Annotated in this window: 75 protein-coding genes and 9 tRNA genes (2 of these 84 cut by a window edge); 77 read left to right on the forward strand and 7 right to left on the reverse strand. The window is 42.1% G+C overall.

The genetic code is table 11. The annotated features are described in order from the left end of the window. Positions 1–239, reverse strand: partial view of a Cof-type HAD-IIB family hydrolase gene (locus tag NQ560_RS00800; protein WP_005331950.1) — the 5' portion only. 544 nt of this gene lie to the left of the window's left edge; the window shows 239 of its 783 coding nt (coding positions 1–239); it begins with the start codon at positions 237–239; its stop codon lies off the left edge, out of view. A gap of 193 nt (positions 240–432) precedes the next feature. Between NQ560_RS00800 and rpiB the strand changes: the two genes are divergently transcribed. The 3 genes from rpiB (at position 433) to NQ560_RS00815 (ending at position 2,642) form a co-directional block, all read left to right on the forward strand. After that, entirely contained in the window at positions 433–873 is a 441-nt protein-coding gene (gene rpiB, locus NQ560_RS00805) for a ribose 5-phosphate isomerase B (RefSeq protein WP_040015376.1), read from the forward strand. Between the two features lie 272 nt (positions 874–1,145). Next, positions 1,146–1,928, forward strand: a complete 783-nt coding sequence (locus NQ560_RS00810; RefSeq protein ID WP_040015377.1) for an N-acetylmuramoyl-L-alanine amidase — start codon at positions 1,146–1,148, stop codon at positions 1,926–1,928. Positions 1,929–2,384: 456 nt separating this feature from the next. After that, positions 2,385–2,642, forward strand: coding sequence for a hypothetical protein (locus NQ560_RS00815; protein WP_117606421.1), 258 nt, complete (start codon positions 2,385–2,387; stop codon positions 2,640–2,642). Positions 2,643–2,807: 165 nt separating this feature from the next. On the opposite strand, the gene NQ560_RS00820 is transcribed toward NQ560_RS00815, so the two are convergent. Further along, a complete protein-coding gene (locus NQ560_RS00820) occupies positions 2,808–4,094 on the reverse strand; it encodes an HlyC/CorC family transporter (RefSeq protein WP_005331960.1) in 1,287 nt (428 codons plus the stop codon). A 212-nt stretch (positions 4,095–4,306) separates the two neighbouring features. Here NQ560_RS00820 and murB point away from each other — a divergent pair, with 212 nt between their 5' ends. The 21 genes from murB (at position 4,307) to NQ560_RS00925 (ending at position 18,489) form a co-directional block, all read left to right on the forward strand. After that, complete coding sequence (gene murB, locus NQ560_RS00825; RefSeq protein ID WP_005331961.1) at positions 4,307–5,218, forward strand: UDP-N-acetylmuramate dehydrogenase; 912 nt, start codon at positions 4,307–4,309, stop codon at positions 5,216–5,218. A gap of 1 nt (position 5,219) precedes the next feature. Next, complete coding sequence (gene rapZ, locus NQ560_RS00830) at positions 5,220–6,101, forward strand: RNase adapter RapZ (RefSeq protein ID WP_005331962.1); 882 nt, start codon at positions 5,220–5,222, stop codon at positions 6,099–6,101. A gap of 9 nt (positions 6,102–6,110) precedes the next feature. Continuing rightward, complete coding sequence (gene whiA, locus NQ560_RS00835) at positions 6,111–6,989, forward strand: DNA-binding protein WhiA (protein ID WP_005331963.1); 879 nt, start codon at positions 6,111–6,113, stop codon at positions 6,987–6,989. A 16-nt stretch (positions 6,990–7,005) separates the two neighbouring features. After that, a complete protein-coding gene (locus NQ560_RS00840) occupies positions 7,006–7,269 on the forward strand; it encodes an HPr family phosphocarrier protein (protein WP_005331964.1) in 264 nt (87 codons plus the stop codon). 94 nt (positions 7,270–7,363) lie between these two features. Further along, complete coding sequence (locus NQ560_RS00845; protein WP_005331965.1) at positions 7,364–8,314, forward strand: diacylglycerol/lipid kinase family protein; 951 nt, start codon at positions 7,364–7,366, stop codon at positions 8,312–8,314. A 4-nt stretch (positions 8,315–8,318) separates the two neighbouring features. Further along, positions 8,319–9,692: a sodium-dependent transporter gene (locus tag NQ560_RS00850; protein ID WP_040015378.1), complete on the forward strand. Its 1,374-nt coding sequence runs from the start codon at positions 8,319–8,321 to the stop codon at positions 9,690–9,692. 341 nt (positions 9,693–10,033) lie between these two features. Further along, positions 10,034–10,105 (forward strand) — tRNA-Glu (locus tag NQ560_RS00855). 293 nt (positions 10,106–10,398) lie between these two features. After that, a complete protein-coding gene (gene fba, locus NQ560_RS00860; RefSeq protein ID WP_040015379.1) occupies positions 10,399–11,265 on the forward strand; it encodes a class II fructose-1,6-bisphosphate aldolase in 867 nt (288 codons plus the stop codon). Positions 11,266–11,473: 208 nt separating this feature from the next. Next, on the forward strand, positions 11,474–13,585 hold the full coding sequence (locus NQ560_RS00865) for a glutamine synthetase III family protein (protein ID WP_005331968.1): 2,112 nt from the start codon (positions 11,474–11,476) through the stop codon (positions 13,583–13,585). 283 nt (positions 13,586–13,868) lie between these two features. After that, positions 13,869–14,390 (forward strand): DUF1700 domain-containing protein, encoded by a 522-nt coding sequence (locus NQ560_RS00870; protein WP_040015380.1) that lies wholly within the window; start codon positions 13,869–13,871, stop codon positions 14,388–14,390. 388 nt (positions 14,391–14,778) lie between these two features. Continuing rightward, positions 14,779–14,982, forward strand: a complete 204-nt coding sequence (locus NQ560_RS00875) for a hypothetical protein (RefSeq protein ID WP_005331971.1) — start codon at positions 14,779–14,781, stop codon at positions 14,980–14,982. A 260-nt stretch (positions 14,983–15,242) separates the two neighbouring features. Continuing rightward, positions 15,243–16,397, forward strand: a complete 1,155-nt coding sequence (locus NQ560_RS00880) for a THUMP domain-containing class I SAM-dependent RNA methyltransferase (protein WP_040015381.1) — start codon at positions 15,243–15,245, stop codon at positions 16,395–16,397. Positions 16,398–16,420: 23 nt separating this feature from the next. Beyond that, on the forward strand, positions 16,421–17,044 hold the full coding sequence (rdgB, locus tag NQ560_RS00885; RefSeq protein ID WP_005331974.1) for an RdgB/HAM1 family non-canonical purine NTP pyrophosphatase: 624 nt from the start codon (positions 16,421–16,423) through the stop codon (positions 17,042–17,044). Between the two features lie 73 nt (positions 17,045–17,117). Beyond that, on the forward strand, positions 17,118–17,597 hold the full coding sequence (locus NQ560_RS00890) for a metallophosphoesterase (protein ID WP_005331976.1): 480 nt from the start codon (positions 17,118–17,120) through the stop codon (positions 17,595–17,597). Positions 17,598–17,766: 169 nt separating this feature from the next. Beyond that, positions 17,767–17,841, forward strand: a tRNA-Pro gene (locus NQ560_RS00895). Positions 17,842–17,848: 7 nt separating this feature from the next. Further along, positions 17,849–17,919, forward strand: a tRNA-Gly gene (locus NQ560_RS00900). 66 nt (positions 17,920–17,985) lie between these two features. Further along, a tRNA-Gly gene (locus NQ560_RS00905) sits at positions 17,986–18,056 on the forward strand. A gap of 48 nt (positions 18,057–18,104) precedes the next feature. Further along, positions 18,105–18,178 (forward strand) — tRNA-Arg (locus tag NQ560_RS00910). Between the two features lie 71 nt (positions 18,179–18,249). Then, positions 18,250–18,323: transfer RNA gene (locus tag NQ560_RS00915), tRNA-His, on the forward strand. A 14-nt stretch (positions 18,324–18,337) separates the two neighbouring features. Beyond that, positions 18,338–18,409: transfer RNA gene (locus NQ560_RS00920), tRNA-Gln, on the forward strand. 7 nt (positions 18,410–18,416) lie between these two features. Continuing rightward, positions 18,417–18,489, forward strand: a tRNA-Lys gene (locus NQ560_RS00925). A gap of 181 nt (positions 18,490–18,670) precedes the next feature. Here the strand turns inward: NQ560_RS00925 and NQ560_RS00930 are convergent. Beyond that, complete coding sequence (locus NQ560_RS00930) at positions 18,671–19,789, reverse strand: tyrosine-type recombinase/integrase (RefSeq protein WP_005331977.1); 1,119 nt, start codon at positions 19,787–19,789, stop codon at positions 18,671–18,673. A 151-nt stretch (positions 19,790–19,940) separates the two neighbouring features. Then, on the reverse strand, positions 19,941–20,765 hold the full coding sequence (locus NQ560_RS00935) for a DUF5067 domain-containing protein (protein ID WP_005331978.1): 825 nt from the start codon (positions 20,763–20,765) through the stop codon (positions 19,941–19,943). A gap of 136 nt (positions 20,766–20,901) precedes the next feature. Between NQ560_RS00935 and NQ560_RS15690 the strand changes: the two genes are divergently transcribed. Both NQ560_RS15690 and NQ560_RS00945 read left to right on the forward strand, forming a co-directional pair. After that, complete coding sequence (locus NQ560_RS15690) at positions 20,902–21,075, forward strand: helix-turn-helix domain-containing protein (RefSeq protein ID WP_255348539.1); 174 nt, start codon at positions 20,902–20,904, stop codon at positions 21,073–21,075. Positions 21,076–21,264: 189 nt separating this feature from the next. After that, complete coding sequence (locus NQ560_RS00945; RefSeq protein WP_005331980.1) at positions 21,265–21,387, forward strand: hypothetical protein; 123 nt, start codon at positions 21,265–21,267, stop codon at positions 21,385–21,387. A gap of 13 nt (positions 21,388–21,400) precedes the next feature. Here the strand turns inward: NQ560_RS00945 and NQ560_RS00950 are convergent, their stop codons facing one another. Beyond that, the gene (locus tag NQ560_RS00950) at positions 21,401–21,748 is read right to left on the reverse strand and encodes a helix-turn-helix transcriptional regulator (RefSeq protein WP_005331981.1); all 348 of its coding nucleotides are present in this window, start codon (positions 21,746–21,748) and stop codon (positions 21,401–21,403) included. 135 nt (positions 21,749–21,883) lie between these two features. On the opposite strand from NQ560_RS00950, the gene NQ560_RS00955 reads away from it, so the two are divergent. Together NQ560_RS00955 and NQ560_RS00960 are read left to right on the forward strand one after the other, a co-directional pair. After that, entirely contained in the window at positions 21,884–22,045 is a 162-nt protein-coding gene (locus NQ560_RS00955) for a hypothetical protein (protein ID WP_005331982.1), read from the forward strand. Between the two features lie 19 nt (positions 22,046–22,064). Beyond that, entirely contained in the window at positions 22,065–22,271 is a 207-nt protein-coding gene (locus tag NQ560_RS00960) for a hypothetical protein (RefSeq protein WP_040015382.1), read from the forward strand. Here the strand turns inward: NQ560_RS00960 and NQ560_RS00965 are convergent. After that, positions 22,248–22,616 (reverse strand): hypothetical protein, encoded by a 369-nt coding sequence (locus tag NQ560_RS00965; protein WP_151200064.1) that lies wholly within the window; start codon positions 22,614–22,616, stop codon positions 22,248–22,250. The two genes, NQ560_RS00960 and NQ560_RS00965, sit on opposite strands and share 24 nt — an antisense overlap. Positions 22,617–22,712: 96 nt before the next feature. Between NQ560_RS00965 and NQ560_RS00970 the strand changes: the two genes are divergently transcribed. From NQ560_RS00970 to NQ560_RS01195, 46 genes are all read left to right on the forward strand, one after another. Then, positions 22,713–22,862, forward strand: coding sequence for a hypothetical protein (locus NQ560_RS00970; protein WP_154104216.1), 150 nt, complete (start codon positions 22,713–22,715; stop codon positions 22,860–22,862). A gap of 165 nt (positions 22,863–23,027) precedes the next feature. Further along, on the forward strand, positions 23,028–23,195 hold the full coding sequence (locus tag NQ560_RS00975; protein WP_005331990.1) for a hypothetical protein: 168 nt from the start codon (positions 23,028–23,030) through the stop codon (positions 23,193–23,195). Positions 23,196–23,212: 17 nt separating this feature from the next. Beyond that, entirely contained in the window at positions 23,213–23,443 is a 231-nt protein-coding gene (locus tag NQ560_RS00980; protein ID WP_005331992.1) for a hypothetical protein, read from the forward strand. After that, on the forward strand, positions 23,443–23,667 hold the full coding sequence (locus NQ560_RS00985) for a hypothetical protein (RefSeq protein ID WP_005331993.1): 225 nt from the start codon (positions 23,443–23,445) through the stop codon (positions 23,665–23,667). Before NQ560_RS00980 ends, NQ560_RS00985 begins: the two co-directional genes overlap by 1 nt. A gap of 173 nt (positions 23,668–23,840) precedes the next feature. Then, on the forward strand, positions 23,841–24,578 hold the full coding sequence (locus tag NQ560_RS00990) for a rolling circle replication-associated protein (RefSeq protein ID WP_005331995.1): 738 nt from the start codon (positions 23,841–23,843) through the stop codon (positions 24,576–24,578). A gap of 1 nt (position 24,579) precedes the next feature. Then, complete coding sequence (locus tag NQ560_RS00995) at positions 24,580–24,945, forward strand: hypothetical protein (RefSeq protein ID WP_005331996.1); 366 nt, start codon at positions 24,580–24,582, stop codon at positions 24,943–24,945. Continuing rightward, on the forward strand, positions 24,933–25,358 hold the full coding sequence (locus tag NQ560_RS01000; RefSeq protein WP_005331997.1) for a ribonuclease H family protein: 426 nt from the start codon (positions 24,933–24,935) through the stop codon (positions 25,356–25,358). The genes NQ560_RS00995 and NQ560_RS01000 overlap by 13 nt, the downstream gene beginning before the upstream one ends. Then, positions 25,355–25,555, forward strand: a complete 201-nt coding sequence (locus tag NQ560_RS01005; protein ID WP_005331998.1) for a hypothetical protein — start codon at positions 25,355–25,357, stop codon at positions 25,553–25,555. The genes NQ560_RS01000 and NQ560_RS01005 overlap by 4 nt, the downstream gene beginning before the upstream one ends. Further along, positions 25,552–26,775: a hypothetical protein gene (locus tag NQ560_RS01010; protein WP_005331999.1), complete on the forward strand. Its 1,224-nt coding sequence runs from the start codon at positions 25,552–25,554 to the stop codon at positions 26,773–26,775. The genes NQ560_RS01005 and NQ560_RS01010 overlap by 4 nt, the downstream gene beginning before the upstream one ends. Positions 26,776–26,834: 59 nt before the next feature. Next, entirely contained in the window at positions 26,835–27,329 is a 495-nt protein-coding gene (locus tag NQ560_RS01015) for a class I SAM-dependent methyltransferase (RefSeq protein ID WP_005332000.1), read from the forward strand. Between the two features lie 72 nt (positions 27,330–27,401). Beyond that, entirely contained in the window at positions 27,402–28,754 is a 1,353-nt protein-coding gene (locus NQ560_RS01020; RefSeq protein WP_081445659.1) for a ParB/RepB/Spo0J family partition protein, read from the forward strand. After that, positions 28,747–29,109 (forward strand): hypothetical protein, encoded by a 363-nt coding sequence (locus tag NQ560_RS01025; protein WP_005332002.1) that lies wholly within the window; start codon positions 28,747–28,749, stop codon positions 29,107–29,109. The genes NQ560_RS01020 and NQ560_RS01025 overlap by 8 nt, the downstream gene beginning before the upstream one ends. Positions 29,110–29,170: 61 nt before the next feature. Then, the gene (locus NQ560_RS01030) at positions 29,171–29,308 is read left to right on the forward strand and encodes a hypothetical protein (protein ID WP_005332004.1); all 138 of its coding nucleotides are present in this window, start codon (positions 29,171–29,173) and stop codon (positions 29,306–29,308) included. Between the two features lie 66 nt (positions 29,309–29,374). Then, positions 29,375–29,767 (forward strand): hypothetical protein, encoded by a 393-nt coding sequence (locus NQ560_RS01035; protein ID WP_005332005.1) that lies wholly within the window; start codon positions 29,375–29,377, stop codon positions 29,765–29,767. Continuing rightward, positions 29,701–29,973: a hypothetical protein gene (locus tag NQ560_RS01040; RefSeq protein ID WP_154104217.1), complete on the forward strand. Its 273-nt coding sequence runs from the start codon at positions 29,701–29,703 to the stop codon at positions 29,971–29,973. The genes NQ560_RS01035 and NQ560_RS01040 overlap by 67 nt, the downstream gene beginning before the upstream one ends. Beyond that, positions 29,970–30,218 carry a hypothetical protein gene (locus NQ560_RS01045; RefSeq protein WP_005332007.1) on the forward strand — a complete coding sequence of 83 codons (249 nt, stop codon included), beginning with the start codon at positions 29,970–29,972 and terminating at the stop codon, positions 30,216–30,218. The genes NQ560_RS01040 and NQ560_RS01045 overlap by 4 nt, the downstream gene beginning before the upstream one ends. Then, on the forward strand, positions 30,215–30,592 hold the full coding sequence (locus tag NQ560_RS01050) for an AsnC family protein (protein WP_005332008.1): 378 nt from the start codon (positions 30,215–30,217) through the stop codon (positions 30,590–30,592). The genes NQ560_RS01045 and NQ560_RS01050 overlap by 4 nt, the downstream gene beginning before the upstream one ends. Before the next feature lie 17 nt (positions 30,593–30,609). Next, positions 30,610–30,783 (forward strand): hypothetical protein, encoded by a 174-nt coding sequence (locus NQ560_RS01055; protein ID WP_005332009.1) that lies wholly within the window; start codon positions 30,610–30,612, stop codon positions 30,781–30,783. Continuing rightward, positions 30,770–30,973: a hypothetical protein gene (locus NQ560_RS01060; protein WP_040015383.1), complete on the forward strand. Its 204-nt coding sequence runs from the start codon at positions 30,770–30,772 to the stop codon at positions 30,971–30,973. Before NQ560_RS01055 ends, NQ560_RS01060 begins: the two co-directional genes overlap by 14 nt. Before the next feature lie 36 nt (positions 30,974–31,009). Further along, positions 31,010–31,189, forward strand: coding sequence for a hypothetical protein (locus NQ560_RS01065; RefSeq protein WP_005332011.1), 180 nt, complete (start codon positions 31,010–31,012; stop codon positions 31,187–31,189). Positions 31,190–31,213: 24 nt separating this feature from the next. Then, entirely contained in the window at positions 31,214–31,681 is a 468-nt protein-coding gene (locus NQ560_RS01070; RefSeq protein WP_233420464.1) for an XF1762 family protein, read from the forward strand. A 57-nt stretch (positions 31,682–31,738) separates the two neighbouring features. Next, positions 31,739–32,050: a DUF551 domain-containing protein gene (locus tag NQ560_RS01075; RefSeq protein WP_005332013.1), complete on the forward strand. Its 312-nt coding sequence runs from the start codon at positions 31,739–31,741 to the stop codon at positions 32,048–32,050. A gap of 3 nt (positions 32,051–32,053) precedes the next feature. After that, on the forward strand, positions 32,054–32,608 hold the full coding sequence (locus tag NQ560_RS01080) for a hypothetical protein (RefSeq protein WP_005332014.1): 555 nt from the start codon (positions 32,054–32,056) through the stop codon (positions 32,606–32,608). Positions 32,609–32,618: 10 nt separating this feature from the next. Next, positions 32,619–33,266, forward strand: coding sequence for a type II toxin-antitoxin system PemK/MazF family toxin (locus tag NQ560_RS01085; protein ID WP_005332015.1), 648 nt, complete (start codon positions 32,619–32,621; stop codon positions 33,264–33,266). Between the two features lie 9 nt (positions 33,267–33,275). After that, a complete protein-coding gene (locus tag NQ560_RS01090) occupies positions 33,276–33,443 on the forward strand; it encodes a hypothetical protein (RefSeq protein WP_005332016.1) in 168 nt (55 codons plus the stop codon). Beyond that, the gene (locus NQ560_RS01095; RefSeq protein ID WP_005332018.1) at positions 33,440–33,715 is read left to right on the forward strand and encodes a hypothetical protein; all 276 of its coding nucleotides are present in this window, start codon (positions 33,440–33,442) and stop codon (positions 33,713–33,715) included. Before NQ560_RS01090 ends, NQ560_RS01095 begins: the two co-directional genes overlap by 4 nt. A 143-nt stretch (positions 33,716–33,858) precedes the next feature. Next, the gene (locus NQ560_RS01100) at positions 33,859–34,890 is read left to right on the forward strand and encodes a tyrosine-type recombinase/integrase (protein ID WP_005332020.1); all 1,032 of its coding nucleotides are present in this window, start codon (positions 33,859–33,861) and stop codon (positions 34,888–34,890) included. 8 nt (positions 34,891–34,898) lie between these two features. Next, positions 34,899–35,309 (forward strand): hypothetical protein, encoded by a 411-nt coding sequence (locus tag NQ560_RS01105; protein WP_005332023.1) that lies wholly within the window; start codon positions 34,899–34,901, stop codon positions 35,307–35,309. Positions 35,310–35,491: 182 nt separating this feature from the next. Next, a tRNA-OTHER gene (locus tag NQ560_RS01110) sits at positions 35,492–35,563 on the forward strand. A gap of 31 nt (positions 35,564–35,594) precedes the next feature. Next, complete coding sequence (locus NQ560_RS01115) at positions 35,595–37,658, forward strand: PBSX family phage terminase large subunit (RefSeq protein WP_233420465.1); 2,064 nt, start codon at positions 35,595–35,597, stop codon at positions 37,656–37,658. Then, positions 37,658–39,019: a hypothetical protein gene (locus tag NQ560_RS01120; RefSeq protein ID WP_005332025.1), complete on the forward strand. Its 1,362-nt coding sequence runs from the start codon at positions 37,658–37,660 to the stop codon at positions 39,017–39,019. The genes NQ560_RS01115 and NQ560_RS01120 overlap by 1 nt, the downstream gene beginning before the upstream one ends. A gap of 9 nt (positions 39,020–39,028) precedes the next feature. Next, on the forward strand, positions 39,029–40,777 hold the full coding sequence (locus NQ560_RS01125; protein WP_005332026.1) for a phage minor capsid protein: 1,749 nt from the start codon (positions 39,029–39,031) through the stop codon (positions 40,775–40,777). A gap of 223 nt (positions 40,778–41,000) precedes the next feature. Next, positions 41,001–41,300, forward strand: a complete 300-nt coding sequence (locus tag NQ560_RS01130) for a TIR domain-containing protein (RefSeq protein ID WP_005332027.1) — start codon at positions 41,001–41,003, stop codon at positions 41,298–41,300. Between the two features lie 177 nt (positions 41,301–41,477). After that, on the forward strand, positions 41,478–42,083 hold the full coding sequence (locus tag NQ560_RS01135; RefSeq protein ID WP_005332029.1) for a phage scaffolding protein: 606 nt from the start codon (positions 41,478–41,480) through the stop codon (positions 42,081–42,083). A gap of 18 nt (positions 42,084–42,101) precedes the next feature. After that, a complete protein-coding gene (locus NQ560_RS01140) occupies positions 42,102–43,196 on the forward strand; it encodes a major capsid protein (protein WP_005332030.1) in 1,095 nt (364 codons plus the stop codon). Between the two features lie 10 nt (positions 43,197–43,206). Next, a complete protein-coding gene (locus NQ560_RS01145) occupies positions 43,207–43,587 on the forward strand; it encodes a head-tail connector protein (protein ID WP_005332031.1) in 381 nt (126 codons plus the stop codon). A gap of 2 nt (positions 43,588–43,589) precedes the next feature. Next, positions 43,590–44,018, forward strand: coding sequence for a DUF6751 family protein (locus NQ560_RS01150; RefSeq protein ID WP_005332032.1), 429 nt, complete (start codon positions 43,590–43,592; stop codon positions 44,016–44,018). Next, the gene (locus tag NQ560_RS01155) at positions 44,019–44,438 is read left to right on the forward strand and encodes a minor capsid protein (RefSeq protein WP_005332033.1); all 420 of its coding nucleotides are present in this window, start codon (positions 44,019–44,021) and stop codon (positions 44,436–44,438) included. Further along, entirely contained in the window at positions 44,435–44,869 is a 435-nt protein-coding gene (locus tag NQ560_RS01160) for a hypothetical protein (protein WP_005332035.1), read from the forward strand. The genes NQ560_RS01155 and NQ560_RS01160 overlap by 4 nt, the downstream gene beginning before the upstream one ends. 3 nt (positions 44,870–44,872) lie before the next feature. Then, on the forward strand, positions 44,873–45,379 hold the full coding sequence (locus NQ560_RS01165) for a phage tail tube protein (protein ID WP_005332037.1): 507 nt from the start codon (positions 44,873–44,875) through the stop codon (positions 45,377–45,379). Positions 45,380–45,431: 52 nt separating this feature from the next. Beyond that, a complete protein-coding gene (locus NQ560_RS01170; RefSeq protein WP_005332040.1) occupies positions 45,432–45,773 on the forward strand; it encodes a DUF6673 family protein in 342 nt (113 codons plus the stop codon). Then, positions 45,770–46,375: a bacteriophage Gp15 family protein gene (locus tag NQ560_RS01175; protein WP_005332042.1), complete on the forward strand. Its 606-nt coding sequence runs from the start codon at positions 45,770–45,772 to the stop codon at positions 46,373–46,375. The genes NQ560_RS01170 and NQ560_RS01175 overlap by 4 nt, the downstream gene beginning before the upstream one ends. A gap of 98 nt (positions 46,376–46,473) precedes the next feature. Continuing rightward, on the forward strand, positions 46,474–50,295 hold the full coding sequence (locus tag NQ560_RS01180) for a phage tail tape measure protein (protein ID WP_005332043.1): 3,822 nt from the start codon (positions 46,474–46,476) through the stop codon (positions 50,293–50,295). After that, positions 50,292–51,125 carry a hypothetical protein gene (locus tag NQ560_RS01185; RefSeq protein ID WP_052302913.1) on the forward strand — a complete coding sequence of 278 codons (834 nt, stop codon included), beginning with the start codon at positions 50,292–50,294 and terminating at the stop codon, positions 51,123–51,125. The genes NQ560_RS01180 and NQ560_RS01185 overlap by 4 nt, the downstream gene beginning before the upstream one ends. Continuing rightward, positions 51,116–52,138: a hypothetical protein gene (locus NQ560_RS01190; RefSeq protein ID WP_005332045.1), complete on the forward strand. Its 1,023-nt coding sequence runs from the start codon at positions 51,116–51,118 to the stop codon at positions 52,136–52,138. Before NQ560_RS01185 ends, NQ560_RS01190 begins: the two co-directional genes overlap by 10 nt. Further along, the gene (locus tag NQ560_RS01195; RefSeq protein ID WP_005332046.1) at positions 52,139–52,999 is read left to right on the forward strand and encodes a hypothetical protein; all 861 of its coding nucleotides are present in this window, start codon (positions 52,139–52,141) and stop codon (positions 52,997–52,999) included. It begins immediately after the preceding gene. A 30-nt stretch (positions 53,000–53,029) separates the two neighbouring features. Here NQ560_RS01195 and NQ560_RS01200 read toward each other — a convergent pair whose 3' ends face one another. Beyond that, on the reverse strand, positions 53,030–53,302 hold the full coding sequence (locus NQ560_RS01200) for a hypothetical protein (RefSeq protein ID WP_005332047.1): 273 nt from the start codon (positions 53,300–53,302) through the stop codon (positions 53,030–53,032). 246 nt (positions 53,303–53,548) lie between these two features. On the opposite strand from NQ560_RS01200, the gene NQ560_RS01205 reads away from it, so the two are divergent. The 3 genes in view from NQ560_RS01205 to NQ560_RS01215 are tightly spaced (at most 28 nt apart) and all read left to right on the forward strand, a layout consistent with a single transcriptional unit that may run on beyond the window. Beyond that, a complete protein-coding gene (locus NQ560_RS01205; RefSeq protein WP_040015384.1) occupies positions 53,549–53,938 on the forward strand; it encodes a hypothetical protein in 390 nt (129 codons plus the stop codon). Positions 53,939–53,966: 28 nt separating this feature from the next. Further along, a complete protein-coding gene (locus tag NQ560_RS01210) occupies positions 53,967–54,140 on the forward strand; it encodes a hypothetical protein (protein WP_233420466.1) in 174 nt (57 codons plus the stop codon). A gap of 13 nt (positions 54,141–54,153) precedes the next feature. Beyond that, positions 54,154–54,342 carry the 5' end (the start) of an Ig-like domain-containing protein gene (locus tag NQ560_RS01215; RefSeq protein ID WP_005332050.1) on the forward strand. It continues 702 nt past the right edge of the window, so the window shows 189 of its 891 coding nt (coding positions 1–189); it begins with the start codon at positions 54,154–54,156; its stop codon lies beyond the right edge, outside the window.

Raw genomic sequence — 54,342 nt, forward strand, 5'->3', positions numbered from 1 at the left:
AATGAGACGATCTTGCCATCATGTACACACATAGATCCATTTTCTGCAACATAGGAGATATCATCCTTCACAGGGGCGAATAGACGTTGGAGATTTTTGTACTGGCGGCCGCTGGCTGCAATAAAATGTATCCCATGTTCTTTTAGCTGGCGGATAATGTCAAACAATTCTGGATTCAGAGTGGTTGCGTGACCATGAAGTAAAGTTCCGTCTACATCGCTGGCAATATATTGTATCATAATAGTTCCTTTCTTTCTGAGCTGTAAGATGATTAAAGTCAAGCACTTGCTTAAAAGTAAGCTTGTGTAAAAAATCTTATGTTATCTTTCTGTATTAATTGATGTACCTGTGTTGATAATAGAAATCTTATCTATTATAATATAAAAAGGCGTCAAAGAAAAGACGACAATGAAAAGAGGAGGCTATAACGTCATGAAAATCGGAATTGGTAATGATCATGCAGCAGTAGACATGAAGAATCAGGTAGTAGAGTACCTGGAAGGAAAAGGATATGAAGTTGTGAACTTTGGTACAGATACATATGAGAGCTGTAATTATCCAGAGTACGGCGAGAAAGTTGGACGAGCTGTTGCAGCAGGAGATGTAGATCTTGGTATCCTGATCTGTGGTACAGGAGTTGGAATCTCTTTGGCAGCAAATAAAGTAAAAGGTGTTCGTGCAGTTGTTTGCTCAGAGCCATATTCTGCAAAACTTTCCAGACAGCATAACAATACCAATATTCTGGCATTCGGTGCCCGTGTAATCGGAATTGAGCTTGCAAAGATGATCATCGATGAGTGGTTAAATGCAGAATTCGAAGGCGGAAGACACCAGACCAGAGTAGATATGATTACAGCAATTGAGAATAAATAAGCAAAAAATAATCAGTAAAAATAATCAGTAAACAAAACTGTTGCTTTGTGAAGGATAATCTGACGAAGCAGCAGTTTTTTTGTTGCCAAGCATGCGACAAAAAGGTCCGGTGGACCTTTTTTAGCGCTATAAAAGTATTCGAAGGAAATTGCTAGTGAAAGTTTATCTGTGCAGAAATTTTTTTGGAAATCTGTACATTTCCACATTTTAGAAAAATCACCTATCTGATTTTTGAGTCATACTATAATATAAAAAGATTTTGAGGAATAAATATGCCATATTCTATGATGTTAGATAGTGGTCACGGGGGAAGTGATCCTGGAGCAGTTTATCGGGGGCGCCGTGAAAAAGATGATACATTAAGGCTGACGCTTACAGTGGGAGAGATTCTTCAGGAAAATGGAATTGAGGTACTTTACACCAGGACAACAGATGTGTATTTGTCCCCATATGAGCGGGCGGTAGAGGCAAATCAGGCAGGAGTGGATTTTTTCCTGTCGATCCATCGAAACTCTTATCCGACAGATAATGAAGTAATGGGAGTGGAAAGTCTGATCTATGATTTGTCTGGACTTAAATATCAGATGGCGCAGGAAATCAATGAACAATTGGAGACGGTGGGGTTTGTAGATCTGGGGGTGAAAGCAAGACCGAATCTTGTAGTGTTGAAGCGGACACGGATGCCAGCTGTACTTGTAGAGGCTGGATTTATCAATTCAGATACGGATAATGAATTATTTGATTCTAATTTTCAGGATATTGCACAGGCAATTGCAACAGGAGTCCTGGATACATTGGAAAATGCCGGAGTTCTGAAAGAACCGGAAACGCTGGTGGAACAGACGAAGTACCGTATTCAGGTCGGACTGTTCCGGAACCGGAACAATGCAGCGAGGCAGCAGGAAACACTGGAAGACCGTGGATTTCCGGCATATATAGATCAATGGAAACAATATTACCGGGTGATTTCCGGAGAATATGATATGCTGGACGAAGCAGTGGCGGCACAGAGAAGACTTAAGAGAGCCGGATTTGAGACGCTCTTGATACAATAATCATTCAGGTACTCGCTTTGAGCCAACGCCCAGACTAAAATTGTTCAGGTGCTCATTCAGAGCCAGCCTCCCAACTAAAATTATTCAGATACTCGCCCAGAGCCCAACGTCCCAACTAAAAAGCAGTTGTGATGTGTGGCGTATCCGCCAGATAGAATTTTAAAAACAACTTTAAAAATGTAATTATTTTACAGTTGTTTTATAAAATTCTGCCTGGCTCTGAACGAGTACATTTTACAAAGATTTAGCATTTCTCTGTAAACTGATTTAACATGCAGTTCCTATAATGTACATGAAGAAAAGAAAGAGATGGTGCGGACCACATGAAGATGTGAGAGCATCTAAGATATCAGAGGTGCGCAGTAGAAGTATGTCATGCAATTGCATGACGTGCACCTCGCAGCAAGAATGCCGAGGCATTCTTGAAAGTTGTTTCATATGCAGGGAGGAATGAATATGAGATTTTTATGGGAAATGACAGGAAAAATATTTGGAGCGGAAACACAGGACGGAACATTTTTATCAGCAAATGTATTGCTGTGGAGTGTTACAACATTTATAGTTGGAATGTTCTTCTGCACGGCAATCGGAAAAATTGCATTGATTGACTGTATAGCAAATGTAATGTGTGTTGCTGTTTATGCCGGAGTGATCGGCGGAGTGATCGGTGGATTTTTATTCCTGATACACAGACATAACGGGAAACAGTTATAAGAGTTAAAAATTATAGAGGCTTAATAGAAGATATTTTGAATTACATTAAATGCTATAAAGAAAAGGCATGTTCTGAAATGAATTTTTAAGAACTTGCCTTTTCTTTTTAATTATTATGCATCTACAAAAACTGTTCGGAACAGAATTTGTAGATATGTTTACTTATTATTCATCAAAATCCTCATCGGACGCTGTCTTCTCCGGCAGGTATACATGAACCTGTTCAATCCGATTCTTATCCAAAGATTCGACAACTAGACGGATACCGTCTTCCGTTGTAATAGAATCTCCAAGTTCCGGAAGCCGGTCCAGATGCTCGATGATAAATCCACCGAGGGAATCATATTCTTCGGATTCCAGATTCAGTTCCAGACGGTCATTGAAGTCGTCCAGATTGACAGAGCCTTCTACCAGATATTCTTTGTCAGAAATTTTGTGAACAAAATCTTCTTCATTCTCGTCATATTCGTCATGAATTTCACCGACAATTTCTTCCAAGATATCTTCCAGTGTGATCAAACCGGAAGTTTCACCATATTCATCCAGAACAATTGCAATATTAAAGGATGCCTGACGCATCTCCACAAGAAGTTCGGAAATATTCTTATACTCATAAGTAAAATAAGCTTCTCGCATAATATCCCGGATATGGAATTCTTTTGTGTTTCCGTAATCGTAAAGCAACAAGTCCTTCATGTTAATTGTACCGATCACATTGTCGGTCGTATCTTCATAAATCGGCAGCCTTGTGAATTTATCTTCACGGAAAATGTCAATCAGCTCTTCATATGTGCAGTTTACATCTGCAAATGTTACGTGAACGCGGGGAACCATAACATCTTTTGCTTTTGCATCCCCGAGATCTACCACATTGTAAATCATTTCTTTCTCTTCAGATTCGATAACTCCGTCTTCATGGCTGACATTTACAATTGTACGAAGCTCGTTCTCGGTCATGGCGCGTTTGTGGTCGTTCGGATCTACACGTAAGATGAAAAGAACAACGTTGGTCAGACCATTGATAATGAAGATGAACGGTGTCATGATCTTCATAAATATATGGATGATTTGTGCGTATGCCAGAGATACTTTCTCGGCGTGGATAGTAGCCATTGTCTTCGGTGTAATCTCACCGAAAAGCAGAATCGCTACAGTTAAAATTCCGTTAGCGATTGCGACCAAGGAGCCTCCGAGACTGTAAGCCAGGGTTGTGGTCAGTGATGCAGCAGAAAGGTTCACGATGTTATTACCGATTAGTATAGCGGTCAGCATCTTTGAAGAATCATCCGTAATCTTTAATACAATTTTTGCGTTTTTGTTGCCTTCATCGGCAAGGTTGCGGATTCGAATTCGGTTTACTGTTGTAAGTGCAGTCTCCGCAGAAGAAAAGAAAGCAGATAGTGCTAACAGTACAATCAGTACAATAAATAGTATAGTATCATTCGAGTCCAATGATAAATCACTCCTTTTTGATAATTGTGTAATTAAGAGTAATATACAGCATTTACGGAGATTTTGCAAGAAGAAAGGAAGTATCGGAGAACGTAAATGAGACAAGATGCCTAAAGTGTATCGGTAAACATTGAACTTGTGGCTTTTTTATTGTATGATAAGAATATTCTTTGCGGTGCTTAGAATAACTTTCAGTATAGGAGCAGATTTTTATGAATCAGAACTTTTATGATAAATTGAACAATGTGATAGCAAAGGATAGCATTTTGATCGATGAGCCGATGAGCCGTCACACTACATTTCGTGTGGGCGGACCGGCAGATTTTTTCGTGACACCAAAGGCGAAGGAAGAAGTAAGAGATGTGATCCGTATCTGTAAAGAAGCAGGAATGCCGTATTATATTATAGGAAATGGAAGTAATCTTCTTGTGTCTGATGCAGGATACCGCGGTGTGATCGTTCAGATTTATAAGGAAATGAATGAAGTGAAGGTAGAAGGTGATCTTGTAAAGGCACAGGCTGGAGCATTGCTTTCAGGAATCGCGGCTAAAGCGCTGGGGGCAGAGCTTTCAGGTTTTGAATTTGCTTCTGGAATTCCGGGGACAATCGGAGGTGCCTGTGTGATGAATGCAGGAGCCTACGGCGGAGAGATGAAGGATGTACTGGAATTTGTGACAGTGCTTACAGGTGAAGGTAAGATTATAGAACTGGGCCGTAATGAACTGGAGCTTGGATACCGCACTAGTGTGATTGCGAAGAAAGGTTATATTGTGCTTGGGGCGGTGTTGAAGCTTGAGCGCGGAGACGGAGAGAAGATCAAAACTTATATGGATGAGCTGAAGGAGAAGCGTGTGACGAAACAGCCGTTGGAATATCCAAGTGCCGGAAGTACGTTTAAGCGTCCGGAAGGATATTTTGCAGGAAAACTGATTGAGGATGCCGGACTTCGGGGATTTCAGGTCGGAGGAGCACAGGTGTCCGAAAAGCACTGTGGTTTTGTGATCAACCGGGATCATGCGACGGCAGCAGATATTATGGAACTGATGAGACAGGTACAGATCCGTGTGAAGGAGAATTCCGGCGTGGATCTGGAACCGGAAGTGAAGAGATTAGGGGACGAATAAGATGAGACTTGTAATTGTGACTGGAATGTCCGGTGCCGGAAAAAGTACAGCACTTAAGATGCTGGAAGATATGGGATATTTTTGTGTGGATAATCTGCCGGTCCCATTGATTCCGAAATTTGCAGAACTTCTGGCGGTGCCGGGTACGGAGATGAATAAAGCAGCTCTTGGAGTAGATATCCGGAGCGGACAGAGCTTTCAGGAGCTTGCGAATGTACTGAAAGTTCTGGATGAAGGCGGCTGCCAGTATGAGATCCTTTATCTGGAATCCAGCGATGATGTACTTGTAAAGAGATATAAAGAGACGAGACGTTTTCATCCGCTGGCAGGTAGTGACGGACGTGTGGAAGATGGTCTGAAGAGAGAACGAGAACTTCTTGGATTCCTGAAGAAAAAAGCGGATTATCTTGTAGATACCAGTCATATGCTTACAAGAGAACTGAAAGCAGAGCTGAACAAGATATTTGTCCAGAACAAGGAATATAAGAACCTTTACATTACGGTGTTGTCATTTGGCTTTAAGTATGGAATTCCGAATGATGCAGATCTGGTGTTTGATGTACGTTTTCTGCCAAATCCATATTATATAGAAGAGTTACGTCCTATGAGTGGAAATGATCAGCCGGTCAGAGACTATGTGATGAATAACGACACAGCAAAACAGTTCTTGACAAAGCTTACGGATATGGTAGAATTTCTCATACCGAATTACATTTCCGAGGGAAAGACACAGCTTGTGATCGGAATTGGATGTACGGGAGGAAAGCATCGTTCCGTTACACTGGCAAATGAATTGTATGAGGCGCTGAAAAAAACAGACAGCTATGGAGTTCGCATTGAGCACCGTGATATCGGAAAAGATGCGATCACGAAGGCAAAATAGGTGAGTATCATGTCGTTTTCGGGGAAAATAAAAGAAGAACTCGCAGAGCATGTCGCGAAAGCACGGCATTGTAATCTGGCAGAACTGACTGCGATTTTACATATGTGCGGGGAATTTGAAGAAGATAAAAATGGTATATGTACGATTAGATTCCGATCAGAAAATTATCTGGTAGCGAGAAAGTGCTTTACATTAATGTCAAAAACATTTAATATAGAAGCTGACATCGTAGTCCGAAAGAATATGACGAATGGAAGCACAAGTTATTTTATGCGTTGGGCAGGAGAGGAACTGTTGGCGGTAAAGAATGCACTTGTGCAGGCTGTATGCTGTAAGCGTGCTTATATCAGGGGGGCATTCATTGCAGCAGGATCGATGAGTGATCCGAGCAAGTCTTATCATTTTGAGATTGTGTGTGGGGAACTTGCACAGGCAGAGTATGTGAGAGATATGATCAACAGCTTTGACCTGGATGCTAAGATCGTAACGCGTAAGAAGACATTTGTCGTATACTTGAAAGAAGGATCCCAGATTGTGGATGTCCTGAACATTATGGAAGCGCACATCGCCCTCATGGAACTTGAGAATGTCCGCATTTTGAAGGAGATGCGCAACTCAGTGAATCGAAAAGTTAATTGTGAGACAGCGAATATCAACAAGACCGTATCGGCGGCCGTAAGGCAGATGGAAGATATTGTGTATGTCAGAGATACAGTTGGCTTGGATTATTTACCGGAAGGATTAAGAGACGTTGCCCTTACACGGCTTGAGAATCCGGATGCAACTCTGAAAGAGCTGGGGAGTCTTATGGCAGACCCGGTTGGAAAATCAGGGGTGAATCACCGGCTGAGAAAGATTAGCGAGATAGCAGATAAGTTAAGGGGTTAGTTTAAGGAGGATTTATATGATTAAGAAACCTGTTACACTTCGGTCAGACCTGGACATGGAGTCCAGACCAATCGCACATCTTGTGCAGGAGGCAAGTCAGTATGACAGTACGGTGTACATTGAGATGGACAACATGAAGATTAATGCCAAAAGTATTATGGGGATGATGGCATTACAGTCACACCAGCCGGGAAAAGGAACCAACCTTACTCTCATTGCTGAGGGAGACGACGAGGAGCAGGCTGTAAGTGGAGTGGAATCATTTCTGCTTGCACAGTAATCAATAACATACATAGATAATTGAGGAATCGAAAGAGGGCATCTCACATGCCCTCTTTTTGGAATATATTGTAAAACCATGGAGGAAATGTCAGATGAAAAAGCTTCTATTTGTATACAATCCACGTGCAGGAAAAGAGATGCTAAAGCCAAGATTGTCAGATGTTCTTGATATCTTTGTGAAAGCGGGATATGAAGTGACAGTGCATCCGACACAGGCATACAGGGACGCTTATTATCAAATCAAGGAATACGAAGTTGGCAAATATGATCTGATTGCGTGTAGCGGTGGAGATGGAACGATTGACGAGGTTGCGACTGGAATGATGAAGCGCCGTGAGATGGGAAAAGATGTTGTTCCGGTAGGATATATTCCGGCAGGAACGACGAATGATTTTGCCAAGAGTCTGCACATTCCGAGAAAACCCCTTGCGGCAGCAGACAATGCGGTGAAGGGAGTTCCATTTCCGTGCGACATTGGAAAGTTCAATGACAGCGTATTTGTTTATATTGCAGCATTTGGAATTTTTACAGATGTGTCCTACGAGACAGATCAGGCAGTGAAAAATGTACTTGGTCATATGGCGTATATATTGGAAGGTGCAAAGAGAATCTTTAACATTCCTTCCTATAAAATTAAGGTGGAGCATGACGGGGAAGTTATCGAGGACGAATTTATCTTCGGTATGGTGACGAATTCTCGTTCCGTTGGCGGCTTTTCTAATATGGTCGGGAAAAATATAGTATTTGACGACGGACTGTTTGAAGTGACACTGATCAAGACCCCGAAGAATCCAATTGCTTTGCAGGAGATTATTGCAGCACTCCTGATCGAGCAGGTGGATACAAAGCATATGTACACATTTAAGACAAAAAAAATTACCTTTGATTCTGTTGAAGAGATTCCGTGGACACTGGATGGAGAGTTCGGCGGAGAACAGGATTATGTGGAAATCGAGAATGTTCAGAAGGCAATGGAGATTATGGTTCCGGAGAATCATGTACTGGAGCTGAGCGAGCAGAAAAATAAAATAGAAAGAGATTAAATAAGTGGAGACTAGAGAAAAATTTTCATCAAGACTGGGATTTATATTAATGTCCGCAGGCTGTGCAATTGGTCTGGGAAATGTATGGAGATTCCCGTATATCACAGGAGTGTACGGAGGAGGAGCATTTGTGCTTCTGTATCTGTTCTTTCTTTTGATTTTAGGACTTCCGATCATTGTTATGGAGTTCGCGGTTGGCCGTGGAAGCCAGAAGAGTATTGCAAAGTCTTTCAATGAACTGGAACCAAAAGGAAGTAAATGGCACATTTACCGCTATTTCGGAATTGCAGGTAATTATCTGCTGATGATGTTCTATACGACAATCGGCGGCTGGATGCTCGCATATTTCGTAAAGATGGTAAAAGGAGATTTCGTAGGAGCTGACACAAAGCAGGTGGAGGCGATTTTTGGAGAACTGACTTCTAACAGAAATGAAATGCTGTTCTGGATGATTTTGATTTCCGTGCTGGGGCTTATAGTGTGTTCTATGGGACTTCAAAATGGTGTCGAAAAAATGACAAAATTCATGATGTCCAGTTTGTTTGTAATTATGTTAATATTGGTCGTTCGTGCAACGACACTGGATGGTGCGGTAGATGGATTGAAGTTCTATCTGCTTCCGGATTTTGGTAAGATGGCCGAAAATGGATTTAAAGAAGCGGTGTTTGCGGCAATGGGACAATCATTCTTTACTTTAAGTGTCGGAATTGGTGCACTGGCAATCTTTGGAAGTTATATTGGAAAAGAGAGAAGATTGACTGGAGAGGCAATCAGCATCACCGTTCTGGATACGGTTGTAGCGCTTGTTGCAGGTCTGATCATATTTCCATCCTGTTTTGCATTTGATGTAAACCCGGGTCAGGGACCAGGACTTGTATTTGTGACACTGCCAAATGTATTCCGTGAGATGGCTGGCGGAAGAATCTGGGGAGCTCTGTTTTTCCTGTTCATGTCGTTTGCAGCATTTTCCACGATCATCGCAGTGTTCCAGAATATTATCCAATTCGCAAGAGATATGTGGGGGATTTCTTTGAAGAAATCTGTTCTTATTAATGGAGTTCTGCTGATTCTTCTTGCGGTGCCTTGTGTGCTTGGAATGACAGACTGGGCAGGATTCTCTATAGGTGGAAAGAGTATTATGGATATCGAGGATTTCCTTGTAAGTAATAACCTTCTGCCGATTGGATCACTGGTATATCTTTTGTTCTGTATGACAAGATATGGCTGGGGATGGGATAATTTCATAAAAGAAGCAAATACCGGATCCGGAGTGAAATTCCCGACACATAAAGCCATCCGGTTTTACCTGACATTTATCCTGCCGCTGATCGTGCTGTTTATATTTGTGCAGGGTTATTGGGGCTTGATCGCAGGATAGGACATAAAAAACGTAGTTTTAGATTACGATGTCGTACAAACAATGGTTTTGCGCCGACCGAAACGGAGTGTAGACTTGCAGAGGTGCGCAGTAGAAGTATGTCATGCAATTGCATGACGCGCACCTCGCAGCAAGAAAGCCAATACACCGAAAGCCGAATATGATTTCCAGTATAAAGGTGCATCGGAATGTCAGATGCGTCCCTACAAAATGTCGGAATTTGATGAAAAAATAAAAAAGCTTAAAAAAATTGAAAAAAGTGCTTGCATTCTTGGGAAACCTTTGCTATACTAAGCAAGTACCGAACGCGAGGGTACAGAAAAAACATAAAAAACTGATATGGCTCCGTGGTCAAGCGGTCAAGACGCTAGCCTCTCACGCTGGAATCAGGGGTTCGATTCCCCTCGGAGTCACTAAGATCCACAGATTGTTCTGTGGATTTTTTTTGTCGTATCCGTGATGAAACGAAGTCTGAGGAGTATTCACCTGGGAAGGATATTTTACAAAAGTATTAGTCCAGAAAACGGAAATGACTTATTTGAAATATAAAAAGGCGTAGAATTTAATTGTTAAAAATATGACGAAAATACCTCCGGATTGGCCGAATTTTTTGACAAAATCACATGTCTCCAGATACTTGTCATTTAGAATGTTATGGTCTATAATGAGGAAAGCAAAGGTAACAATTTAAATGGAGGAATTTAACATGTTAGTATCAGCAAAAGAAATGCTTGAAAAAGCAGTAGAAGGCCACTATGCAGTAGGGCAGTTTAACATCAATAATCTGGAGTGGACAAGAAGTGCGCTTCTTGCAGCAGAAGAGGTAAAATCTCCAATTATCCTTGGTGTATCTGAGGGCGCAGGAAAATGGATGACAGGATTCAAGACAGTTTCTGCTATGGTACAGGCCATGATCGAAGAACTGAATATCACAGTTCCGGTAGCATTACATCTTGACCATGGTACATACGAAGGATGTTATAAGTGTATAGAGGCAGGATTCTCCTCTATTATGTTCGACGGATCACACTATCCGATCGAGGAGAACATTGAGAAGACGCGTGAACTTGTGAAAGTCTGCAATGAGAAAGGAATTTCTCTTGAAGCAGAGGTTGGTTCTATCGGTGGAGAAGAGGATGGCGTAGTCGGAATGGGCGAGTGCGCAGATCCTAAGGAATGCAAGATGATCGCTGATCTCGGTGTTACAATGCTGGCAGCAGGAATCGGTAATATTCATGGAAAATATCCTGCAAACTGGCAGGGACTCAGCTTTGAGACTCTTGATGCAGTTCAGCAGTTAACTGGAAAACTTCCGCTCGTTCTTCACGGTGGTACAGGTATTCCGGATGATATGATTAAAAAGGCAATCAGTCTCGGTGTTGCTAAGATCAATGTAAATACAGAGTGCCAGCTTTCATTTGCAGAAGCTACACGTAAATACATTGAGGCAGGAAAGGATCTGGAAGGAAAAGGATACGATCCACGTAAACTTCTCAAACCAGGTGCAGATGCAATTATTGAAACTGTCAAAGAAAAGATGGAATTATTTGGCTCAGTTGGTAAGGCTGAATAAAGATTTAATTTATACTTGCCTTTTTCAGACGATTGGGTTATACTAACTGACATAGACAGAACAAAGGCGTTCCAATGTTGAATTGGAGTGCCTTTTCTGTATATATAAAAATAGTAATTGTTTAGTATTTGACAAACGGCGAGTATAAGAAAGAATATGGTATTGAATGATTACAATTTAAAATAAGTGAAAGAGAGGAAAGCAGGATATGAGCGAGCGTTTTAATGTAGCAGACATTTTCGGAGAAGATGTATTTAATGACACTGTTATGCAAGAGCGCCTTCCGAAAAAAGTATACAAGGATTTGAAGAAGACGATCGAGGAAGGAAAAGAATTAGACCTTGCCACAGCTGATGTCATCGCACATGAGATGAAAGAGTGGGCAATTGAGAAGGGAGCTACACATTATACGCACTGGTTCCAGCCACTGACAGGTGTAACTGCTGAGAAGCATGATTCATTCATTTCCGCACCGCTTCCGAGTGGAAAGGTTCTTATGAGCTTTTCAGGAAAAGAACTGATCAAAGGAGAGCCGGATGCATCTTCATTCCCGTCCGGAGGACTTCGTGCAACATTTGAAGCACGTGGATATACAGCATGGGATTGTACATCACCGGCATTTGTAAGACATGATGCAGCAGGTGCTACACTTTGTATCCCAACTGCTTTCTGTTCTTATACAGGAGAGGCACTGGATCAGAAGACACCACTTCTTCGTTCTATGCAGGTAATCAATGAACAGTCATTGAGATTACTTCGTCTCTTTGGAAATACAACAGCTAAGAAGGTAACACCTTCTGTTGGACCTGAGCAGGAATATTTCTTAGTAGATGCTGAAAAGTTCATGCAGAGAAAAGATTTGATCTATACAGGACGTACACTTTTCGGAGCAATGCCTCCAAAAGGTCAGGAGCTGGATGATCATTATTTTGGAACAATCCGCCAGAGAATTGCAGGATTTATGAAAGATGTAAATGAACAGCTCTGGAAAGTTGGAGTTTCATCAAAGACACAGCATAATGAGGTTGCACCGGCACAGCATGAGCTTGCACCAATCTATGCTGAAGCAAATGTAGCTTTGGATCACAACCACCTTGTAATGCAGACGTTAAAGAGAGTTGCATGTCAGCATGGTATGAAGTGTCTGCTTCACGAGAAACCATTTGCAGGAGTTAATGGATCTGGTAAACATGACAACTGGTCACTGATAACGAATGATGGAAAGAATCTTCTGGATCCAGGTGATACACCTCATGAGAATATCCAGTTCTTACTTGTACTTACATGTATTTTGAAAGCTGTTGATGAGCACGCAGATCTTCTTCGTGAGTCTGCAGCTGATCCGGGAAATGATCACAGACTTGGAGCAAATGAGGCTCCACCGGCAATTGTATCTGTATTCCTTGGAGAGCAGCTTGAGGATGTCCTGAATCAGTTGATCAGCACAGGAGAAGCTACACATAGTCTTGCAGAGGGAATCCTTAAGACAGGTGTAGATACACTTCCGGATTTCACAAAAGATGCTACAGACCGTAATAGAACATCACCATTTGCGTTTACAGGTAATAAATTTGAGTTCCGTATGGTAGGATCTCGTGATTCTATTGCCGGACCGAACGTTGTACTTAACACAATCGTAGCAGATGCATTTGCAGAGGCATGTGATGTATTGGAGAAAGCAGATGACTTTGATCTTGCAGTACATGATCTGATCAAGAAATATGCGACAGAGCATCAGAGAATCGTATTCGGTGGAAATGGATACTCTGACGAGTGGGTTGCAGAGGCTGAGAGACGTGGACTTCCGAACATCAAGTCTATGGTAGAAGCTATCCCGGCACTGACAACAGATAAAGCAATTAACCTTTTTGAGAAATATAAAGTATTTACAAAGGCAGAGCTTGAGTCCCGTGCCGAGATCAAATACGAGAACTACTCAAAGGCAATCAATATTGAAGCTCGCACAATGATCGATATGGCTACAAAACAGATCATTCCTGCAGTTATCAAATATACAAAAGAACTTGCAGATACAATCAATGCTGTAAAGGCAGCAGGTGCAGACGTTTCCGTACAGTCTGAGCTTCTGACAGAGATTTCGGCTCTTCTTGTAGAGAGCAAGAGCGCTCTGAAAGCTTTAACAGAAGTTACAGAGAAAGCTGCAGAGATGGAAGAAGGAGAAGAGCAGGCCAGATACTATCACTTCACAGTTGTTCAGGCTATGGCTGCGCTTCGTTCACCAGTTGACAAACTTGAGATGATCGTAGATAAAGAAGCATGGCCAATGCCTTCCTACGGAGATCTGATGTTTGAAGTATAAGATAAATGTTCCGATAGCAGAGTACATGAGATTGTAGACTGCGGAAACTTTAGAAAGAATTAAGGATTTTATAAGGACCTTGGACTTGGAATGGACACATCTTTGTGCTATTCTAGGCTCAAGGTCTTTTTCTATGGCATTTGAGTAATGTTGTATGGAGTAGAGATGCATTGTGGATCTTTAAATAATAAAGTGTGAAGGTGTCTGGCGCGTTCGTGATACATAATAGAAAAGATTAAGTGTTAATATTAGATATAAGAGATTAAGGAAGGAGATGGAAGATATGACAAAAAATGAATTCCTGGAGGGGCTTAGAAAGGCTCTTGGTAATGATCTGGATCGTGAGACTGTGCAGGAAAATGTTGCATATTATGATGGGTATATCAGTGTTCAAGTGAATATTGGAAGAACAGAAGAAGAGGTGACCGCGGAGCTTGGCGATCCGTGGGTAATCGCGCAGACAATTATTGATGCGGAGGAAGCAAAGCGGGGCACGGGCAGAAATGCTGGAAGTTCCTATACTACTGCTAATAGTGGATTCAGTGATCCGGTATATGGAGATGGCGGGGATTATACACGCGAGGATTATTATGATCAGAATCAGGGATATCAGACACATGTGCACACATTTGGCTTTGATACCTGGTGGAAAAAGCTGTTGCTGATACTTGGAATTATTGGGATTATCGTGCTTGTAGTATCGATTGTTGGAGGAATTATAAGCCTTCTGGCACCGATTTTGATTCCGCTTGTGATCATTATGCTGATTATCAGACTGATTGGAGGAAGCGGCCGGCGATGGTAAGCGAGACAGGCAGCCATATAAATATGATTTATATATAGAAAATATATGAAATAAGAAACAGATATTCCGACAGGGTTAAAATCAAGCCTGCCAGAATATCTGTTTTTGTTTGGGAAAATAGGGCAAAATAAAAGACTGATAGGGGAGCTATCAGTCTTTTGAGGGGAGTATAAATAATTAATAAGGGGTTGTAGAAAGTTGTGCTTCCTACGAATTCAAGTATAATATAGGAATTTCTAAAAAGCAAGATAAAAATGAAAAATCTTAAAAAAACCTTAAGTTGAGATTAAGATGCAAAAATATAAAAAATAAAACTATTTTACATCACATAAAATTCGGATGCCGGGACATACTAATTTTGCAGCAAAAAAGATTAGGAGGAATTAATATGGCTAAGAATTACAGTTCATCAAACAAAAACAGTTACGGCGAGGATGGTTACAACTCAACAAACAAGAACAAAACAAATTCAAGTATGGGGGATAAAAACGCATCTAACAAGACTTCAAACAAGAATGCAAAGAATTCTTCAAACAAGAATGCATCTAACGCATCTGACCGCAACTGTCATGATGAGAGTGACAGATACTAATCAGAGCTGATGATCAGCGTGGTTTGCAGGTATACTGTGAATTTTGCTGGCGACCGGGGCATGCCATAAGGCATGTCCCGGTCTGTGTTGCCGGGCATATGAAGTGATAATGATCGAGAAAATGCCTGAGATATTTGAAAATATTTTTTTTTAAATATTTTTTGTTGAGTCTGACTTACGGAAATGATTGACAGTGCCCGGTAATAAAAGTAATATGAAAGAAAAACTTTTTTAATGCAAATGATGATTTGGAGAGATATATGAGAAGAATGGAATTGATTGCTCCGTGCCATTTTGGACTGGAAGCAGTGCTAAAACGTGAAATTATAGACCTTGGATATGAGATTTCGGAAGTGGAAGACGGAAGAGTCACATTTATCGGAGATGAGGAGGCTGTATGTCGTGCAAATGTGTTCCTGCGTACGGCAGAACGTATTCTCATTAAGGTGGGGAGCTTTAAAGCAACAAGCTTTGAAGAGCTGTTTGAGGCAACGAAGAGCCTTCACTGGGAAGAATATATTCCGAGAAACGGAAAATTCTGGGTTGCGAAAGCTGCTTCGATAAAAAGTAAGCTGTTCAGCCCGTCAGATATTCAGTCTATTATGAAAAAAGCGATGGTACGCAGACTTCAGGAGTATTATGGCATTGAATGGTTCCCGGAGGATGGAGCATCTTACCCGGTACGTGTATTTTTAATGAAAGACATTGTGACAATTGGAATTGATACTTCAGGGGTATCTTTACATAAACGTGGATATCGAGAAGTGTCTGGAAAAGCGCCGATTACAGAAACGTTGGCGGCATCACTTATTATGCTGACACCTTGGAATAAAGACCGGATTCTGGTAGATCCATTTTGTGGAAGTGGAACATTTCCGATTGAAGCGGCTATGATGGCAGCCAATATTGCTCCAGGAATGAATCGTTCTTTTACAGCTGAATCTTGGATGAATATTATACCGAAAAAGGTCTGGTATGACACGATTGATGAGGCAAATGATTTGATTCAGGATGATGTCGAGGTGGACATTCAGGGATACGATCTGGACAGTTCTGTAATTAAGATCGCAAGACGCAATGCCAGAGAGGCGGGAGTGGATCATCTGATACATTTTCAGGAAAGAGACGTCAAAGACTTGCATCACCCGAAAAAATATGGTTTTGTGATTACCAATCCACCGTATGGTGAACGATTGGAGGATAAAAAGGATCTTCCGGCCCTTTACAGAGCATTTGGTGAGAGCTTTAAGCATTTGGACAGCTGGTCTGCCTATATGATAACTTCTTATGAAGAAGCTGAACGATATTTTGGACGCAAGGCGGATAAGAATCGTAAGATTTATAATGGAATGTTGAAGACCTATTTCTATCAGTTCCTTGGACCGAAACCGCCAAAGAAGCCGAGGGAAAAGTAGGAAAAGCCAGAGGAGAATTGAAGATGGACACAATTATATTTGCGACAGGTAACAAAAATAAAATGATAGAGATCCGTATGATTCTAGCAGATCTTGGCTGCAAGATCTTGTCCCAGAAAGAAGCCGGAATCCAGGCGGATGTAGTAGAGGATGGACAGACATTTGAAGAAAATGCGTTAATTAAGGCGACGACGATCGCGGATATTGCACGGAAGATGCCAGAGTATAAAAATGCAGTTGTTCTAGCAGATGATTCCGGGCTGGAAATCGATGCGCTGAATAAAGAACCGGGAATCTATTCGGCACGCTATATGGGTGAGGATACGTCTTATGATATTAAGAACCAGGCGTTGATAGACCGGCTTGAGGGAGTGCCGGATGAGAAGCGTACAGCAAGATTTGTATGTGCGATAGCGGCGGCGCTTCCAGACGGAAGTACGGAAGTTGTACGAGGAACGATGGAAGGTCGTATTGGTTATGAGATCACAGGGGAAAATGGATTCGGATATGATCCGATCTTTTATCTGCCGCAGTTTGGCTGCAGCAGTGCGGAACTTGAACCGGAGAAGAAAAATGAACTGAGCCATCGCGGAGAAGGACTTCGCAAAATGCGCAAAGTATTGGAAGAAAAGCTGGAAAGCAAATAGAAGATATGACCAGACGAAAGAAAAGGCAGCTAGAAGAATACAGTAAAAGAAAAGACAGGAAGACAAAAGAAATATGAAAATTGTGATAGTAAGTGATACACATGGTTCCAGAAAGAATATTGAAAATGTTTGTGAGTGTAATCCGGATGCGGATATGCTGATCCATCTTGGTGATGTGGAAGATGATGCAGATTACATAGAAGCTATTTTTGAGTGTCCAACGCATATTGTGGGTGGAAACAATGATTTCTTTTCAAGACTTCCGAGGGAGGAAGAATTTGAACTGGAAGGACATCATATCTTTATTACGCATGGACATGCATATTATGTCAGCATGGGAGAGGCGCATTTGCAGGAAGAAGCACGCCGCAGAGGTGCGGATATTGTGATGTATGGGCACACACATGTGCCGGCACTTACAATAGACGCTGATCTTGTGACGCTGAATCCGGGCAGCCTGACTTATCCGAGGCAGCAGGGACGACAAGCTACCTACATGGTGATGAAATTAGAAAAAGGAAAACAGCCTGAAGTAGAGCTTAAAACTGTGTAAAGATATGAACTCAATAAGTCTGGAAAGCCCGATTTTACGGGCTTTCCGAAGTATGGAAGATACTTTGAAGAATTTTTTTGAAAAAAGTTTAAAAAAGTTGTTGACATATAGAGGGGGCTTATGTATAATACTATTTGTGTCACGGAGATAACGACACGGAAACAAAAAACGGGGTGTGGCTCAGCTTGGCTAGAGCGCCTGGTTTGGGACCAGGAGGTCGCAGGTTCGAATCCTGTCACCCCGATTGATATGCGGGTGTAGTTCAATGGTAGAACACCAGCCTTCCAAGCTGGATACGTGGGTTCGATTCCCATCACCCGCTTTCTTAAAGCCTGAAAGCTTTGAGAGCGGTTCTGGTAAAGAATGAATCGAAGAAAACAATTAATACGCGGGTGTAGTTCAATGGTAGAACACCAGCCTTCCAAGCTGGATACGTGGGTTCGATTCCCATCACCCGCTTTCTTGAAGCCTAAAAGCTTTGAGAGATAGTTCTAATAGAGCTAGATTGAGTCTGTAGCTCAGCTGGATAGAGCAACGGCCTTCTAAGCCGTAGGTCGAGGGTTCGAATCCCCCCAGGCTCGTTAGAACCACAGAAAATAGAATAGTGCTAAGTGTACTAAGTTGGACAAGCATAGTTCGATAAGTGTATATGGTGGGTATGGTGCAGTTGGTTAGCGCGCCAGATTGTGGTTCTGGATATCATGGGTTCGAGTCCCATTACCCACCCTTTTTTATTTTATTGGGCTATCGCCAAGCGGTAAGGCACAGGACTTTGACTCCTGCATTCGTTGGTTCGAATCCAACTAGCCCAGTTTTTATGGGCGTGTAGCTCAGGTGGTAGAGCACTTGACTTTTAATCAAGTTGTCCGGGGTTCGAATCCCCGCACGCTCACTGAATAGAATCCCCGTAAACCCAATGATTTCAAGGGTTTGCGGGGATTTTTCGTGTTTTGTGAATAGGTCAAAGTAGGTGAAAATAATACAAAGTAAATGTCTCAAAAGTGCCTCAGAAAAACAAGATGTCTCAAAGATGTCTCAGAAAAAAGAGTATGAGATAAAAAAATCTCACACTCTTAAAAATTAATCGCATCATTCACAGCGCCCTCTACATCTTCACGTTCGGCCAGAATATGTGAGTACACATTCATAACCATAGCCTCTGTATCACCAAGGAGCTGTGCAATCCTTTTGATGGATACACGAGGAATCTGATAACATAAGGACGAACAATAGTTGTGACGGAACACATGCCCGGTCAATCCAACGATATCCTCTTTACACGCAGCCTGCATCGATTCCACGATTCTCTTCCACATTTTGTCATAAGCACTTTTGGTAAGAGGCTTCTTATCTCGCATGGTCACGAAGAGCTGAGTCCGGCCGGAATGCTTAACGCTCTCTACATAGCTCTGAACCACGGGGAGAATCTTGGAAGGTATTGGAATGGTACGGATTCCATTAGAGCTCTTCGGATTCTTAACACCGGGAGTATTTGTAATATACTCATAGGCCTTACTAATAGATACTTCACGCTTTTTGAAATTAAAATCAAATATCGTAAGTGCCACGCACTCCTCACGTCTCAATCCACATCCATATATCAGATACACATAAGCCTGATCAGAATCATATTTATAAGTCGCGCCAAAGACGGCTTTCTTTTCGTCTGGTGTCAGAGGACGCTTTTCACTCGGCTTATATTTTATCTTGTCGGTACTCCTAAGAATATCATCAGCCACATTAGCAGCCAGAAGCTTGTCAGACACTGCAGATTTTAGAACCGCAGAAAAGGTCAATAAAATCTGCTGTTGAGTGCGCCTCTTATCCTCTGCATTTGCTAATAAAGTTTCAATGTGAATACGCTCCACATCTTTTAGCTTTAGCGCATTAAGAGCCGTGAAGTGCTTTTCAATAATATTCTCATACATGCGCTTAGTATTATTGGAGCGCCTGGACTTATACACATTCAGCCAGCTTCGGGAATAGTCTATGAACAATATGTCCGTATTCCTCACATAGTTCCTGGATTCAATCTGAGCTTTCATAGCAGCAACCTGACGTTCCAGGTCACGACTGCTCTTATTACTCCGGAGCGTGATCCGGTGCTTACGTCCATTCTGATCATAAGTTCCATCCCAAACCTTAGTCTGGTAATATCCGTCAGCTCCACAGGTATATTTTTTTGACGCCATTGTATCAACCTCTCTAAAAATAAGTATAAAAAATACACCTATACGGTGCCGTGGATTTGTGATACAATATTCTTGCTAGGGAGTATTGTATCGTGCACAGCACGTATAGTATTCATCAACCGTCCTTGTTACCAGCAAGGGCGGTTTTTGATTATTGAGCTAAGTCAAAAATAAATGGTGAGAATTCAAGCTCATAATTATCACTGGCACCCTCAACATAAAGCTGAAGAGCAGCAGGATCCAACTTGTCAAAGCAAAGTATTCCAGATGAAGATGCTCCAGGAAGTAACTCAGAAGAAAGCTCCGGATATTCTTCAAAGGAATTATAAGTATAAATCTGCTCATACTGCTGACCGTTCTGCAAAACTTTTGAAGAGGAAGACCAAATATTCATCTTATCAGATGAGTTGTTTGTAGCAGTAACATAAAATCTTGTCTCATCTTTTGCGAATTCAACTTTTGTAACAGAGATGGAAATTCCATTTTGTTCAGCAACCTTATCTGTAAATTCCCATGTTGCATCAGCTTTTCCGAATGATTCAAGATAAGTTGTCTTTTCTGCTGAATCAGCTACAAGGTAAGCCCATGTGGAATCAACACCCATGACAGTCTGGCCGTCTTTTGCTTTTTCGATTTTTGCATCAAAATTAATAAGATCATCTGTTTTAGGTGTCTCAGACATAATAGATTTTGGAATTTCAACTAACACGCTGTTATTGTAATCCATATCCACATATACCTGACAGCCGTAAATATCATCATTGGAGTCGACAGTGGAAACAATTCCGGTAAACTTAATGTATTTACCATTATAAGAATCCGGATTAGAAGCAACTGCAGTAATATCGTCTACATACTCCTTTTCTTTTGATGCAGTCTCAGTTTTCTTTGAACTTTCTGAGTTTGAACCGCCACAAGCAGTTACATTGATCGCCATCATAGCAACCAGCATCAGTGTTACAATTTTTCTTTTCATAAAGTACCTCTCTTTCCTAGAAGTTTAAGTAAGTTTTATATATAAACGCCATGGGCGAATATACCAATTATTCCCATGATACTTATTAAGGCATATCATATATAATACAATTATGAAAGTATTACTGGGACAAATTATGTATGACAAAAATCTTTCTGTGCGCCAGGTATCTATCATGACTGGAGTGTCCAAATCCACAATAAACAGAATCGTTAATGGACAAGTATCTCCAACCTTAGATACTGTGGAGCAGCTTGCAAAAGGTCTTCATCTGAAAGTTACGGACCTTTTCGAATCCGATATTCAATAAGTGTCCCATATCTGGGACAATTTCCAATTTTTACAACAGTTTCCTCCACTTTATGTGTCTTTATTAATAGAAGAGCGCATAAAAGATAAATAAGAACAAATGTTCGAAAAACCATTGAAAACAAAATCTAATAGTGATAAGATTCAATCAAGGAATTTCGGATGTATGCTCTAAGAGGAGGTACGCAGTATGGACAAAGAAACATGTAAGAAGCACATTATTGAAATGATCGAAAAAATAGACGACATTTCACAATTAAAGAGAATTTATGCCTACGTACATAGATTCTTCATCCGGAGGACAGGCGAATAGCCTGTTCTTTTTTTTAGGTAAATACACTTCGGAAGTAATCTTTGATTACCTGTCGATGTTCATAAGTCATCTCAAGGTATTCTTTTAACATTTTTCTATCAACTTCATCAAGATTATACTCTTCAACAACCTCATCAATCAGACAATCTGGAGCCGCAACAAACATTTCACCATCGCCGACAGTAAGCCAATAATAGTCAACTCTAAATTCGCGGCAAATAGATTTTGCCATTTGTTCGGTCAAATTTCTGCGACCGGACTCTAAAGAACATATGGCAGTCTTGGTAACACCAAGGCGCTGCCCCATTTCTTCTTGAGTTAAGCCAAGTGATTTACGAAGTGTTTTAAGTCGTTCATTCATTTTAAGATATCGCCTCCTTCTAGCAATACAATATCACTAAAAGTTAGCAAAGTCAACAAAAACATAAAAACAGAGTTGACAAATATAACTATGACAACTATAATGTGAGCATAGACAACGAAAGGAGTGATAAAAATGACAAAAGCAAAGGAAATACAATTTGAAAAAATGAAAGAAGACGCCATGGACTTTGGCGAAATCCTGGCAATGATACCGGAAGAAAAACAGGGCGACGCGAGAAATATATTAAAAGGGTTCGCGTTGTGCGCATCTATTGAAGAAGATAAGAGCGCATAAGGAAGGAGAGGTGAAGAAGATGTGGGAAAAAATAGAAGCCATAATGCTTTTAATATTTTTTGTGATTTGGTCATTAGGCTGGTTAACAACATACATAGCATTAAAAGCAGTTCTATTCTACATGAAGGCGAAAAAATATGCACCACCAAATAAGGCAGAGCTGAAAAAGTGGTGCAGATATGCTGCAAAACATTCCTTCGGATTAGTGGAAAATTTGCCGGATTAGGATTTCAGCTATCACGGTAGATAGAATTCCGAGCATCCAAGCCAAGAGATAAGACACCGGACGAGTGAGATGAAGAATGATTTCTCTGATTCTGGCATAACGGCGTTCAGAAAGATATGAATAAGCTTTGGCTGTTAATACGACGTGACGGATGTAGTGCTTGACATAGCCGTCCTTAACTAATTCATCTATGTAGTCAAGCAATACGGCATTGGGAATATTCTTGAAATAGGGATCATCGTAATAACGGCAAATACAATTCATATCTGCAGTTTCAATGAAATGCTTCAGGACAGTGTGCCGGGAAAGACGTTTGGGATTTAAAGAGGGTGCGAATAAGTTCATAATATGATTCCTTTCTTTTGAACTAGGCATGGCAGTGCCTGTAAGAAGAGTATAGGAGAAATGAAGAAAAAGAGCAACAGTAAAAGAGGTGAGTGGATGAAAGAAGTAGAAAAGACAATAGATGACCTGTGTAAACTCATACAGAAAAAAACAGAAAATTGCAAAGAAAGCTATGAGGTAAACGAACTGACAGAATTAACCAAAGCTCTGGCAGAACTGATAACCGCCAGAGCCAAGCTTGAATAGAAAGAGGTAAACAAATGCTAAAAGACATAGCACCATTGCTGGCATCGATAGCCGCGGTGTTAACGGCCATCGACCAAATATCCATAATTATCACAACAAAGCGATTATGGAAGCAACAGCAGCAATTACAGCAACAATTGGAGGAGCTACAGAAAGGATAAAAAAGTGGACAAATACATAGAAGCCTTAAAAGGCATTTCATACTCTGACTGGGTGAAGTTGCGAATGTGCATGGACGAAGAGTTCGACCGTCAGATTGGAGAAGCAAAGAAACAGATCAGGTTCAATAGCGTTGAGAAAGTAAAGAGGACTATACGTCATTACATCAATTAAGCAGGGAGGCGAGAAGAATGAAGTATCCAAAGAAGATTATGTCCAGACCGGATCTAATAAAAATGGGATTTTCAGAGACATATCTGAGAAGAGCATTTGCAACACCAGGGCAGACATTTGCATGGCAGGATAATCCCCAAATTAAAAACAGTCCGTATCAATACGATACGGAAGCATTCGAGGTATGGAGACAGAAAGACATACAGATGCAACAGAAAGCAATGCGTCAGAAGATAGGGGTGATGTAATGGAAGGGATAAGAGCACATAAACGAAAAATTCTGATGTGTAAGACAGTTAGAGCGGTTACAGAGACAATCGGAGTCATTGGAATGGCGACCACCTGGATGGGTGTAAGTCACATGACTAACAGCAGTCCGGCATTGCTTCCGGGAGGGACAAGAATCGTGGCTGGATTAATCATTGTGACAACAGCATACCTAATCAACAAGGCGGTCAGATATGCAAAATAAAAAAAGAAAAGGAACTTGCCAAAACAAGTCCCAATTCCACTTTCACAGATTCGATGTCCGCAAAAGATACCCTACGGATATTATAGCTGTGAGGGTGGAGAAAGTCAAGAAAATAAGGGTTTTCACACTCTCTTTTCGGACTTGTTAAGAATATTAATATTGGCATCACAGTTATGAAAAAAAGATATAAGAGATTAACCTATGTTTTCAAAAACAGTATAGAGGTATATGAGTATCTGGATGGTAGGTATGGAGCTCCTGGAGAGAAGAGGGAAAAGAAAAAGAAAGCCACCAAGGAAGAGATTGCAAAAAGGAATCAATGGAACAGGGAGAGAAAGGTAAGGCATAAACTCAAGACATGGTTCCATGAAAATGACTACCTTGTCTTGCTGACTTACAAGAAAGAAGAACGTCCTCCGGACATGAAGACAGCAAAGGCTCAATTCAAGACATGGTACGAAAAGCTTCGGAAGGAATTCCGAAAAAGAGGTGCAGAACTTCGATGGATCAGGAACATAGAAAAGGGTTTAAGAGGGAACTGGCACGTCCATGTGGTGATCAATCGTATCGAAGGTGCGGATATCCTTATCAAAAAAGCATGGCCACATGGAAGCGCAACATTCAAGCACCTATATGAGAACGGAGACTTCGCAGACCTTGCAGGTTACATGTGCAAGACACCGGAGACGTGTGCCAGATACAATGAGAGTCTAAGTGAAGCAAGTTACTCAGCTTCCAAGAACCTTCCAGTCGAAGAGCCAAAAGTCAAAAAGCTCGCCTACTGGAGAAAAGAGCCAAAAGAAAAGGAAGGATACTACATAGACCGGGATAGTTTCCACGAGGGAACAAACCCAAGAACCAAGTGTAAATACAGATATTACACATTGGTGAGGATTCACAGGAGGATTTAAAGTGAAAGTTGAAGTGAATGAGACGCTTTTGAAAGAGTTTGGGCGCGTGTATAACGCTTGGAACAAGGAACATGGCATGGAGCCAGTATTAGATACCAGAGCATTAGCAGATATGGCAATCGCAAAAGCGGTCATGGTCATGAGAGACCGCATCGAAGCAGATACGGAAAGAAAAAAATACATGGTGGACCGTTACCGCGTAGAAGAATACTGCAATGTTTATAATCGCAAAGTAGAGCTGGAAGGAAAGCCAGATATTTTGAAATTTGAACCGTGCGAAGAGTTTGCAAATCACGCTATTTTAGTCGCAACAGAGATTACAAGAGACAAGGTGAGAGAACTGGAGGAACAGGAATGTACAAAGTAGATATTTATCTTGCCCAAAGTACTGCCAGCCTTAGTAAAGACGAAAGGTGGCACGGTTACGTGGTAGCTTGCATAAAGAACGGTGAGGAGAAAACCGTAAACGGATTCGGGCATATATTCGGTACATATCACGAGGCGACATTAAGGTCACTGTCTGACGCACTGGACAGGCTTAATCAGAGCTGTGAAGTCCATATCCACACAGAAGACCGTTTCGTCATGAACATGCTCGGCACCCAGTTAGAGAAATGGGCGGGCAATAACTATTTGAATGCCAGGGGCGAGCCGATCAAGCACGCAGAGTTATGGGAAGAGGTCTATGTGCGTACAAGAGGGCAGTTAATTGTAGCAGAAGAAGGAAGACACAGCTATAGCGAATGGCTGGACACGGAAATGAAAAGGAGAGAAAGATGATTAGAAGCGAGGTAAGCGGAAGGTGCACGAGCACAAAAATCGAAGGAGGCGGAGAGGACATCTTGTATGAATACAGAGCAATCACGAAGAATCTGTATGAAGTAATGCTGGAAACGGGTATGCTGCCGAAAATGGCAGAAAGATTAATTCATGGCACGGCGAGTCATGGGATTAAAATGGCGAAGGAGGATAAATGAGCAGTAACGACTTAACACGAGAAGAGTGGAGACAGCAAAAGATAGAGAAAAGAGCTGCATTTACAAAACTTCAGAATCTAACCTATCAAGAAAAACTGTGGCGCCAGGCACATATGGCAAAGGCATTCCAAGAAGAGATGACTGACAGGGGATTCGGGTGTCATGTAAGTGTAGGCGGATTGGACAGCATTGTGCTATACATATGGCTCAAAAGTATCGGAATTGACGTACCAGGAATTTCCGTATCGATACTGGAAGACAAAAGTATTCAGAAAGTGCACAAAGCACTGGGACTTGAAGTTGTAAAACCATATAAAACCAAAGTTCAAGTACTGAATGAAGTCGGATTTCCGGTAATTTCCAAAAAGATCGCGGGAAGAATCAACACTTTGCAGAATCCAACGGAAAACAATAAGACGGTCCGGCATGCCATTATCACTGGTGAATGCGGGGAACAGGGGCACTATGCCAAGAATAGTAGAATGCAGCTCCCTCAGAAATGGCTCAAATTGTTCGGAGGATACGAAAATGAGAATGAAAATGTCCATTATGGAAAACCAGACGAAGAAATTAAGGTCAGCAACGAGTGTTGCTATTGGTTAAAAGAAAAGCCATGTGATGACTGGGCGAAAACACATAAAAGCTATCCGTATTTGGGATTAATGGCAGTTGAAGGCGGTCAACGTGAAGAATCACTGATAGAACATGGTTGCAACTACTACGGAAAAGGAGTAATCCGGTCAGCACCGTTTGCCATATTTTTAAGGCAAGATCTTCTCCAGCTAGCAATGGAAATGGGCAAATGGTATCACGAACACTTAGATGTTTTTGAAACACTTTTCCACGAACAGCCTTATGGGAAGAATGCAGACGGAACACTAAAAGAATATGTTCCGGTAGACAGCATTATTCCGAAAATATACGGAGAGATTGCCAGAAAAGACAATGGCGATCTATACACAACAGGAGCACAGCGTACAGGCTGTAGTATGTGTGGTTTTGGAATCCACTTGGAAAAACGTCCACACAGATTTGACAGGCTCAGGGAACGCAATGAAAAAGAGTGGGAATTCTGGATGTATAAGTGCTGCACCAATCCGAAGACCGGAGAGAAGTTCGGTTGGGGAAAGGTACTGGATTATATAGGCGTGGGTTGGGAAGACATTCCACCAAAACAAATGACGATAGAGGATTATATGAATGGGATTGGACGTTTTTGAAAATTATGAATGTGATGGTCAGATAGAAATATCTAACCTGAAAAAGGAGGATAAGGAGAATGACTGACAAGAAAATCCTTGATGTGACATGTGGTTCAAGGACAATCTGGTTCAACAAAGAACATCCTGCAGCAGTGTATTGCGATATCAGGAAAGAAGAGTTAACTGGAATATGGAAATCAGAGCAAGGACAGCCAGAACGAACATGTATCGTGGATCCTGATATCCAATGTGATTTCACAAATCTGCCATTTAAGGATAATACTTTTGCGCTGGTCGTATTTGATCCACCACATCTTAGATATGCTGGTGAAACTGGATGGTTGGTTAAGAAGTACGGGAAACTGGACGAACACTGGCCGGAAATGTTACATGATGGATTCCAGGAATGTATGAGAGTTCTGAAAGAAGATGGAGTACTGATTTTCAAGTGGGCGGAGACAGATATCACGGCTCAGAAAGTATGGAAAGCAATTGGACAGAAGCCGTTATTTGGACATCACAGTGGGAAGCGTTCAAACACATTTTGGGCGTGTTACATGAAAGGAATATAAATGGGATTAGACGTTTTTGAAAATTATGAATGTGATGGTCAGATAGAAATATCTAACCTGAAAGGAGAAAGAATGGACAAATTAATATACATACCGGCTGATCAGATACATGAGCATCCGGATAACCCAAGAAAAGACTTAGGAGACCTTACAGAGCTTGCTGAGTCCATCAGACAAAATGGCATTATGCAAAATTTAACCGTCATTCCGGGATACTGGGACAACAAGAGAGGATTCCACGAGGAAGAATATACGCTTCTGATTGGTCACCGACGTTATTCCGCAGGGAAGATGGCAGCAGTCACAGAGTATCCTTGCCGTATTATTACCGGTATGAGCTACAAGGAACAGGTTGGAACCATGCTTACCGAGAATATGCAGCGCGTAGACCTTACGATTCCGGAGCAGGCAGAAGGCTTCCAGATGATGCTAGATCTTGGAGACACTGTGGAAGACATTGCAAATAAGACAGGATTCAGTGAGAGCACAGTACGCCATAGAGTTAACATTGCCAAGCTGGATAAATCCACCCTGAAAGAAAAGAACGATGATGAGGGATTCCAGTTAACATTAAAAGACCTGTATGAATTGGAAAAAATAAAATCAGTAGAGAAGAGAAACGAAATCTTAAGAGCTTCCTACAGCTCCACGGACTTGGCGACACGCGCCAGAAGCGCAGTAGCAGACGAAAAGAGAAAAGCAAAAGAGACAGCGATTATAGAAAAGCTAGAGGCAGCAGGCATCAAGAAAGCTCCAAAGGAAGCAGAAAACGGCATCTGGACAGGATCATGGAAAACAGTGGTTGAATACGACCTAAACAAAGATGACGATATTGGAATTCTAGATACAGAAGGGAAATATTGGATAACTCAGTATCAGCGTATCAGAATTGTGAAAAAAGTTATAAAAAAGCAGACAAGAGCAGAAAAACGAAGAGAGAAGGAAGAAAAAGAACGAAAAGCCAGAAAAAAAGAACTTAAGGAAATCACAAGAGTGAGCACAGAAAGGCGTAAACAATTAATTCTGGACATTATTGCCGGGAAAGCAGCAAAACCGAACGAAGAGTTGGTAAAGAACATGTGCTGGGTACTACTGGTAGAGATGGGAGGGGTATACAAAAGTCTTTTTATAAAATATTTCACTGAAAAGCACGATTGGGAATGCAACGATGAAGAAAAAGCAGAAGCGAATGAAAAAATACAAAAACTAAGCATCATGGAGCAGATGCTCATATTATTACACATGAGAATGAGCGAGAAAGAGCCGTGGGATTACAACCTTAGATACGACAAGGAAGATGGAGGAATCCTCTTAGAGTGCTACAGAGTATTTAAGATGTTCGGATGGTTCTTCGACACAGAGCAAGAGGAACAGGTGCTGGACGGAACGCACCAATACTACAGAAAGGACGAGGATAATGACTGATGGCTTGATGTTTCCCAAAACAATGGGAATGAAAAAGAAAAAAAGGCAGAAGCATCCAAAACCAATTGTAGCAACAGAACCGGGAATCTGCTATCTGTGCGCAAGAGATGAAGGAAACTATACCTACCAGTGTACGGAATGCCATCATGTAGTGTTTGGAGGCGGCGGAAGGAAGCGCAGCGAAGGAGCTGGAATAAAAGTCTACCTATGCAGAAGACACCACAAGGAAGGCAAAGACGCTGTACATAATTGCCGTGCAACCCGTGAAAGGTTATGCGCCTATCTACAGGAAGCATACGAACAGGATCACACACGAGAGGAGTGGATGAATATTGCCTACAAAAATTACCTCTAACCTTAGGAAAGACAAAAGCTCCCGAGATTTCTATAAGGGTGAATATGTGAAGTGCATTCCGATGGGAGAAGAGAAAGAGAGGCTGGGAATCGTGTTCGAGAAAGAACATCTGGCAGATACAGTCACAGTATACCTGGAAGACACGGGAGTATTTGTCGTATTACCGGTAAAAAGAGTAAGAAAACTACAGCACCAATAGTGTATCACAGTCACTATTAACCATAGATTCCCTCCGGCCGGTGGAGCCGGAGGAGAAAGGAGACACATGAACAAAATATATGCCGTAGATTTCGACGGCACGTTAAATACAGCAGAATACCCGAAACTGGGAGAACCCAATACAGAATTATTCCAATTTCTGATCAAACGGCAGCAGTCCGGAGATAAAATTATACTCTGGACATACAGGGAGGGAGACCTATTGCAGGAGGCAGTCATATACTGCAGGGCGAATGGATTGGAGTTTGATGCAGTCAATGACAATATTCCAGAATATAAGAACAAATATAAGAACAACTGTCGGAAGGTCTATGCAGATTATTATATCGACGACCGGAACAAGATGGTTGTAGCAAGGAGGCGCAGAAAGAAATGTGGTCCATTAAATCGGACGAATGTCTGGAATTATATCAAGAAGACGAAAAAATCGCAGCATTGATCTGGGACGAAGCGGAATTATGCTGGTTCTTGTGGTATCGGATGAGCCTATTTCCAAGGCTTTCATGTATTGGAGAAATGGAAGGCTTCGGCAAGTTAGATATTGAACCGGTACAGATGGCAGCAGTTGAGACCATTATAGATTACTGCAAGAGACAAGCAGATAAATGGGAAGGACGTGCAGCGGATATGGAGGAAATGCTATGAAGTGGATTCGGGAAAGCATGACACAAATCGATCTCGTAGACGGAGAGAAAAAGCTTGCTTATATCGTATACAAAAGCTTCCGGTGGCTTCTCTACGAAGGCGGTGAAGAGTGGGGCATAGATTTGAAAATCTATGAACAACACCAGGTAGAAGAAGCGCAGATGGCAGCAGTCGAGGAATTAATCAGATACCACGCCGAAAAAGCCAAAAGCTTTCGGAAGTACAGAAGGGAGGCGGCAGCGTGAAAGAATATGATAAAGACTTGCTGAGATCCCTGGTAGAACAGGGGCTGACCAATAGAAAGATAGCAGAAAAGATGGGACTTACCCAAACACAGGTACAATATAGAATTACGGCAGATGGATTAGTCGGAATTCGAAGAGAGGGTGGAGACCCAACACAGAGAAAGCCGCGGGAAGTAAAGGAAAAACACAAAGAAAAACCAAAAGGCTCAAACGGTGATAGAAAAAAATGCAAGACCTGTAAATGGCGTGCAAGATATCCTGTCAGCTTATGTAATTACGGAGCATTCCATAAATTTTCCAGAAGCCATTACTGCACAGCTGATAATTGCACTGTCTACGAAAAAGGCAAACCAATGAAAGAAAAACTAAGTTAAGAAAAGAGGAAAAAAAGATGCAAGGATATATATGTGGAATTGCCGACAATAGCAGAATAGACTATTGCCCGATATGCGGAGAGGCGTTGGGAACAAACGCATACTACGGAGACGGAACCGCAGTATGTGACGAATGCGGCTTTCATTTTGCAGTCATAGAATGTGAGGAAGAAGAAAATGGGATATCTTAGAAAAGACATGGTAATTGATGCATTAAAAGAAGATATGCAAGATACCAAAAAGTGCTATGAAGGCTATCAGGAAAAGGAATTAATTGAATTTTGCTATAACTGTATGGAACGCGTAATAGACAGACTACCACAGTATTACCCGGAAAATGTAGTAGAAGAGACAAGATGGATTCCATGCAGCGAGAGGTAGCCGGAGGATGAAGGCTACATACTGGTATCATTTGAGTTGGAGGAAGTAAAGCCAGAAAGGACAGTTCGGGAAATCAGAGAGATTCGAACACCGGATCCGGAATCCGAAGAGGAGGAAGGACAACTTCCCGGTCAGATGAGCGATGAAGATTTGTCGGAAGTAGCGGAACACATGAAAGCAATGATGAAGATTTTGGAGAAATACAGAAAGGAATAACGAATGCCTATAGAAGCAAGACCTATGGAGCTGAAAGAAGCACAAGATTATATAAATACATATCATCGACATCACAAAGCAGCTCATAGAGATAAATTTAGAATTGCAGCCACAATAGATGGAAAAGTTGTTGGAGTGGTTCAAGTTGGCAGACCTGTATCGAGAGTATTGGACGATGGCAATACATTAGAAGTGCTTAGATTATGTACAACTGGAGAAAAGGATATATGTAGTTTTCTATATAGCAGAGCCGCACGAATCGCAAAAGAAATGGGATATTCAAAAATTATAACATATATTCTTGAATCCGAAAATGGCGCAAGCCTTAAAGCGTCTGGGTGGACTTGTGAAGCTGACGGAGTTGGTGGATCTAATTGGAATACGCCAAGCAGACCAAGAGAGATGGTAACGAATCAAATGAGTTTATTCCCAGAAAAACAAAAATATCCGATTAATGAAAAGAAACAAAGATGGAGTAAGCAATTGAAGTAACAAATAACAGCACCTTGACAATTGAGAGATTGCCGGAACCGTATAAGGAGGGCGAAGATGAATAATCAACAAGCAATAGATAGATTGGTGAAACATCTTGAATGGGGCTGGTCTAAGGAAACAGTAGATGCTATTGAAATGGGGATACATGCACTGAAAGAAACTCAGTGGATTCCATGCAGTGAAAGATTGCCGAAAACTGGAGAATATGTATTGATATCATGCGAAGGTTTTGACGTTCCAAGCGTCGGAAAATACGAGGAAAACGATATTGGAGGAACATTCTATCTTAGAGAAGACGTACCGTGTGAAGACTTCGGAATAGCCGTAGAAGCTTGGAGACCGCTTACAGAACCATATAAGGAGTAGAAAATGAACAGGAAAATGGTAACTAGTTTTTTAAGTAATCTGCTGATAACAAAGAAATTACAAGGAATAGGCAAATACTGGGCATCAGAAGTCAGTATCGATTATGGAAGCACGAACGTAAAAAGAGTAGATTTCATGCAGTTCATGCCACCAAACCAATGCTCCGTAGGAGCAATCGAAAAAGGACAATTCATCTGTTACGAAATTAAGAGTTGCCGGGAAGATATCTACAGCGGAAACGGACTGAATTTTCTTGGTGAGCAAAATTACATCGTAACAACAATGGAGTGTTACAAGGATTTAATCGCAGACAGAAATTCAGGAAAGCTTTTAGAACACATCAGGGAATGTAACCCGGAATCATCTAGGTACTACGGAATCATGGTAGCGATCCCAGAAAGCAGAAAAGAGTGGGACGAATTTGAAAATCCTACACCACTTACAAAAGCAACAATGGCTGGAGAGTGGAGATTGCATAAAATAATTCCTTGCACACCAGGACCAAGAAAACGATCAATAACAGAATTACTGTTCTACATGCTCAGATCAGGAAAATAGGAGAGGGAATATGGACAGTGCAAAAAGAAATGGAGCCGGTTATTACGACCCAACAGCATTTCAAGCTATCAAAAATACAGAGAAGGGAGCAAAAAAAACAATGGAAATATATAGAGGAGACATATTCTACATCAAAAAAATAAATCAGGACACAGGTAGACCTGCGGTTATCGTGTCGAACAACGACATTAACGAAAGTCAGAACATGGTAGAAGTGGCATATCTGGTAGAAAAGCCAAATGAATCACTGCCAACACACGCAAAAGTAAAATGCCATCTACCATCTACGGCGCTATGCGAGCAGGTTGTAAGTGTCAGCAAAGACAGAATTGACGGATTCATACGCACCTGTACGGACGAGGAAATAGAGAAAATTAACAAGGGGTTATCCATCTCACTCGGAATCACAGAAAGCGACGACACTATGGCAGAAAAGCTGAAAGAGCTGACAGATTCTCTGAGTGAGGCACAGAGAATAAATGATGGACTTCGAAACAGAATTAAGGAAGAGACTGATAAACAGCAGGAATTAGAAAAACAATTATCACAGATAGAGACAGAAAACACAGACGAAACCATCAAAGTCGCGGCAGAAAGAGACATATACAAAGACTTATACATGAAATTAACAGAAAAGCTTATAGGAGATAAGATTTAGGAGGCTGCAATGGACAAGAAAGAATATGACGAAATAGAAGAACAGGCAAACAGGTTACAGAGTGAAGCTGGTAGAAGATGCAATCAGCAAATAAAAGAAGTTAACAAATACCACGAAGGATACATTCAGGGAGTGGAAGACTTGCTAACAACTATAAGGAGAGGAGGAGTAAAATGATGGCATATTATTGTGACCGTTGCGGGAAAGCAATTGTAGACGGAACCATCTATAGAGTGGCAATCACAGCCGAGAGCGTAAGTATACTTGGCACAGCAGACACGCTGGCAACAACATTTGAAGCAGACGCGGTAAAAGCCAGATGCTACTGTGGAGAGTGTAAACGGGAAATAAAATCATTTTTATACAATAGAGAAAAACAGGAACAGCCAGAAGAACAGCCGGAAGGCTGGAAAGCAAGAATGCTTGAAAAATTCCAGAAAAGAGTATAACAACTGTGGCAGCAGTCAAGGGTGAGTGAACATTGACAATAAAAAAAATAAACAGTAGACCGTCCGGCAAGACACTATATCTACTGTTCATTCACCTAAGAGCATTATACCATAATGCCTCTTAGGAAACAAGGAGGACTATTATGTATAATGCCAGTATCAAAACCGAAATTATTAATAATATCATCTTCGAGATGTCTGGATATGTAGACAACATGACCTTAGATATCATGCAAAAAGTCATTGAAAAACAATTAGTAGCCGTGAACATGGAAGAGATTACCAATCTTCCGGCAGAAATCAGGACATCAACCGAAGAACAGAACCGTTATTACATCAGCCTCATGATGATCAAGAAAAAGAACTTACGTCCAGAGACCAAGGCTCAGTACCGTGATGCCATTATGCGTCTTACCAGTGTCATAGAAAAGCCACTTAACAAAATGGACGAGATTGACATTGACAGTTATCTCGACTGGTATGAGAAGCGGAACGTGGCAGCAGGAGGCAAGAAGAATCAGGCGTCCACATGCAACAACGAACGCCGATACTTATCAGCCTTTTTCACATGGATGCGCAAAGAAAAGTTCATGAGCTATAATCCGGTGGAGGCTACGGAGCCGATGAAGGAAGTAATAAAGCCAATTGATTACTTCCGGCCGGCACAGATCGAACAGCTCCGGGAGGGTTGCGTCTCTCTGAGAGACAGAGCCATCATCGAAGTGCTCAGAAGTACCGGAGCACGCGTTGGAGAAATTCCACAGATTAACATCGATCACGTAGACTGGGCGACTGGAGACATCATGATTATGAGTGAAAAGTCTTACAAGTATCGTCTGCTGTATCTAGATGAAGTAGCCAGATATCACTTGCGGAAATACTTGGACAGTCGCACAGATGACAATGAAGCACTGTTCGTGTGGGACAAGGCGCCATATAACCGTCTAAAGAAGAGTGGCATCAGAAACGCCATGAAGGAAGTAGGCAAGAATATGGACTGTAAAGTCTATCCGCATAAGCTCAGAAAGACTCTGGGAGTTAATCTCAAGGATAAGGGAACAGACATTGGAATCATTCAGGAAGTGATGGGACACGCCAATCCGACTGTGACAAGTCGCTATTACGCGCAAATCAGTCCAGAGGCAATGAGAGATGTACGGAGAAGAACAGCGTAGGAGGATATATGCCGGACACAAGACCAATTAATGAAAAGAAATATAATATCTCCAAGCACAGATTCCTGGAACTCAAGCATCACTGTATGCAGTATCAGGAATGGAGAAGAGAGCTTGCCACGCTCACAGATACCGTCAAGGCAATTGAGTATGGCAAGGAGGGACAGGGAAGCCCACCACAAGGAAGCGCCACAGAACAGTTAGCGATCAAACGAGTGGAACTAGAACAGAAATGCAAGACCATTGAGCAGACTGCCATTGAGACAGATGCGGAGTTATATCAGTGGATCCTGGAAGGAGTCACAAGCGATTATGCTACATATCGGTATCTGAGAGATGCCAAAGGTATGCCATGCTGCAAGAATATATATTATGAGCAGAGGAGAAGATTCTACTGGTTATTGTCAAAAAAAATATAAAAAGGGTAATCACGGGACAAAAAACCGTGTTAATATGATAGCGTCCAGAAGATGAAAAAGATACAGTCATTACGGACCTCCTTTAGAATAGTCAGGCGCGACCCCAGACGCGCCTGAAAAAAATGGGAACAACAGAAGAAAACGAACGGTGGCAGCAGTCAATTGATTGCTGCCATTTCTAATGGTCATTAGCTCAGTTGTTAGAGCAATGGTTTTCGAACCATATGTCACGGGTTCAATTCCCGTATGACCATTAACATAAAAATGAATGAGAGGTGGTGATCCTTGGCTACAGCGCCGAATTCAGACCATGCCTATGCAGACTATCTGAACGGCATGAAGTACAAAGACATCGCCGCAAAGTATGGCGTAACAATCAATACAGTAAAATCCTGGAAAAGCAGGTATCAATGGTCGCGAGATGACAAAAAAAGTGTGCACACAAAAAGCAAAAAAGTGTGCACACAAAAAACGACAGAAAAAAGTCAGAAAAAAGATACAGAAATAGAGTGCATGGAAGAATTGTCAGAAAATGCAGAATTGACCGAAAAACAAAGGATTTTCTGTATATATTACGTGCGCTATTTCAATGCCACAAAGGCGTATCAAAAGACATATGAATGTAGCTATAAAACTGCCATGGTTAATGGCAGCAAAATGCTAAGAAATACTAAGATAAAAAATGAAATCCAAAGCCTAAAGCAGAATAAGCTCAATAGAGAGCTGCTATCCGAAGCAGATATATTTCAAAAGTATATGGACATAGCCTTTTCAGACATCACAGATTACATGGAATTCGGGACAGAGGAAGTTCCTGTGATGACAATGTATGGACCTGCAAAGATTAAAGACGAAAAGACTGGAAAAGAAAAAACGCTCACAAAAATAGTGAATGTTGCAAGATTCAAAGATTCTGCAAATGTGGACGGTACAATCATTGCTGAAGTAAAACAGGGAAGAGACGGCGCAGGTATTAAGCTTGCGGACAGAATGAAAGCTATGCAGTGGCTGTCCGATCACATGGACCTTGCCACCACGGAACAGAAGGCAAGGATAGAGAAGCTTCGGATGGAGACTCAGAAAATAATGCCTGAGCCACCGCCAGAAAAAGAATACACTGGAATTCCAGCCACTATGGTCGCACCGGTATTTGCACCGGTGCTTTTTGATATCCAGGAACAGAGACATACAGAATATGTTTTCCCAGGAGGACGAGGAAGTACCAAGTCCTCATTTGTCAGTCTGAACATTATAGATCTGATCATGAAGAATTCGGAAATGCATGCGGTAGTTATGAGACAGGTTGCCGATACAATGAGGGGTTCTATATACCAGCAAGTGAAATGGGCGATTGATGCATTAGGACTATCAGAAGAATTCGATGCAACCGTAAGCCCACTGGAGATTACGAGAAAGAGTACCGGCCAGAAGATTTACTTCCGTGGAGCAGATGATCCGGGAAAAGTGAAATCCATAAAAGTACCATTTGGATATATCGGTATCCTGTGGTTGGAAGAGTTAGACCAGTTCACCGGTCCGGAATCAGTCAGAAAGATTGAACAGTCTGTAATCCGAGGTGGAGATGTAGCCTATATCTTCAAGACGTTCAACCCACCGAAGAGTGCAAGCAACTGGGCGAATAAGTACATCAAGATACCGAAAGCCACAAGGCTTGTGACAGAGAGCACATATCTGGACATTCCTCAGAAATGGCTTGGAAAGCCATTCATTGACGAGGCTCAGTTCCTGAAAGAGACAAACCCAGATGCTTACGAGAATGAATATCTTGGAGTTCCTAACGGATCCGGAGGAAGTGTATTCGATAATCTGGTAATCCGAGCGATTACCGATGAAGAGATAGCTCAGTTCGATAACATCAAAAATGGTGTTGACTGGGGATTCTATCCAGACAAGTATGCATTTGTCCGTGTTCATTATGACGCGGCAAGGCTGAGACTATACATTTGGCAGGAGTACACCTGCCAGAAGAAACGAAACAAACAAACTGCTGAAGAGCTGATCAAGCTCGGAATCACAGGAAATGATTTATTGACCTGTGATAGTGCAGAAAATAAGTCTATCGAAGACTATAGAGCATACGGATTATTTGCACGTCCGGCAAACAAAGGACCGGACAGCCGTACATATTCGTACAAATGGCTGCAATCACTCCGGGAGATCATCATTGACAATGTAAGATGTCCGGTAGCGGCACAGGAGTTCATGGAATATGAGTACGAAAGAGATAAGGACGGAGAAGTCATCAGTGGTTACCCAGATGGTAACGATCACACGATTGACGCCACAAGGTATGCAACAAACAGTATATGGAAACGGAGGGGCGAGTAATGCTCGAAAGACTAAAGACCTTCGTGAGAGGGGTGATAAGAAAGATGTTCCCGGCAAAAAGCATAGAACAGGCATTAGATGTAAAGCCCTGCATTTCAAGTGTCATGCAGGAGAGAATAGAGTTTTGGCATAACATGTATATCGGAATAGCACCTTGGTGCAAAGGAAGCGTAACGTCATTGAGAAAAGAGCAGGGCATCTGTATGGAGTTCGCCAACGTGTGTCTGAATGAAATGGAGTCACAGGTATCCATTGAACGCTTGGATGATATATACAAGAAAGCGATTCAAGACTTGAATGAGAACCTGCAATCTGGGCTAGCACTCGGATCATTCATCATCAAGCCGTTGGGCGGTGATAAGGTAGAGTATCTAACAGCGGATAAGTTCGTACCACTTGCCTATGATGAAAGAGGCAGGTTGACAGATGTAGTATTCATTCAAGATAAGAAAGATGGAGAAGATTACTACCGCAGATTGGAAAGACACACCTTAATAGATAGCATGCTAACGATTAGTAATCGGGCATTTGTCAGTAAGTCACAGGACGACATAGGAAGAGAGATAAGTCTGGAATCTGTAGAAGAGTGGAAGAACTTTCCGAAGAGCGTTTCCTATCAGGGGATAGATAAGCCGGACTTCGGCTATTATCGTAATCCAATCAAGAATGAGATAGATGGGAGTCCTTGTGGTGTATCTATCTACGAAGCCGGAATTGACAGACTGGAAGAGGTGGACAATCAGAATGCGCGCATAAAATGGGAATTCAAATCCGGCGAACGTGCGATACAGGTAACACCGCAGGCGGTCAAGAAGACAACAATTGGACCGAATGGTGAAATGTCATTTGAGACTGCAGATCTCGATGAGCGCTTATACAGAACCGTAGACCTTCAGGATGGAGAGTGCAAGGACTTCTACCGGGAATGGTCGCCGGAATTCCGGGACACCAACATCATCAACGGACTCAACTACCATCTAAGACAGTTAGAGTTCAGTGTATGCTTAAGCTATGGAGATCTGTCAGATGTTGCAGATGTAGATAAGACTGCCACAGAAGCCAAGATTGCCAAGAAGAGAAAGTTTAACATGGTAGCAGCAATCCAGTCCAATTTAAAGGATTGCTTGGAAGATTTGGTATATGCGCTTGCATTCTACAATGCAATGTTACGCAGTGGTTATGAATTCAGTTGCACGTTCAAGGATAGTATTCTGGAGGATGAAGCAACAGAACGAGAGAACGACAGGGCAGATGTAGCGCTTGGAGCTATGCAGTTATGGGAGTACCGTATGAAGCATTATGCAGAGGACGAAGAGACAGCCAAGAAAATGGTAGCTCAGACGGCCGATGTGATTGAGTAGGTGTAAGCCATGATGTCACAAGGAGAAATCGAAGCACTAACACTTGCGATGGAAAAAGCAGCCAGGAATCTGGAAGTAAACATCATGCTGGATATTGTACGGAGAATAAAAGCGAACCTGGACATAGAGAAGTCCATGACATCATCAGCAGACTATCAGGTCAATGTATTAAGACAGATGGGATATTCTGATGATTACATCAAGAAGCAGATCCAGATATATCTCAAAGCCTCTGATGAGGAAGTAGACAGGCTATACAACCAGACAACCGCAAATATCTACGGTCAGTACGAGGATACGTATGATTCCATGGGAAAGAAACAGACACCATTTGGAAAGCACCCGGATATACAGGCGACGGTTGCGGCAGCAGTTACACAGACAAAAGGAACATTCCAGAATATCTCACAGACACTGGGATTCACAAGAATCGTGAATGGGAAGAGACAATTCCTCCCCACAGCTAAGTTCTTTCAAAAATCCCTAGACGAAGCCATACTTGGAGTGACCACAGGGGCATTCAGCTACGATGTGGCGCTCAAAAAGGTCATACAGGATATGACCAGGAGCGGACTTCGAACTGTGGAATATGCTTCCGGCAGGACTTACAGGGTAGATTCAGCCTCCAGGACAGCACTAATGACCGGTTTTCGTCAAGTGATTGGGCATATCAATGAGCAATTGGCTGATGATCTGGACACTGACACTTATGAAGTGTCTTATCACATCGGGGCAAGACCGACGCATCAGCCATGGCAGGGACGCGTATATCCGTATAAGGAATTACAGTCAGTCTGCGGATTGGGAACCGTGACCGGATTATGTGGAGCCAATTGCTACCACTGGTATGAACCTTTCGTTCCTGGAATATCCGTAAGGAACTATACCGATGAAGAACTGGAAGATATGGTGGCGAGGGAAAATGAGACAACACCATACTACGGCAAGGAGTATAATACATATCAGGCATTACAGTATCAGAGAAAAATGGAACTGACCATGAGAAAATACAGACAGGACATTAAGCTGATGAAAGAAGGCAGCTTAAACGAACTGGAAATCATGGGCGCAAAGGCGAGATACAACCAAACCATGAACGAATACGTGAGATTCTCCAAGACCATGAAGCTCCCGGAGCAGAGAGACCGGATCTACATGGATGGACTTGGAAGAATATCTACTAAGATTGCCAAGAAGAGCGAAAAGTTAAGTGAAATGAAGCTGTCTATCCCACAGGAAGTGGTAAAGAAAGCAAAATTGAATCAGGATATTGAAACGAAAATAAATCAGGCACTTAAGAAGCTGGAGAAAGAATATATCATCTACCTGGATTCGATAGAGGGCGAAAAGCTTAATGGACATGATTTCTTCTTAACAGGAGCGTATTTGGATAAAGACGGCGTGTTAAAACATGGGATTGTATTTGATTATTCAATAGATTATAATAAGCTTGAAGAAAGAATAAGAGCAAAACATTCTGATGGATACTTTGCAGAGAAAAACTACGAAGATTGTATTGCTCATGAAATAGCACATATCATTCCATTCCAGAATTGCACTACTGCAACGGAATACATGAACATGGTTCAAAAAATAAAAGGTCAGTACGTTCCGGGAATTTCAAAATATGCAGACAGAACAAAAGATGGAAGAGAATGCCTGGCGGAAGCATTCGTCAGATACAGGAATGGAGAAAGGATACCAGATGAAGCAAGGAAACTTATCGAAAAATACATCCTTCCTTGGAGGAGGAAATAGTTCTGCAGTTCCAAAATGCATGATATGCAAACACTGTTTTACAGATTCGAACAAAATGAAATGCAAAGCATTTCCAGATGGAATCCCAGATGCGGTTTTTGAGGAGCCCTACGAAAAAGAATGTAAAAAGGGAATAAAATTTCAAAATATGAAATAGGTACCACCAGTCAATATGGCCGGTGGTATTTTTATATCCATTTTTAAGGTGGGGAGGTGAGAAAAAGTGAAAAAATTATTTATTAGTCAGCCTATGAGAGGTAAGTCAGATGAAGATATTCTGGCAGAACGCAAGAAAGCAATTGAGCTTGCACAAGAAATGATCGGTGAACCGGTAGAAGTGATTGATTCCTTCTTCCAGGAAGCACCCGCAGATGCAAAACCACTGTGGTTCCCTGGAAAATCCCTGGAACTTCTGTCAGGAGCAGATGTGGCGTATTTTGCGCAGGGGTGGGAAGATGCAAGAGGTTGTGTGATTGAGCATGACAGCGCATTAGCTTATGGAATCAAGAGCATTGTTGCCTAGGAAGGCGGTGATCCAGATATCTCCCGTTGAGACGCAGGGTTATGCGTCTTATTTTTATACAATTTTGACCGGGAAGTCATATAAACTAACGCTCTCTTGCGAACAGAGATATAAACAACGTATTGTGGGCGGAAGACACCGCAGATAAAAACAAAAACACAATGGAAAGGAAAGAATATGGATTTTTTGAAAGCAGTACTTGGAGACAGATATGAGGAATTCGTAAATCTCATCAAAGGGTACAACGAGAAACCAGAGAACAAAGACAAACAGGTGAAGCTGATTGACCTGAATAAAGGCGAATATGTCAGCAAAGCCAAGTATGATGAGGCAGATACCGCAAGAAACACACTGCGAAGCCAGCTTGACGAGGCAGAGGAGACGCTGAGAGGCTTTGAAGGGGTGGATGTAAAACAGTTACAGACTGATTTAGCTGACCTCACCACAAAAATGGGAACACAGAAAGAAGAATATGAAAATCAGATTGCACAGATGAAATTCGACGCAATTCTGGACGCAGCAATCACGACATTAGGTGGAAGAAACACAAAAGCAATCAAAGCGCTTTTGGATATTCCAAGCTTAATGGAAAGCAAAGACCAGACTGCAGACGTGCAGGCAGCAGTCAATGCATGCAAGGAAGAAAATGCCTACATGTTCGGAGACGATGAGCCAATCAACAACCCAATTGGACAGACAGGCGGACAGACTGTCACACCGCCAGGAAAGAACCCGGAAGAAATGTCCTATGAAGAGTATAGAGCATGGAGAGAGGGCAAATAGGAAAGGAAGGATAAACAAATGCCAAATACATTTTTAACACCAAAAATCATTGCACAGGAGGCACTCATGGTACTGGAGAACCAGCTCACCATGGCAAATCTTGTACACAGAGACTATTCGAAAGAATTTGTAAAAGTAGGAGACAGCATTACCATCAGAAAGCCTGCAAGATTCTCAGCAAAGAACTTTACAGGGCAGGTACACAGCCAGAACATCACCGAAGGTTCGGCAGTTGTAAAGATGGATCGTTTCAGAGATGTTACTGTAGAGGTTGGAGCGAAAGAATTAACACTCGACATTAAAGATTTTTCTACTCAGGTAGTTGCACCGGCATTATCTGCAATTGCGCAGGCAATCGACCAGGATCTTTTAGCTGTTGGAATTCAGATGGCAGCTAAATCCGCAACAGTTTCAGCAAAACCGAGCATTACAGATATCGCAGGAGTAGGAAAAGCGCTCGATATGTCGAACGCACCGTTGCAGAACAGACGTCTTGTATTGCCGGCAGAGATCAAGTACAAGTATAATACCCTCGAAAATTTCGCAAAACAGTGCTATGCGGGAACATCACAGGCACTCCGTGATGCAGAAATCGGAAGGGTATACACATGTGAGACATATTCTACAGAAAATTGCCCGCATTCTGCAGCAGATAAGCCAGGAACGGTTACAGAATATAAAGTAACAGGAACTGCAGATACTACAAAACTTAATGTGACGGAAGGAAAACCGGAAGCAGGAACAATTGCGGCAGGAGATCAGCTCATTGTGAATGGTTACACATATACAGTAACAGAGGCACTCACTCTTACAGGAGGAGCAGGAACGCTGAAAGTAGATCAGAATCTTCCAGCAGACATTAAAACTGCAACACCAGTCAAGGTAATTAACAAGGCTCATGCATTAGGGTTCCACAGAAATGGTATTGCTCTTGTAACAAGACAGCTGGAACTTCCGATGGGTGCATCAAAAGCCCATATCGCATCTGCAAACGGACTTGCAGTACGCGTAGTTATGGATTACGACCCAAAAACAAAGAAAGATACAGTCTCTTTCGATTGTATTTATGGAATCAAGGAACTGGACACAAGCCTGTTAGTAGACTTCTCATAAGGAGACCGTTATGTATGCAGATTACGAATACTATGAAAAGGAATACCTCCTTGGAAAAGAGCCAGTAATTGCAGAACGCAACTATCTGTATTATGAAAAGCAGGCGCGAGCTGAGGTGGATAAGATTACATTCAACCGATGCAGAGGATTGGATGAGATACCGGAAGAGGTAAAAGATTGCGTGTGCGACGTCGCAGAATATCTGTGTAAGTACGACAGGTATTCTGGATCTGACGCACCTGGACCGTTAGCCTCTTTCGGAAACGATGGAGAGACGGGTACTTACGACCTGTCCAATTCCATCTACACAGAATCCAAGAGAAAAGAAAAGATACAGGAGACTTTATATAAGCATCTGGCAGACACAGGGCTTCTATACAGTGGGAGGTAGGCATGAATCCGAACTATAACCAGACAATCACCATATACAATTGCGTAAAAGCAAAAGATAGTGGTGAAAAAGAGAACACCTGGCATCGTTCGACAGTGGATAAGTGTTTCTTCAAGTGTGTAATGGGAAGAACGAACGGAGATAAAACTGCAAGCATGGCAAGTGTGTACACCGCCAGAATCGCACAGTCTCCACAGTATCTTCCGTACAGGGAATATACAAAACTCTCAAAAGAAGAAAGAGCAGGTTATTTCACATTCAACATAGGCGACATTGTAGTAAAAGGTGACTGCCAGGAAGAAATCACCGGAAAAACACCGAACACTGCATCGGAGCTGCTGAACAGATGGAAGCCGGAAGCATTTGAGGTCACTGCATTTTCGGACAACACCTCTCACATGTGTGAGAAACATTACAGGGTAGGTGGTTAGATGGATATACATTTCCAATGGAATAAGCCGATACCGATAATCACAACAGAGGCGACCGGAGGGAAGAGAACGCTGCTATTCATGGCACAGGAAGCAAAAAGGCTAATGACGCCATATGTTCCGGCAAAGAACATGGTTCTGTCTTCAAATGTTCGAACATTCGTGGAAGGAGATAAAGGAGTCATTCATTATCTGTCACCTTATGCACACTTCCAGCATGAAGGTTATGTCATGGTGTCCAGAATCACGGGAAGTCCTTGGGCGAAAAAAGGTGAAAGTAAAGTTGTGACAGACCGGTTCCTGAATCATAGCGGAGCCAGACACCCACTTGCAACAGCAGAGTGGGAAAAAGAAATGAAAGCAGCAAAGATGGAAGCTTATACGGCAGCAGTACAGGCATACATAAGGAGTAAACGATGAATAAACATGAAATCATGACGGAATATGTCAGAGATAAAATAAATGAACTCTGTAAAGCGAATATGACGTTTAACTTTGCAGATGGCGAGGCGCATTCCGTATCATTTATCACGAATTTTTCCGGAAGAGTACTGAGGAAGTATATAAGAGCTGCAGACAAGGAATATGGTTTCACCATATTGATCACATGGCATTATTCCATGGATACGGACGACCTGAATATGCAGGCTATGAAAGTTGGACAGGAATTCATGGACTGGATTGAGGAACAGAACCGGGAAAAGAATTACCCGGATTTCGGGGAACAGTGCCAGATTAAGAAAATTGAGAACTTACAGAACATGCCGAACCTTGCGACGGTAGACTGGGAAAATGCACTTGCGCAGTACCAGATACCATGCAGGGTTGTATATTTCGAGAAGGAGAAGTAGAACATGAAATTAAGCGAGTTAATGAAAGGTTATACCATAGACGCGAATTATGAAGGCTGGGTAACCAATGACGACTATGTGTTTGCCATTGACACAAACCCAGGAGGAAAGACAGCAACCACACCGGCAGATTTTGTGGTTGTGGAGATGGGAATTGCCGGACTGGATTCTAACCTGAATCCGATCACACAGGATAAGACCTATATCCGTGCAGGACAGAACACAATGAAGACAGGAACGCAGAGATCATTCTCAGTGACAGGAGACAGATATGTTGGCGACGAAGCTCAGGATTACTGCCTGGCTCACGAGAGAAAATACGGCACAGGAAACAAGGTTGTTGTAAACTACCTGTACTTTAATATTTTGAACGGAAAAGGAGAAAAAGGACAGTGTTCCATTATCGTAAATTCTGACGGTTCAGGAAATGCCGGAGAATCTTCTTCCATTAACATTGAGTTCAAGAAACAGGGAAAGACACCGGAGGAGTTTGAGTACTCAGCTTCTTGAACAGAGGCTGAGACAAACAGCGTATCAACAGAAGCGGTAGAGGAGGAAGATAATGATTGAAGTAGTATTACAGGGACAGACACTGAAAGCGAATCTGTTGAATCCGGAAGTATCGAAACGATATGAAGACGGATTTGACAAAGTAGTAAAAACATTCAATGAAGCAGCAAAATGCGAAAGAGGATCTGACGGAATTAGAATGCAGTGCCAGGCAGTCATTGATTATGTAACAGACATTTTCGGAGAAGAGCAGGCGAAAAAAGTATTTGGGGAAAGCACAGATCTTCTGGAGTGTATGGATATCCTGGAAGAGATGTATGATATATATGAAAAACACGTTACACCAAAGGTAACAGAGAAAAAGCAGGAACTGATTGACAGGTTTAGCAAATGATCTACGACATGATTACAAAGGAACTTCCTTCCAAAGTTGTAATAGACGGGAAAGAAGTTCCGATAAACACAGATTTTCGGGTAGGGATACAGTTAGATGCACTTCTGAATTCAGACATGAAAGACGAAGAGCGAATACTGAAAATGCTGATTCTGTATTATCCGTGGATTCCGAAGAATCTTCCGGAGGCGATAGAAAAAATCCTCTGGTTCTACGGCTGCGGAGAACGCGTGGAAGAGCAGGAAGAGACAAAGAAACGGTATGTAAGAAAAAGCACAGGAGAACCAGCGTACTCATTCTCAAAAGATGCCGCATATATCTATACAGCATTCAAAGAGCAGTACGATATAGACCTTACAGAAATACAGGATCTGCATTGGTGGAAATTCAAAGCTCTGTTCGATTCCCTAAACGAAGAGACGCAGATGAAGAAAATAATGTATTACCGAAAGGTAAGCACATCTGGCATGGATAGAGATAGAAGAGCATACATCAATGAGATGAAAAAACTCTATAGCCTTAGTAAAGACAAAAAGAAAATGACACTAGAGCAAAGAAATGCTTCCTGGATAGCATATGTGAAATCCAGGAAGCAGGGGTAAGGAATGACAGGCGTAAGCTCCTGTCACCCCATAAAATAGCAATGAAAGCATAGCGAAAGGCTGTGCTTTTTTTGCGTACCGAAAGAAGGTGACGCAAAGTGGCCAGTGACGGAACAATCCGAATCACGACCGAATTGGACAGTGCAAAAGCAGAAGCGGCAATGTCCAAGTTTTCATCATTCGCAAATAAGGCGATGACAGCAACGAAAGTGGCAGCAGGCGCGGCAACAGCCGCACTAAGTGCTATGGCAGGTTATTCAATTAAAGTTGGAGCTGATTTTGAAGCGGGAATGTCAAAGGTATCTGCTATCTCAGGAGCAACAGGAGATGAATTAAGCAAACTCACTGAAAAAGCAAAAGAGATGGGCGCCAAGACGAAATTTTCAGCTACAGAAGCATCGGAAGCCTTTCAGTACATGGCTATGGCGGGCTGGAAGACCAAAGACATGCTAAGTGGTATTGATGGAATCATGAATCTGGCAGCAGCTTCAGGAGAAAGCCTTGCAAAAACATCAGATATTGTAACAGATGCCCTTACCGCATTCGGAATGGCAGCATCAGACAGCTCGCATTTTGCAGACGTTTTAGCAAAAGCATCTTCAAACTCCAACACCAATGTTGCAATGATGGGTGAGACGTTCAAGTACGTGGCACCCGTGGCAGGAGCGTTGAAATTCAGCGTAGAAGACTGTGCGGTAGCAATCGGGCTTATGGCCAATTCCGGTATTAAGGCAAGTCAGGCTGGAACATCAATGCGACAGCTGTTCACGAACCTTGTAAAACCGACAGATGCTATGGCACAGGCAATGGAAGACCTGGGAATCTCCATGACTGACGCGGAAGGAAAGACAAAATCGCTGGATACCCTTATGGGGGATCTAAGACAGAGTTTTTCTGGACTTTCAGAGGCACAGAAAGCACAATACGCTGCTACACTGGCAGGACAGGAAGGAATGTCCGGACTGCTTGCCATTGTGAATGCATCTGATGCGGATTTCAATGCCTTAAAGACATCAATATACAATGCAGACGGTGCTGCAGAGCAAATGGCAGACACCATGAATGATAATCTTAAAGGAAGCCTTACAATAGCTGGATCCGCATTAGAAGGATTCGGTATTGCAATCTATGAAAAGATACAGACACCACTCAAAAAAGCAGTAGATGCAGGAACAGAGGGTATCGACTGTCTGTCAAAAGCGTTCCAGTCTGGCGGACTGAATGCAGTTGTAGCGGAAGCTGGCGAGATATTCAATGATACTGCAGATGAAATCGCAGGAATGAGTGACGAAGCAGCCGGAGTTGTAAGGCCAATACAGGAAATCGTGAATGTAGGCGGTAAGCTTGCAAAAACAACACTTCCAGTAGCGGCAAGCGCAGTGAAGTTCCTGGCTAAGAACTTCGGAACATTATCACCGCTTGTAGTGTCATCAGCAGCCGGAATGAAATCATTTTCAGCAATTGGCAAGGTAACGACAAAGGTTGTAAAAGCGAATGCAGCGGCTACCTTAGTACTCAATAAAATGGAGAAAGCCAATGCATTGCAGTTAATGGCGACCAATGGAGGGCTTACAGCGCGTCAGACGCTCATGGCGGTGTACAATGGTCAGATTACTGCAACAACAGGACTTACGAGTCTGTGGACAGCCGCACAGACAAAGCTGAATGTTGCAATGACGGCGAATCCAATAGGAACAATCGTTGTAGCGGCAGCAGCTCTGGTAGGTGCCATGTATGCGATTAAAGCAGCGACAGGTGATGCGGCGAAGGCACAATATGAGCTATCGGACAGCCAGAAAGAAGCACTAAAATCCAGTCAGGAGATTACAGATACTCTTGCAGAAGAAAGACAGGCGAGAGAGGAAGCGATTGGAAGCATTGACCGGGAATACAATAAATATTCCGCTCTGTTGTCTGAGCTGCAGTCTATCACAGATGCAAACGGTCAGGTGAAAGCCGGATACGAAGAGAGAGCAAAGGTAATCACCGGGGAGTTGTCAGAAGCACTCGGCACCGAGATAGAAATGACAGACGGAGTAATCCAGAAATATGGAGAGACCGTCGAAGCAATCAAAGAATTGATTGTACAGAAAAAAGCAGAAGCGACCATTGATTCTATGAAAGACGAGATGGCAGAGTCCTATCAGAAGTCTATAGATGCCGCGGAAAAATATAAAGAAGTCAGCAAAGCCTTGGAAGAACAGAAGAAAAAAGTAGCCAAGGCAGAAGATGACTGGGAAGAAGCAGCAAAACGAGGAGCAAAAGAGTTACCAAGTTACTCGGATGCGGTTGATAAAGCCAAAAGCGAACAGGAAAAACTGGAAAAGCAGTTGGACAACACCAGAAGTTCCATGGAACAGCTATCCTCAGAGGTCAACAATTACGATGCGTTGGTCGAAGCTATGGCTTCTGGAAGTTCAGAACAGATAGAAGCTGCACTGAATAAGGTGATCACAGGCTATCGCTCTTTCAACGAAGAAACCCTTGCAAGTTCGCAGAGTGCGCGTGACGAGATGTACAACACTGCAAACTCTATGATAAGCACCATGCAACTTGTACAAGATGGTACGCTCAATATGGCCGATAGTACATTTCAGCAATTATCAAAAGCTGCAGTTGATTCCATCAATGAATTTAGTAAGCTTCCGGGAGGAATTGCACAGGGAATCAAAGATATAGGACCAGAAGCCAACACGGCAATGATAAGCGCACTGGCACAGGCAGATTTGGACGGAAAACTGGACGCCGAAGCACAGGCAGACCTAAACAGTTTTATTAACGGTTTCAACGGCCTGGATTCCAAAACAAAAGATACATTCGCACAAGCCTGGTATGGAGCCTTGGAAGGACTGCAAGGTTTTGAAGACCTGGCAGATCCGGCAGAACAGGGAGCAGATGCATTCCTGGAGTCTTTGAGGACAGCACTGGAAGTACATTCTCCATCAAGAAAAGTGGAAGAGATATTTTCTAATGTATGGCCAGGAGCAGTACAAGGACTGGAACAGGGCACTGGAGAGCTGAGCACAAAAGGAAATAGTGTAATTACAGACTTTCTGAATTCCTTGCAAAGTGGCGGAGTATTGGAAGGTGCTAAAAGTATCGGAAGTAAGATTATGAATCTGTTCGGACTAGGAATACAGTCTAAAACAGGAAATTCTAAGAATGCCGGGCGTGCTAATGCTACAGCAGCCAACGAAGGAGCTGGAAGTATAGACTCTTCCGGAGCAGGCAGTATGTTCGGTGCGAGATATGCCGCAGGAGTTGGAGCAAAAGCCAGTGAAGCTGGCGCAAAAGGACGTGCACTTGCATCAAATGCAAAATCAGGGGCAGAATCAGCCGATGGTTATTCACCGGGTTCTAACTTTGGCTCCGGATTCGTTAGAGGTATCGGCTCCTGGGTAAGAAGTGCCGCATCAGCGGCAGCAGAGCTGGCATCAGCAGCTTACAACGCAGTCAGAAGAACACTTGACGAACATTCCCCGTCGAGGAAAACGAAAAAGTCCGGCAAGAACTTCGACCTTGGATTTGGTGGAGGAATTGAGGAAAACGCAGATGTGGCAGTACAGGAAGCTGAAAAGCTGTCAGAAAGAACACTGAGCGCTTTGGAATTAGAAACATTGCAAAACAAAATCAAGACACTGAATATCCCGGAAACAATGGCAATGGTTCAAACGACAGTAAACGCCCAGACGAACCGGTCGGCAGAAAAGGCAATCCGAGCCGTGAGGGTCAAAGAAGATCAGCTGTGGAAACGAAAGGACGAATCTGTAAAAGCCTATATACAGGATTCAGATATTCAGAAACTGGCATCAGAATTTGCAGGAATTGCATCTGAAGAATTTGCAAAAAACATTGATGGAATAAAAATGGTAATGGACAGACGCGAATGTGGAAGATTTGTGCGGGAGGTACAGCAGTGAAAGACATCTATTATGTAAATAGCAATAATGAGAAGATTGACTTGTTGGAACCGCCATACATGCTTCAGACAGGAGAGCTGTTCGGATACAAATGGAACTATGAAAGTAAACAGAGACTTGGCGGAGGTGGAAAAATCACCAATATCCGAAAAGACCTGGAAGAAAGAACACTGACATTAAGCATTGTAAATTATGGTGTAGAAAACTATGAAGAGGCAATTGATTATTTGCATGAGATCACAGACATTGACGTCTTAAAAAAGACACCAGGAAGATTATACGTGGGAGGTATGTATCTCAACTGCTATGTGACGGCTAGTGAGAAGTCGGAATGGGAACCGGAAGCGGGATATATAGATGTAAGCCTAACGCTTGCCGTGGAGTACCCAATGTGGGTCGGAGAAAATCCATATACATTTCATAGTTTCGGTGTAAGCAGTACGGATAATAAGAGATATCATGGAAGATATCCGTATCGATATGCGAATGGAATGAACAGCACTTACATAATCAATCCACATTTTACGAATTCGAATTTCAAGTTGATCATTTACGGACCAGCGGTAAATCCAATGGTCACAATAGGTGGTGTACCGTATCTGGTGAATGTGATACTGGAAGAGGATGAATACCTTGCCATTGACAGCAGGAGCAGGACCATCATAAAAGTGACAAAGAATGGCGAACGGGAAAATCTGTATCATAATCGTCAGAAAGGAAGAAACTTTTTCAGAAAAATTGATCCGGGGCGACAACCTATATCATGGACAGGCAAGTTTGATTTCGACTTAATTATTTACGAGGAGAGAGGGGAACCGAAATGGAGATGATTGTAACAGATATACCGGAGGAAAAAGAATTAATGTTCATCACTGCAAAATCAACAGGAGAAGAATACGGAGAGCTGAATAAAACAGCAAAAGTAGATCTGGACAATGGTGATACAAACGATTTTGAAATACGCTTGCCCAAATCAGAATGGGATAGAGAGTCTATCGGATATAAGGGAAGGGTATACATTCCAGGAACAGAATACGGCGGAATCGTTAAAAATATAGAATCCATATCAGAAAGTAATGAGGTAGTGTTTTCAGGTCCAACATGGAGAGGGATGCTTGAATACAAGGTAGTTGAACCTCCCTTAGGGCAGGAACATTTAATACTCTCAGGAGAGCTGAATGAAACGCTGAAAACATTAATAGGAGACAGATTCGAAGACCTGTTTGCGGTGTCAGCAGAAAATACGGGAGTACAGGTGCAGAATTGGTCAGTAGACCGATATGTAACATTATATGATGCCATTATGAAGCTCCTGGATCAGTACGGATACCGACTGGATATCAAATATATTCAGCCAGAAGGGCTGGAATATGGATATGTGCAGATAGGGGCAAAAGAAAAGAAGATTCTTAATGAAGAATATGATCAGGAATGTAGCATTAATCTGGATATAGAAGACTACAGAGCTGGCGTCAACCATCTGGTGTGCGCTGGAGAAGGTGAGAATCAAGACAGAACTATATTACACCTGTATGTACAAGAGGATGGAACGATAGGTGATGAGCAATATTATTATGGATTGGACGAAGTGGCAGCAGTCTACATATTCACAAGCGCAGACGCAAATCAGCTTCGCCAAGACGGCACGAAACGATTGAAAGACCTGCAGAACTATAAAAAATGTCAAATGACGATAGAAGATGTAGACTTGGAAATCGGCGACATTGTAGCTGGGTATGACGAAGTCACAGATACGACAGTCATGAAGCCAATTAAAAAGAAAATATTAAAAATCAACGATGGACAGCTAACGATAGATTATGAAGTGAAAGGAGATGATTAAATGTCTGGATTAAAACCAATCACAGTAAATACTCCAACAGCAGACGAGGCGCATATATACGCGGAAGATGACGCGTCCATCTACCTGAGCATGTTTGGCGGAGATGGAGTATCTACCAACGGGCAATCGTGCAAAGCCACAGTATTGTCAAATAACAAAGTAAGAATTGCAGATGGAATTATCTGTGTAGGAGGACATTTTGCCCGTATCCCTTACGGGGATTATATTGATTGCGAAATCGAAAACGGACAGAGTGGCAAGAACAGAAACGACATCATTGTGGCAAGATTCGAAACAACCGGGACCGGCGGTATCGATACATACACATGTGAAGTCAAAAAGGGCACGGCAGGAACAACAGCAACGGATCCAGAAATTGTACAAGAAGACCTATACAAGGCGGGAAAGGTGAGAGAACTTCCTCTGTACAGGGTGAAGATAGAGGGACTGAGCATCACGGCGGTAGAACAGCTCTTTACGCTGAGAAAAACCAATGAGGAATTGGAAAAAGAACTTGCGTCACTAAATAGCAAAACAATACACATCATAGAAAATGATAATGAATATCAGATATGTAGCCTGTGTGACGGGAAAATAAAAATTGTATCTGGCAGTATTATCAAAGAAGTTCAAGGCACAGATTATACACGCTTATTTGACAAAGATAAGCTAAGAGAAATTTTTGGTAATTCATATTATTTAACCCGACTCAGCATAAATACATATAACGGTGATAACGAAGCTACGAATACACGCTTTTTAGGGGTAGAAAATTGGCAAGGGCACTTATATCAGTATTTTTCACAAAAGCTAAGCTGTAGTGTTCGTATTAATTACAGAATGGTTTACATATATCCATAAGCATTTTAGTCAGAAGCAGCGATAGGCAAACTATTTCCATGTTCCAAAGCAACGCCAAAAAATCGTTATTATTTCGCTTGCAGATTTGCTTGAAGAATATATCCATGCTTGAAATAACTTTGTTCCAAACCCATTTAATGGAATTGAAATCCAAGGAGCACATGATCCGGCTGCTGTTGCTATAACTGAAACCCAGGTTTTGGATTCCATTGGGAGGGGAACATTAACTTTTCCACCAGAATAATAATTCCAATTATCTGGAGTTTGCATATTTATATCCTCAAAACGTTTACTTCCCCACATTTCAAGTGTGCCATCAGCGTATTTGCGATAATATCCATTATCATTATGACCAGATTCAATTATGCTATTGCTATTTAGTTAAGGAAAATAAGCACATGACACCCATAAAAAATAAGAAAGGAGAGACTTCCTTGCGATAAATGCAATTCACACTCATATGTCATGCGCTTATTATATAGAAACATGTTAACCAGAGCCGAAAGGCTCTTTTTATATTGTGCGACATCGCACAGAAAGGAGGAAATCATGAAACTGATATTCAACAATGCATCAGAATTAGAAATCCAGTCAGCAGACCTTCAGGCTGATGGAGGACTTCTGATCAAAACCATTGCAATCACAGAAGACGAGCTGAAGAAAAAATTCAATGATGCATCAGCAACCAAGAGAATGACCGTTACAGAGCGCGGAGAGACTCTTGGAACATACGAGAATTACACCAACCAGGACGCTATTGTGAAGTACACAGCCGGAATACTCGGCGTAGTCATGTATAAGGTTGGACAGACTCCGACAGAGCTGATGGAAGCTCTGAAGAAAGAGAATCAGAGACTGGCTGAGGAAAACAAAGAATTATCCGCGACAGTAGACACCATTTTAACAGATATCTTACCAGCACTTGAAAATGTTAAGTAGATAGAAAGGAAAAGAAAGGATGAAAGATATGGCAACATTTATTGCGAGAAGGATTATGAAAGAAGCAGGCAAGAGCACAGAAGCAGGTCAGAAGAAGTATAGAGCTTATTTCGTTCGTACAAGCCTGTATAAGAACTGGAAAGAGGAAGTTGATACCATTCTGAAGACAGATGGCTATGAAGATGCCATCGTAGAGGCATAAGGAGAAAAGAAAAATGGCAGTAAAAACAGCACAGTATGTATTTAATGGTCAGACATATGATCTGACGTTTGATGCATCTACAGGAGAGTATAAAGCAGCAGTCCCGGCGCCTAGCAAATCCAGTTACTCACAAGATGGTCATAAATATGGGGGCTCTGTAATAGCTACAGATGATGCCGGAAACTCAACTACAATAACTCAA

This window comes from Dorea formicigenerans (genome assembly GCF_025150245.1).
In the GTDB taxonomy this organism is placed as follows: domain Bacteria; phylum Bacillota; class Clostridia; order Lachnospirales; family Lachnospiraceae; genus Dorea; species Dorea formicigenerans.

Bases quoted from the DNA above. Each gene is read 5' to 3' on its own strand.
- rpiB (WP_040015376.1), top strand. From the start codon at position 433: ATGAAAATCGGAATTGGTAATGATCATGCAGCAGTAGACATGAAGAAT.
- NQ560_RS00810 (WP_040015377.1), top strand. From the start codon at position 1,146: ATGCCATATTCTATGATGTTAGATAGTGGTCACGGGGGAAGTGATCCT.
- NQ560_RS00815 (WP_117606421.1), top strand. From the start codon at position 2,385: ATGAGATTTTTATGGGAAATGACAGGAAAAATATTTGGAGCGGAAACA.
- murB (WP_005331961.1), top strand. From the start codon at position 4,307: ATGAATCAGAACTTTTATGATAAATTGAACAATGTGATAGCAAAGGAT.
- rapZ (WP_005331962.1), top strand. From the start codon at position 5,220: ATGAGACTTGTAATTGTGACTGGAATGTCCGGTGCCGGAAAAAGTACA.
- whiA (WP_005331963.1), top strand. From the start codon at position 6,111: ATGTCGTTTTCGGGGAAAATAAAAGAAGAACTCGCAGAGCATGTCGCG.
- NQ560_RS00840 (WP_005331964.1), top strand. From the start codon at position 7,006: ATGATTAAGAAACCTGTTACACTTCGGTCAGACCTGGACATGGAGTCC.
- NQ560_RS00845 (WP_005331965.1), top strand. From the start codon at position 7,364: ATGAAAAAGCTTCTATTTGTATACAATCCACGTGCAGGAAAAGAGATG.
- fba (WP_040015379.1), top strand. From the start codon at position 10,399: ATGTTAGTATCAGCAAAAGAAATGCTTGAAAAAGCAGTAGAAGGCCAC.
- NQ560_RS00865 (WP_005331968.1), top strand. From the start codon at position 11,474: ATGAGCGAGCGTTTTAATGTAGCAGACATTTTCGGAGAAGATGTATTT.
- NQ560_RS00870 (WP_040015380.1), top strand. From the start codon at position 13,869: ATGACAAAAAATGAATTCCTGGAGGGGCTTAGAAAGGCTCTTGGTAAT.
- NQ560_RS00875 (WP_005331971.1), top strand. From the start codon at position 14,779: ATGGCTAAGAATTACAGTTCATCAAACAAAAACAGTTACGGCGAGGAT.
- NQ560_RS00880 (WP_040015381.1), top strand. From the start codon at position 15,243: ATGAGAAGAATGGAATTGATTGCTCCGTGCCATTTTGGACTGGAAGCA.
- rdgB (WP_005331974.1), top strand. From the start codon at position 16,421: ATGGACACAATTATATTTGCGACAGGTAACAAAAATAAAATGATAGAG.
- NQ560_RS00890 (WP_005331976.1), top strand. From the start codon at position 17,118: ATGAAAATTGTGATAGTAAGTGATACACATGGTTCCAGAAAGAATATT.
- NQ560_RS00930 (WP_005331977.1), bottom strand. From the start codon at position 19,789: ATGGCGTCAAAAAAATATACCTGTGGAGCTGACGGATATTACCAGACT.
- NQ560_RS00935 (WP_005331978.1), bottom strand. From the start codon at position 20,765: ATGAAAAGAAAAATTGTAACACTGATGCTGGTTGCTATGATGGCGATC.
- NQ560_RS15690 (WP_255348539.1), top strand. From the start codon at position 20,902: ATGTATGACAAAAATCTTTCTGTGCGCCAGGTATCTATCATGACTGGA.
- NQ560_RS00945 (WP_005331980.1), top strand. From the start codon at position 21,265: ATGGACAAAGAAACATGTAAGAAGCACATTATTGAAATGATCGAAAAA.
- NQ560_RS00950 (WP_005331981.1), bottom strand. From the start codon at position 21,748: ATGAATGAACGACTTAAAACACTTCGTAAATCACTTGGCTTAACTCAA.
- NQ560_RS00955 (WP_005331982.1), top strand. From the start codon at position 21,884: ATGACAAAAGCAAAGGAAATACAATTTGAAAAAATGAAAGAAGACGCC.
- NQ560_RS00960 (WP_040015382.1), top strand. From the start codon at position 22,065: ATGTGGGAAAAAATAGAAGCCATAATGCTTTTAATATTTTTTGTGATT.
- NQ560_RS00965 (WP_151200064.1), bottom strand. From the start codon at position 22,616: ATGAACTTATTCGCACCCTCTTTAAATCCCAAACGTCTTTCCCGGCAC.
- NQ560_RS00970 (WP_154104216.1), top strand. From the start codon at position 22,713: ATGAAAGAAGTAGAAAAGACAATAGATGACCTGTGTAAACTCATACAG.
- NQ560_RS00980 (WP_005331992.1), top strand. From the start codon at position 23,213: ATGAAGTATCCAAAGAAGATTATGTCCAGACCGGATCTAATAAAAATG.
- NQ560_RS00985 (WP_005331993.1), top strand. From the start codon at position 23,443: ATGGAAGGGATAAGAGCACATAAACGAAAAATTCTGATGTGTAAGACA.
- NQ560_RS00990 (WP_005331995.1), top strand. From the start codon at position 23,841: ATGAAAAAAAGATATAAGAGATTAACCTATGTTTTCAAAAACAGTATA.
- NQ560_RS01000 (WP_005331997.1), top strand. From the start codon at position 24,933: ATGTACAAAGTAGATATTTATCTTGCCCAAAGTACTGCCAGCCTTAGT.
- NQ560_RS01005 (WP_005331998.1), top strand. From the start codon at position 25,355: ATGATTAGAAGCGAGGTAAGCGGAAGGTGCACGAGCACAAAAATCGAA.
- NQ560_RS01010 (WP_005331999.1), top strand. From the start codon at position 25,552: ATGAGCAGTAACGACTTAACACGAGAAGAGTGGAGACAGCAAAAGATA.
- NQ560_RS01015 (WP_005332000.1), top strand. From the start codon at position 26,835: ATGACTGACAAGAAAATCCTTGATGTGACATGTGGTTCAAGGACAATC.
- NQ560_RS01020 (WP_081445659.1), top strand. From the start codon at position 27,402: ATGGACAAATTAATATACATACCGGCTGATCAGATACATGAGCATCCG.
- NQ560_RS01025 (WP_005332002.1), top strand. From the start codon at position 28,747: ATGACTGATGGCTTGATGTTTCCCAAAACAATGGGAATGAAAAAGAAA.
- NQ560_RS01030 (WP_005332004.1), top strand. From the start codon at position 29,171: ATGGGAGAAGAGAAAGAGAGGCTGGGAATCGTGTTCGAGAAAGAACAT.
- NQ560_RS01035 (WP_005332005.1), top strand. From the start codon at position 29,375: ATGAACAAAATATATGCCGTAGATTTCGACGGCACGTTAAATACAGCA.
- NQ560_RS01040 (WP_154104217.1), top strand. From the start codon at position 29,701: ATGTGGTCCATTAAATCGGACGAATGTCTGGAATTATATCAAGAAGAC.
- NQ560_RS01045 (WP_005332007.1), top strand. From the start codon at position 29,970: ATGAAGTGGATTCGGGAAAGCATGACACAAATCGATCTCGTAGACGGA.
- NQ560_RS01055 (WP_005332009.1), top strand. From the start codon at position 30,610: ATGCAAGGATATATATGTGGAATTGCCGACAATAGCAGAATAGACTAT.
- NQ560_RS01060 (WP_040015383.1), top strand. From the start codon at position 30,770: ATGGGATATCTTAGAAAAGACATGGTAATTGATGCATTAAAAGAAGAT.
- NQ560_RS01070 (WP_233420464.1), top strand. From the start codon at position 31,214: ATGGAGCTGAAAGAAGCACAAGATTATATAAATACATATCATCGACAT.
- NQ560_RS01075 (WP_005332013.1), top strand. From the start codon at position 31,739: ATGAATAATCAACAAGCAATAGATAGATTGGTGAAACATCTTGAATGG.
- NQ560_RS01080 (WP_005332014.1), top strand. From the start codon at position 32,054: ATGAACAGGAAAATGGTAACTAGTTTTTTAAGTAATCTGCTGATAACA.
- NQ560_RS01085 (WP_005332015.1), top strand. From the start codon at position 32,619: ATGGACAGTGCAAAAAGAAATGGAGCCGGTTATTACGACCCAACAGCA.
- NQ560_RS01090 (WP_005332016.1), top strand. From the start codon at position 33,276: ATGGACAAGAAAGAATATGACGAAATAGAAGAACAGGCAAACAGGTTA.
- NQ560_RS01095 (WP_005332018.1), top strand. From the start codon at position 33,440: ATGATGGCATATTATTGTGACCGTTGCGGGAAAGCAATTGTAGACGGA.
- NQ560_RS01100 (WP_005332020.1), top strand. From the start codon at position 33,859: ATGTATAATGCCAGTATCAAAACCGAAATTATTAATAATATCATCTTC.
- NQ560_RS01105 (WP_005332023.1), top strand. From the start codon at position 34,899: ATGCCGGACACAAGACCAATTAATGAAAAGAAATATAATATCTCCAAG.
- NQ560_RS01120 (WP_005332025.1), top strand. From the start codon at position 37,658: ATGCTCGAAAGACTAAAGACCTTCGTGAGAGGGGTGATAAGAAAGATG.
- NQ560_RS01125 (WP_005332026.1), top strand. From the start codon at position 39,029: ATGATGTCACAAGGAGAAATCGAAGCACTAACACTTGCGATGGAAAAA.
- NQ560_RS01135 (WP_005332029.1), top strand. From the start codon at position 41,478: ATGGATTTTTTGAAAGCAGTACTTGGAGACAGATATGAGGAATTCGTA.
- NQ560_RS01140 (WP_005332030.1), top strand. From the start codon at position 42,102: ATGCCAAATACATTTTTAACACCAAAAATCATTGCACAGGAGGCACTC.
- NQ560_RS01145 (WP_005332031.1), top strand. From the start codon at position 43,207: ATGTATGCAGATTACGAATACTATGAAAAGGAATACCTCCTTGGAAAA.
- NQ560_RS01150 (WP_005332032.1), top strand. From the start codon at position 43,590: ATGAATCCGAACTATAACCAGACAATCACCATATACAATTGCGTAAAA.
- NQ560_RS01155 (WP_005332033.1), top strand. From the start codon at position 44,019: ATGGATATACATTTCCAATGGAATAAGCCGATACCGATAATCACAACA.
- NQ560_RS01160 (WP_005332035.1), top strand. From the start codon at position 44,435: ATGAATAAACATGAAATCATGACGGAATATGTCAGAGATAAAATAAAT.
- NQ560_RS01165 (WP_005332037.1), top strand. From the start codon at position 44,873: ATGAAATTAAGCGAGTTAATGAAAGGTTATACCATAGACGCGAATTAT.
- NQ560_RS01170 (WP_005332040.1), top strand. From the start codon at position 45,432: ATGATTGAAGTAGTATTACAGGGACAGACACTGAAAGCGAATCTGTTG.
- NQ560_RS01175 (WP_005332042.1), top strand. From the start codon at position 45,770: ATGATCTACGACATGATTACAAAGGAACTTCCTTCCAAAGTTGTAATA.
- NQ560_RS01190 (WP_005332045.1), top strand. From the start codon at position 51,116: ATGGAGATGATTGTAACAGATATACCGGAGGAAAAAGAATTAATGTTC.
- NQ560_RS01195 (WP_005332046.1), top strand. From the start codon at position 52,139: ATGTCTGGATTAAAACCAATCACAGTAAATACTCCAACAGCAGACGAG.
- NQ560_RS01200 (WP_005332047.1), bottom strand. From the start codon at position 53,302: ATGTGGGGAAGTAAACGTTTTGAGGATATAAATATGCAAACTCCAGAT.
- NQ560_RS01205 (WP_040015384.1), top strand. From the start codon at position 53,549: ATGAAACTGATATTCAACAATGCATCAGAATTAGAAATCCAGTCAGCA.
- NQ560_RS01210 (WP_233420466.1), top strand. From the start codon at position 53,967: ATGGCAACATTTATTGCGAGAAGGATTATGAAAGAAGCAGGCAAGAGC.